39 protein-coding genes (1 of these 39 only partly in view) are annotated in these 46,228 nt (G+C 30.4%); 27 read left to right on the plus strand and 12 right to left on the minus strand.

Features of this window, described 5'->3' with window-relative positions:
- The 5 genes in view from efp to H6X70_RS10035 are tightly spaced (at most 52 nt apart) and all read right to left on the minus strand, a layout consistent with a single transcriptional unit that may run on beyond the window.
- Window positions 1-17: the start of an elongation factor P gene (gene efp / locus H6X70_RS10015; protein ID WP_194767543.1), read on the minus strand. The gene continues 550 nt to the left of window position 1, outside the view; 17 of the gene's 567 nt are visible here — the first part of the coding sequence; the start codon lies at window positions 15-17; its stop codon lies beyond the left edge, outside the window.
- Between the two features lie 3 nt (window positions 18-20).
- Window positions 21-806: an acyl-ACP--UDP-N-acetylglucosamine O-acyltransferase gene (gene lpxA, locus H6X70_RS10020; protein ID WP_194767544.1), complete on the minus strand. Its 786-nt coding sequence runs from the start codon at window positions 804-806 to the stop codon at window positions 21-23.
- A gap of 3 nt (window positions 807-809) precedes the next feature.
- On the minus strand, window positions 810-2,216 hold the full coding sequence (locus H6X70_RS10025; RefSeq protein WP_194767545.1) for a bifunctional UDP-3-O-[3-hydroxymyristoyl] N-acetylglucosamine deacetylase/3-hydroxyacyl-ACP dehydratase: 1,407 nt from the start codon (window positions 2,214-2,216) through the stop codon (window positions 810-812).
- On the minus strand, window positions 2,203-3,228 hold the full coding sequence (gene lpxD / locus H6X70_RS10030; protein WP_194767546.1) for a UDP-3-O-(3-hydroxymyristoyl)glucosamine N-acyltransferase: 1,026 nt from the start codon (window positions 3,226-3,228) through the stop codon (window positions 2,203-2,205). The genes H6X70_RS10025 and lpxD overlap by 14 nt, the downstream gene beginning before the upstream one ends.
- A 52-nt stretch (window positions 3,229-3,280) precedes the next feature.
- Complete coding sequence (locus H6X70_RS10035) at window positions 3,281-4,501, minus strand: HD domain-containing protein (protein WP_194767547.1); 1,221 nt, start codon at window positions 4,499-4,501, stop codon at window positions 3,281-3,283.
- A gap of 40 nt (window positions 4,502-4,541) precedes the next feature.
- On the opposite strand from H6X70_RS10035, the gene H6X70_RS10040 reads away from it, so the two are divergent.
- From H6X70_RS10040 to H6X70_RS10075, 8 genes are all read left to right on the plus strand, one after another.
- Window positions 4,542-6,095 carry a bifunctional response regulator/alkaline phosphatase family protein gene (locus H6X70_RS10040; protein WP_194767548.1) on the plus strand — a complete coding sequence of 518 codons (1,554 nt, stop codon included), beginning with the start codon at window positions 4,542-4,544 and terminating at the stop codon, window positions 6,093-6,095.
- Between the two features lie 36 nt (window positions 6,096-6,131).
- A complete protein-coding gene (gene tsaE / locus H6X70_RS10045; RefSeq protein WP_194767588.1) occupies window positions 6,132-6,536 on the plus strand; it encodes a tRNA (adenosine(37)-N6)-threonylcarbamoyltransferase complex ATPase subunit type 1 TsaE in 405 nt (134 codons plus the stop codon).
- Between the two features lie 168 nt (window positions 6,537-6,704).
- Complete coding sequence (locus H6X70_RS10050; RefSeq protein ID WP_194767549.1) at window positions 6,705-6,851, plus strand: hypothetical protein; 147 nt, start codon at window positions 6,705-6,707, stop codon at window positions 6,849-6,851.
- A complete protein-coding gene (locus tag H6X70_RS10055) occupies window positions 6,811-7,335 on the plus strand; it encodes a hypothetical protein (protein WP_194767550.1) in 525 nt (174 codons plus the stop codon). Before H6X70_RS10050 ends, H6X70_RS10055 begins: the two co-directional genes overlap by 41 nt.
- A 141-nt stretch (window positions 7,336-7,476) precedes the next feature.
- A complete protein-coding gene (locus H6X70_RS10060) occupies window positions 7,477-8,676 on the plus strand; it encodes an alanine dehydrogenase (protein ID WP_194767551.1) in 1,200 nt (399 codons plus the stop codon).
- A 33-nt stretch (window positions 8,677-8,709) separates the two neighbouring features.
- Window positions 8,710-9,084 (plus strand): DUF4258 domain-containing protein, encoded by a 375-nt coding sequence (locus H6X70_RS10065; protein ID WP_194767552.1) that lies wholly within the window; start codon window positions 8,710-8,712, stop codon window positions 9,082-9,084.
- 1 nt (window position 9,085) lies between these two features.
- On the plus strand, window positions 9,086-9,679 hold the full coding sequence (locus tag H6X70_RS10070) for a sugar transferase (RefSeq protein WP_194767553.1): 594 nt from the start codon (window positions 9,086-9,088) through the stop codon (window positions 9,677-9,679).
- Window positions 9,680-9,751: 72 nt separating this feature from the next.
- Complete coding sequence (locus H6X70_RS10075; protein ID WP_194767554.1) at window positions 9,752-10,822, plus strand: SDR family NAD(P)-dependent oxidoreductase; 1,071 nt, start codon at window positions 9,752-9,754, stop codon at window positions 10,820-10,822.
- A gap of 1 nt (window position 10,823) precedes the next feature.
- On the opposite strand, the gene H6X70_RS10080 is transcribed toward H6X70_RS10075, so the two are convergent.
- Window positions 10,824-11,999 (minus strand): proline dehydrogenase family protein, encoded by a 1,176-nt coding sequence (locus H6X70_RS10080; protein WP_194767555.1) that lies wholly within the window; start codon window positions 11,997-11,999, stop codon window positions 10,824-10,826.
- A 94-nt stretch (window positions 12,000-12,093) separates the two neighbouring features.
- Between H6X70_RS10080 and aroB the strand changes: the two genes are divergently transcribed.
- Window positions 12,094-13,161 carry a 3-dehydroquinate synthase gene (gene aroB, locus H6X70_RS10085; protein WP_194767556.1) on the plus strand — a complete coding sequence of 356 codons (1,068 nt, stop codon included), beginning with the start codon at window positions 12,094-12,096 and terminating at the stop codon, window positions 13,159-13,161.
- A 74-nt stretch (window positions 13,162-13,235) separates the two neighbouring features.
- Here the strand turns inward: aroB and H6X70_RS10090 are convergent, their stop codons facing one another.
- From H6X70_RS10090 to H6X70_RS10105, 4 genes are read right to left on the minus strand one after another with little or no spacing between them, the layout of a single operon-like run.
- Window positions 13,236-15,602 (minus strand): GumC family protein, encoded by a 2,367-nt coding sequence (locus H6X70_RS10090; protein ID WP_194767557.1) that lies wholly within the window; start codon window positions 15,600-15,602, stop codon window positions 13,236-13,238.
- A gap of 1 nt (window position 15,603) precedes the next feature.
- The gene (locus tag H6X70_RS10095) at window positions 15,604-16,371 is read right to left on the minus strand and encodes a polysaccharide biosynthesis/export family protein (RefSeq protein WP_194767558.1); all 768 of its coding nucleotides are present in this window, start codon (window positions 16,369-16,371) and stop codon (window positions 15,604-15,606) included.
- A 27-nt stretch (window positions 16,372-16,398) separates the two neighbouring features.
- Window positions 16,399-18,351, minus strand: a complete 1,953-nt coding sequence (locus H6X70_RS10100; RefSeq protein ID WP_194767559.1) for a polysaccharide biosynthesis protein — start codon at window positions 18,349-18,351, stop codon at window positions 16,399-16,401.
- Window positions 18,348-19,478: a DegT/DnrJ/EryC1/StrS family aminotransferase gene (locus H6X70_RS10105; RefSeq protein ID WP_194767560.1), complete on the minus strand. Its 1,131-nt coding sequence runs from the start codon at window positions 19,476-19,478 to the stop codon at window positions 18,348-18,350. Before H6X70_RS10105 ends, H6X70_RS10100 begins: the two co-directional genes overlap by 4 nt.
- Before the next feature lie 792 nt (window positions 19,479-20,270).
- Here H6X70_RS10105 and H6X70_RS10110 point away from each other — a divergent pair.
- The 14 genes from H6X70_RS10110 (at window position 20,271) to H6X70_RS10175 (ending at window position 36,290) form a co-directional block, all read left to right on the plus strand.
- The gene (locus H6X70_RS10110) at window positions 20,271-21,257 is read left to right on the plus strand and encodes an SDR family oxidoreductase (protein ID WP_194767561.1); all 987 of its coding nucleotides are present in this window, start codon (window positions 20,271-20,273) and stop codon (window positions 21,255-21,257) included.
- 3 nt (window positions 21,258-21,260) lie between these two features.
- Entirely contained in the window at window positions 21,261-22,640 is a 1,380-nt protein-coding gene (locus H6X70_RS10115) for a nucleotide sugar dehydrogenase (RefSeq protein ID WP_194767562.1), read from the plus strand.
- Between the two features lie 2 nt (window positions 22,641-22,642).
- Complete coding sequence (locus H6X70_RS10120) at window positions 22,643-23,923, plus strand: nucleotide sugar dehydrogenase (RefSeq protein WP_194767563.1); 1,281 nt, start codon at window positions 22,643-22,645, stop codon at window positions 23,921-23,923.
- Between the two features lie 30 nt (window positions 23,924-23,953).
- Window positions 23,954-25,459, plus strand: coding sequence for an oligosaccharide flippase family protein (locus H6X70_RS10125; protein WP_194767564.1), 1,506 nt, complete (start codon window positions 23,954-23,956; stop codon window positions 25,457-25,459).
- Complete coding sequence (locus H6X70_RS10130) at window positions 25,456-26,586, plus strand: glycosyltransferase (RefSeq protein ID WP_194767565.1); 1,131 nt, start codon at window positions 25,456-25,458, stop codon at window positions 26,584-26,586. The genes H6X70_RS10125 and H6X70_RS10130 overlap by 4 nt, the downstream gene beginning before the upstream one ends.
- 27 nt (window positions 26,587-26,613) lie before the next feature.
- A complete protein-coding gene (locus H6X70_RS10135) occupies window positions 26,614-27,732 on the plus strand; it encodes a polysaccharide pyruvyl transferase family protein (protein WP_194767566.1) in 1,119 nt (372 codons plus the stop codon).
- Complete coding sequence (locus tag H6X70_RS10140) at window positions 27,725-28,825, plus strand: glycosyltransferase family 4 protein (protein WP_194767567.1); 1,101 nt, start codon at window positions 27,725-27,727, stop codon at window positions 28,823-28,825. The genes H6X70_RS10135 and H6X70_RS10140 overlap by 8 nt, the downstream gene beginning before the upstream one ends.
- 35 nt (window positions 28,826-28,860) lie before the next feature.
- On the plus strand, window positions 28,861-29,973 hold the full coding sequence (locus H6X70_RS10145; protein WP_194767568.1) for a glycosyltransferase family 4 protein: 1,113 nt from the start codon (window positions 28,861-28,863) through the stop codon (window positions 29,971-29,973).
- Window positions 29,970-30,539, plus strand: coding sequence for a serine acetyltransferase (locus H6X70_RS17025; RefSeq protein ID WP_317171465.1), 570 nt, complete (start codon window positions 29,970-29,972; stop codon window positions 30,537-30,539). Before H6X70_RS10145 ends, H6X70_RS17025 begins: the two co-directional genes overlap by 4 nt.
- Before the next feature lie 82 nt (window positions 30,540-30,621).
- Window positions 30,622-31,704 carry an EpsG family protein gene (locus H6X70_RS10155; RefSeq protein ID WP_194767569.1) on the plus strand — a complete coding sequence of 361 codons (1,083 nt, stop codon included), beginning with the start codon at window positions 30,622-30,624 and terminating at the stop codon, window positions 31,702-31,704.
- Window positions 31,705-31,775: 71 nt separating this feature from the next.
- Entirely contained in the window at window positions 31,776-32,744 is a 969-nt protein-coding gene (locus H6X70_RS10160) for a glycosyltransferase family 2 protein (RefSeq protein WP_194767570.1), read from the plus strand.
- 135 nt (window positions 32,745-32,879) lie between these two features.
- Entirely contained in the window at window positions 32,880-33,764 is an 885-nt protein-coding gene (locus tag H6X70_RS10165) for a glycosyltransferase family 2 protein (protein ID WP_194767571.1), read from the plus strand.
- Window positions 33,765-33,805: 41 nt separating this feature from the next.
- Window positions 33,806-34,912: a glycosyltransferase family 1 protein gene (locus H6X70_RS10170; protein WP_194767572.1), complete on the plus strand. Its 1,107-nt coding sequence runs from the start codon at window positions 33,806-33,808 to the stop codon at window positions 34,910-34,912.
- A 1-nt stretch (window position 34,913) separates the two neighbouring features.
- A complete protein-coding gene (locus H6X70_RS10175; RefSeq protein ID WP_228530327.1) occupies window positions 34,914-36,290 on the plus strand; it encodes a phenylacetate--CoA ligase family protein in 1,377 nt (458 codons plus the stop codon).
- Window positions 36,291-36,435: 145 nt separating this feature from the next.
- Here the strand turns inward: H6X70_RS10175 and H6X70_RS10180 are convergent, their stop codons facing one another.
- Window positions 36,436-38,559 (minus strand): right-handed parallel beta-helix repeat-containing protein, encoded by a 2,124-nt coding sequence (locus tag H6X70_RS10180; protein WP_194767573.1) that lies wholly within the window; start codon window positions 38,557-38,559, stop codon window positions 36,436-36,438.
- Window positions 38,560-39,340: 781 nt separating this feature from the next.
- Here H6X70_RS10180 and H6X70_RS10185 point away from each other — a divergent pair.
- From H6X70_RS10185 to H6X70_RS10200, 4 genes are all read left to right on the plus strand, one after another.
- A complete protein-coding gene (locus H6X70_RS10185; RefSeq protein ID WP_194767574.1) occupies window positions 39,341-40,495 on the plus strand; it encodes a glycosyltransferase family 4 protein in 1,155 nt (384 codons plus the stop codon).
- Window positions 40,496-40,789: 294 nt separating this feature from the next.
- A complete protein-coding gene (locus H6X70_RS10190; protein WP_194767575.1) occupies window positions 40,790-41,413 on the plus strand; it encodes an acetyltransferase in 624 nt (207 codons plus the stop codon).
- 3 nt (window positions 41,414-41,416) lie between these two features.
- The gene (locus H6X70_RS10195) at window positions 41,417-42,988 is read left to right on the plus strand and encodes an FAD/NAD(P)-binding protein (RefSeq protein WP_194767576.1); all 1,572 of its coding nucleotides are present in this window, start codon (window positions 41,417-41,419) and stop codon (window positions 42,986-42,988) included.
- A 176-nt stretch (window positions 42,989-43,164) separates the two neighbouring features.
- On the plus strand, window positions 43,165-43,749 hold the full coding sequence (locus H6X70_RS10200) for a sugar transferase (RefSeq protein WP_317171466.1): 585 nt from the start codon (window positions 43,165-43,167) through the stop codon (window positions 43,747-43,749).
- 59 nt (window positions 43,750-43,808) lie between these two features.
- On the opposite strand, the gene H6X70_RS10205 is transcribed toward H6X70_RS10200, so the two are convergent.
- On the minus strand, window positions 43,809-46,228 hold a 2,420-nt coding region (locus H6X70_RS10205), incomplete at its 5' end, for a T9SS type A sorting domain-containing protein (RefSeq protein WP_194767578.1).

Below are 46,228 nucleotides of genomic sequence, written 5' to 3' on the forward strand. Positions count from 1 at the left end.
TCCGATGTTGTTGCCATTATTTAATTTGATTTAAAATATCCTTTCATAATTCCACGATGCGAGTTCTTAATAAATTGAAGAATCTCATCACGTTCGGAAGTCGCTTCCATTTCTGCTTCAATAATTTCAGCAGCTTGTGTATTGTTATAATTTTTCTGATACAGTATTCTGTAAATATCCTGAACCTCTCTTATTTTTTCTGTTGAAAAACCTCTTCGTCTTAATCCAACTGAATTAATTCCAACATAAGATAAAGGTTCGCGAGCTGCTTTTACAAAAGGTGGTACGTCTTTTCTAACCAAAGACCCTCCTGTTACAAAAGCATGATTCCCAATAGATACAAATTGATGAACCGCCGTCATTCCTGCTAATACAACATAATCGCCAACAGTAATATGACCTGCAAGCGTGCTGTTATTTGAAAATATACAGTTGTTACCAACCACACAATCATGTGCAATATGACAGTAAGCCATGATAAGGCAATTATCGCCTACCACAGTTTTCATTCTATCGGTTGTACCTCTGTTAATAGTAACACATTCTCTAATGGTTACGTTATCGCCGATTTCAACAGTGGTTTCTTCATCGTTATATTTTAAATCCTGAGGAACAGCAGAAATTACTGATCCTGGAAAAATATTACAGTTTTTACCAATGCGTGCACCTTCCATAATGGTAACGTTACTCCCTATCCAAGAGCCTTCACCAATTTTAACATTGTTATGAATGGTTGCAAAAGGTTCTATTACAACATTTTTTGCAATTTTGGCACCTGGGTGCACATATGCTAAAGGTTGATTCATAATTTATTTTACTTTAGAAATTTGTGCCATTAATTCTGCCTCTGCACACAACTTACCATTAGCGTAAGCGTATCCTTGCATATGACAAATTCCACGACGAATTGGTGTAATTAACGAGCACTTAAATATTAAAGTGTCTCCAGGAACCACCTTTTGCTTAAATTTAACATTATCCATTTTCATGAAAAAGGTTAAATAGTTCTCTGGATCTGGTACTGTATTTAATACTAAAATACCACCTGTTTGTGCCATTGCTTCACAAATTAATACCCCAGGCATAACTGGAGCTCCAGGAAAGTGCCCTTTAAAGAACTCCTCGTTCATGGTGACATTTTTCAAGGCAGTCACATAAGTGTCTGTAAGTTCGAATACTTTATCGATTAACAGAAACGGTTGTCTATGTGGTAACATCGCCATAATTTGATTTACATCCATTAAAGGCGTTGCGTGTAAATCTATATTTGGAACATTATTTCTACGTTCGTTTTTAATAATTTTTGCTAATTTTTTAGCAAATTGTGTATTAACAAAATGTCCAGGTTTATTAGCAATCACTTTTCCTCGAATTCGAGTACCAACTAAAGCTAAATCTCCTAAAACATCTAATAATTTATGTCTTGCCGCTTCATTTGGATGATGCAAGGTAAGATTATCTAAAATACCATTTGGTTTTATAGCTATAGTATCTTTTTTAAAGGCAACTTTTAATTTCTCCATAGTTTCTGGAGACAAAGCTTTATCGACATAAACAATGGCATTGTTTAAATCGCCACCTTTAATTAAACCATTTTCTAAAAGCATTTCAATTTCATGTAAAAAACTGAAAGTACGCGCATTAGAAATGTTTTTCTTAAAATCTGATATGGTGCTTAAAGTGGCATTTTGTGTACCTAATACTTTAGTACCAAAATCTACCATGGTAGTAATTTGATATTCATTTGCTGGCATGATAAGAATTTCGCTTCCAGAGTCTTCATCTACATACGATACAATATCTGTAACCACAAATTCTTCTCTACAAGAATCAAGATCAACAATGCCTGCTTTTTCTATAGCTTCAACAAAAAACTTAGACGAACCATCCATAATTGGTGGCTCTGATGCATTTAATTCAATAATCACATTATCTACATCCAGTCCTACTAGAGCAGCTAGAACGTGTTCTGATGTTTGAATAATAACGCCATTTTTCTCTAAACAAGTTCCGCGTTGCGTATTTGTAACATAATTAGCATCGGCTTCAATTGATGGCTCACCTTCTAAATCTACGCGTTTAAATACTAATCCAGAATTAGCAACAGCAGGTTTAAAAGTTAAGGTTACGTTTTTACCAGTATGTAACCCAACACCAGTTAAAGAAACAGTTTCTTTAATTGTTTTTTGTTTGATTTCAGTATTAACTATTCCCATTTATTTTTTGTAAATCATTAATGTTTTTAACAATATTCGGCAAGTTTTTAAAATGAACATATGCCTTATTATAGTCGTTTAGTTTAATTGCAGGAGAACCCTGTAAAGTTTCGTTATCTTGTACATTTCTTCCAATACCTGATTGTGCTTGCACCCTTACATTGTTTCCTATAGTGATATGCCCAGCTATACCAACCTGCCCACCTATTTGGCAATTCTTCCCTATTTTTGTAGAACCAGCAACTCCTGTTTGCGCAGCAATAACCGTATTTTCACCTATTTCAACATTATGCGCAATTTGAATTTGATTATCTAATTTAACGCCTTTTCGAATAATAGTTGAACCTAGAGTTGCTCTATCAATAGTTGTAGCTGCTCCAATATCAACAAAATCCTCTATAATTACGTTACCTGTTTGTGGTACTTTATTGTAGCCTCCTTCTTCATTTGGTGCGTAACCAAAGCCATCGGCTCCAATAATACAACCAGAATTAACAATACAATTTTTTCCAATAATACATTCTGCGTAAATTTTGGCTCCAGAAAAAACTATGGTGTTATCTCCAATAACAACATTGTCGCCAATGTATACATTCGGAAAAATTTTCACATTATCCCCTAAAACAACATTATCAGATATATAACTAAACGCACCTATGTAAATGTTTTCTCCATAACTTGAAGACTCTGAAATATAAGACGGGTTTTCTATACCTAATTTATTCAGTTTAACTGAATTATAAAATTCTAAAATTTTAGAAAATGCTAAATAAGCATCATCTACTTTAATTAATGTTGTTTGTATGTCGTGTTCTGGCTTAAAAGTCTTGTTTACAATGGCAATCGAAGCTTTTGTGCTATATATGTGTGGTGTGTATTTAGGATTAGCTAAAAAAGTTAAAGCACCTTCAAACCCTTCTTCGATTTTTGAAAGTTTTGAAACTTCAACGTTAGGGTTTCCTACAACATCACCTTCAAGTATTTCTGCTATTTGTTGTGCTGTAAATTTCACACTATAAAGTTTGATGTTTTTGTTTCATTGTCGCAAAAATAGGAAAAATGTACTAAAGTTTGTCCTTAGGATAACATATAAAATATTTAGTAACTGGTTTTGATAAGGCTTTAAGATTTAATTGATCGGAGGCTTTTACAATATCCTGAGTTTTACCAGATTTATGTAATATGGTAATTCGTTTTTCTTTTAATTGATAAGCCTGGTTAGAAATAGTACCTGTAAACACAAAGTATTCAGCTTCTTCTTTTGTGATTTTATATACCTCCATTAAGGCTTTTGTTCGTTTTTCAAGGCTCTTATCTTTAATATTTTTATTTCTAATTTTTATTTTAAGAAGATCTCGATTAATAATCATTTTACATAACTCACTCAGCACAAAATCGTCGTGATTTTGCCAATCTTTCATTGCCGAAACAATATCATAATCGTCTAGTTTCGAAAAAATTTCAAGGGTTTCTTCGTTAAAATTTTCAATCGAAATTTTATTATTTAAAAAATACTTTAAAGCTTCACTTGCATTTAATTTTTGTCCTAAATCATGCAATTCTTTAGCACGTTTTAATACCCGAATTAACAATTGCTCGGCAACCAACCCTGTTTTATGCAAATAAACTTGCCAATACATCAATCGGCGTGCAATGATAAACTTCTCGACACTATAAATGCCCTTTTCTTCAACCACCAATTCATCATCAACAACATTTAACATGGTTATTAATCGCTCACTGTTTATGTTACCTTCTGCAACACCTGTATAAAAACTATCACGTTTTAAATAATCGGCACGATCCATATCCAATTGGCTAGAAATAAGCTGACACATAAATTTTCGAGAATATTCCCCTTTAAAAATCTGGATAGCAAGCGTTAAACTTCCGTTAAATTCGGCGTTTAAACGCTCCATAAAAAGCAAGGATATTTCCTCATGAGACACGTTGTTTACTATACTGTGTTCCATAGCATGTGAAAAAGGACCATGACCAATATCGTGTAATAAAATCGCAATATACAGTCCTGTTTCTTCATCATCAGAGATTGTAACCCCCTTAAAACGCAGAACTTTAACGGCTTGCTGCATTAAATGCACACAACCTATGGCGTGATGAAATCTTGTATGATGTGCCCCAGGATAAACCAAATAAGACATGCCCATTTGGGTAATTCTTCGCAGTCTTTGGAAGTATTTATGTTGAATTAAATCGAATATAAGCGAATTTGGAATCGTAATAAATCCGTAAATTGGGTCGTTTAATATCTTAAGTTTGTTCAAACTTTAACTTTTACAATTAAATATTTACAAATATAGCTATATGAACACAATAAAAATACTTTGGGTTGATGATGAAATTGATTTATTAAAACCTCATATTTTATTTCTTGAAAAGAAAAATTACAAAGTAACCAAATGTAAAAGTGGCACAGAAGCTATTGATGTTTTAGAGGAAGAAAACTTCGACATCGTTTTTTTAGATGAAAACATGCCCGGACTAACTGGCCTTGAAACTTTAAATGAAATTAAAGAGAAAAACGATCGACTTCCAGTGGTTATGATTACCAAAAGTGAAGAGGAATATATTATGGAAGAAGCTATTGGTAACAAAATAGCCGATTACCTTATAAAACCCGTAAACCCTAATCAAATTCTATTAAGTTTAAAAAAGAATTTAGATCATTCCAGGTTGGTTTCAGAAAAAACAACATCAAATTATCAACAAGAATTCAGAAAAATAGCTATGGATTTATCTATGGTTAATAATTATGAAGACTGGTGTACTTTATATCAAAAATTAATTTATTGGGAAATTCAATTAGAAGAAATTGAAGACCCAGGCATGTTTGAAATTTTAGAATCACAAAAAAACGAGGCTAACATTCAGTTCGGTAAGTTTATAGAGAAGAATTACGAAGATTGGTTTTCGCCAAATACCGATGCGCCAATCATGTCGCATACCTTATTTAGAGAGAAAATAGTTCCTGAAATTAGCAAAGAACAACCAACGGTTTTAATTGTTATTGATAATTTACGGTACGATCAGTGGAAAGTTTTCGAACCTGTAATTAACAATTATTATAAAAAGGAAAAAGAAGAAGCCTTTTTCAGCATTTTACCTACAGCAACACAGTATGCTAGAAATGCTATATTTTCAGGGTTAATGCCAAGCGATATGGAAAAATTATTCCCTGAGTATTGGAAAAATGATACCGATGAAGGTGGGAAAAATTTACATGAAGCCGATTTTCTAGAAACACAAATGAAACGTCTTGGCTTAACACACTTAAGTCATGAATACCATAAAATCACCAATTTAAAATCGGGTAAAAAACTAGCTGAAAATTTCAAATCTTTAAAAGACAACGATTTATCGGTTATTGTATATAATTTTGTGGATATGCTTTCGCATTCTAAAACAGAAATGGAAGTTATCAAAGAATTAGCATCAAACGATAAAGCCTACAGATCTTTAACCCTGAGCTGGTTTAAAAACTCACCTCTGTTGGAAATGATTCAACAAGCACATCATTTGGGTTTCAAATTAATTTTAACAACCGATCACGGTACAATTAATGTGAAAAATCCATCAAAAGTCGTTGGTGACAGAGACACCAGTTTAAACTTACGTTACAAAACAGGAAGAAGTTTAACGTACGACACCAAAGAGGTTTTGGTTGCTAAAAACCCTAAAGACATTCACCTGCCTGCTATTAATATGAGTAGTTCATTTATTTTTGCAAAAGGCGACTCCTTCTTTGCTTACCCTAATAATTACAACCATTACGTTAGTTATTTTAGAAACACCTATCAACATGGTGGCGTTTCACTTCAAGAAATGATTATTCCATTTGTTGTATTTAATCCAAAGTAATAATATTGCGTAAGTTTTAATATAAATTTTTTGAATTTGGAAATTAGCTACGAACTAAATGATGTTGAGCAAGTTGCAAAAAACATCATTGAAAATGCAAATACAAAAACCATATTATTTTATGGCGAAATGGGAGTTGGAAAAACAACTCTAATAAAAAAAATAGTTGAAGTTTTAGGAAGTCAAGATGAAGTTAGCAGCCCTACTTTTTCAATTGTAAACGAATATCAATTGCAAAATGATAAAGTCTATCATTTTGACCTTTATCGTGTTAAAAGTACTAGTGAAGCTTACGATTTTGGTATTGAAGATTATTTATATTCAGATCACTGGAAACTTATAGAATGGCCAGAAAAAGTAGACATTGATTTATTTGAAGATTTTGATAAAATTGAACTTAAAATCGATTCAGATAACAAACGTATTTTAAAGCTAAACTAAAAATCCAGCTTAATTAAAATTGATTCTATCACATATTTTTATCGACTTCTAGAGGTTTACGGTAAACCCACAGCACTATTTTACCAAACCTCTTGTTTTAACATAATATTAACATTTTCAAAAAAACGTCAAATTCCCCTTTATTTATATTTGATTAATAAAATATAAATGAAAGAAAAAAAATACCCCCTCGCATTAGCTATATTTGGTCTTATGCTTTTTTCAGCCTATGTTGCAACTGAAATAAATTTTGATGAACAACAAACAGCCCAAATTGAAAAATCAAAAATCAAAAAAATACCTACATCTCGATAATAAAAGTTTAATAATAGGAAGTGTAGTCGCTACGTTTATTGCAATTACTCCTTTCCTATTTTATTTACATGAAAGTGTTCCAACAACTAAAACCTGGAGCACTTATTTTTTTACTTACCACAGTGGGTATTTTGAAGATGCCAATACTGCCATGTGGATTTTAACAGGAAAAGCCATTCCGCTTTACTTGTTACTTATTTGGTTTTTTACATGCAGGCATTGGTGGTATCATGTATTGTTGGTACCTATTTTTATGTACACTTATCAAATATTTTCGGCTTTAAATGATGATTTAAGCTATATTGATTCTAATCAATTCTATTATTTGATACCAGTAATGGCTATAATTATCCCATCCATTTACCTCGTTAGAGCTCGCATATTCAATAAAGTTAACGAAACTAATAAATCACTTCAAGAACTAGAAGATGAATTAAAAATTTCTCCGAAAACTTTATGGGAAACCATAAAAAACTATTTTTAATCTTATTATAATTAAAACAAAAGAGCTTCGTTTCTGCTATTGAAAATTAACACCTTTTAATTGAACCATATAAACAGCGTTATTTATTTCTTAGTTTAAAGAATCCTTAGTAAATTTATTTATTTTATAATAACGTTAATCATGTCCATACAAATTTCGCCTTTTACTAAGCAGCAACTGCTTCCGCAAGAAGAAACTCTTGAGATTTTTAAAAAGAAAGGAGAATTATTCATCGGTATCCCTAAAGAAACTGCGTTTCAAGAAAAACGAATTTGCTTAACTCCTGATGCAGTTTATGCTTTAGTAAGCAATGGACACCGAGTTTTATTAGAAGCAGGAGCTGGAAACGGTGCGAATTTTAGCGATAAAGATTATAGTGAAGCTGGAGCTGAAATCACAAAAGATACAGCAAAAGTTTTTTCTTGCCCCATGGTTCTTAAAGTAGAACCCCCTACTCTTGAGCAAATAAAATTAATAAATCCGCAAACGATATTAATATCGGCTTTACAATTAAAAACACAATCAAAAAAATACTTTGAAACTCTTGCTGCTAAACGCATTACGGCTTTGGCTTTTGAGTTTATTCGTGATACAGATGGTAGTTATCCAGCTGTAAAATCGTTAAGTGAAATTGCTGGAACAGCTTCCGTTTTAATTGCCTCGGAATTATTATCTGAAACCAAAAATGGAAACGGACTCATGTTTGGCAATATTAGTGGTGTTCCGCCTCTAGAAGTTGTTATTTTAGGCGCTGGAACTGTTGGCGAATTTGCCGCAAGAAGCGCCTTAGGATTAGGTGCTAGCGTAAAAATTTTCGATAATTCTATAACTAAATTAAGACGTATTCAAACCCATCTTGGTCGCCCACTTTTTACATCAACCATTCAACCTAAAAACTTATTAAAAGCATTGAAACGTTGCGACGTTGTTATTGGTGCAGTTCGCGGCACAAACCGAGCGCCTGTTGTGGTTACCGAAACCATGGTTGAATCGATGAAAAAAGGCGCAATTATTATCGATGTTAGCATTGATATGGGCGGATGTTTTGACACAAGCGAAGTAACCTCGCACAAGCAGCCTACTTTTGTAAAACATAATGTTGTACATTATTGTGTCCCAAATATTCCAGCACGCTATCCGCGAACAGCTTCGGTTTCTATCAGTAATATTTTCACACCTTATTTATTGAAAATTGCAGAAGATGGCGGGATAGAAAATTCTTTAAGATTTGATAGAGGTTTAAAAAATGGATTGTACTTTTACCACGGAATTTTAACAAGCAAACCTGTTGGTGAATGGTTCAATTTAAAATACAGCGATATTAATTTGCTGATATTTTAATAAAACCTTTTTTATTGCTCTCAACTCTTTTAAATGAAACTTATTCAACGTATTGGCTATTATCTTGGAGGCTTTTCTATGGGATTGGTAATCTTAGCATTCTTCCTAAGTGGAAAAAAAACATCTTGTAGTTATGGTCCTGATGCACGTGTGCTTAAAAATATTAACACAAAAAAAATTGTGTATGCGCCAAGTGTAGACAATTTAATTAACGAAAAACTTACAGATTCTACTGAAATTTTCACGGTTCTAAAAAAAGGAGACATCAATTTTTCAGATAGTGAACCTAGACAAAAACCTTGTGGCATCTATGTTGTTGAAGGTAATGTTAACGATAAAGCTATTTTATTGACCGTTGAAAACTGTGAAAGCACGGCTACAATTACCAGTTTTAAATTGAAGCAATAACATGATAAAACGTTGTTTTGATCTTGTTTTTTCAATAATAGGGCTCATTATTTTAAGTCCTGTTCTTCTTCTTATTTCGATTTTTATAAAAATTGATTCTAAAGGCCCTATTCTATTTATCCAGGGTCGAGTTGGAAAAAGCAACAAAGATTTCAATATTTATAAATTTAGAACCATGCGTGTACAGTCTGATAAAAAAGGCTTGCTAACTTTAGGGAATCATGATTCAAGAGTTACCAAAGTGGGCTATTTTTTAAGACGCTATAAAATTGATGAATTCCCGCAATTGATCAACATTTTAAAAGGCGACATGAGTTTTGTTGGACCAAGACCAGAATTACGCCACTATGTTAATTTTTATAATGAAGATGATATGAAAATTTTTCAAGTTAGACCAGGAATTACAGGTCTTGCATCTTTAAAATATAGAAATGAAGTTGAACTTCTAGAAAAAGCAGAAAACCCAGAAGAGTTTTTTATAAAGACTATTATTCCTGATAAATTGAAATACAACAAGGAATACATAAAAAGAAGAAACTTCTTTTTTGACTTAAAACTAATCGCTATAACTATAGTAAAAGTAATTGCTAAGTAATTGATAAGAATATAATAGTTGTTAAACTTAATTTAATTCAAAAAACTTATATTTCAGCAAATAAATGTTCTAATGAATAAATCGACCGCTAATTTTATTGACGAATTATTATCCGATTCTGGTTTATTTCCCTTCATTAAAACATTAAAAAAAGACTTTCCTCCCTTTGATTTTTCGAAGGAAACCATTTTAATTACAGGGGCAGCCGGAACTATTGGAAGCGAACTCGCAAAACAATTGATTAAAGGCAAATACAAGCAATTAATTTTATTAGATGTGGCAGAATCGCCTCTTTATAATCTGTTTAAGGATTTAGAATTTGATAACACTGAAAACATCATTTTTAAACTGCTTGATATAACAGACGAAGCATCTTTAACTCACTTATTTCAAAGCTACAAACCTTCCTTAGTATTTCATACTGCTGCATATAAACATGTGCCACTTATGGAAGAAAACCCATATAAAGCAGTGGTAAATAATATTTTAGGCACTAAGTTATTGGCCGATATTTCATCAGAATATCAAGTGAAAAAATTTGTATTTATTTCAACTGACAAAGCTGTAAATCCTATAAATATTATGGGGATGTCTAAACGTATTAGTGAAAAGTATTTTAATTATTTAAATACGGTATCTAATACCTATTTTTTAATCACACGCTTTGGAAACATTATGGGCTCTAATGGCTCTGTTGTTCCATTATTAAAAAAGCAAATTGAATCAGGGAAGGCATTAACTGTAACAAGTGAAGATATTTCAAGGTACTTTATAAGTAAGCGTAAAGCCTGTTTTTTGATTTTGAAGATTGCAAAATTAGAAAAACCAGAGCATAACACTTTTACTTTTAACATGGGCAACCCCATTAAAATTAAGGATTTGGCAGAACGCCTTATTCTCAATTATAACGGAATAAGTGAATCTTCAGAAATAAAAATCACTGAATTACGTCCTGGAGAAAAATTACATGAAGAAATTCTTTTAAATACAGAACGTTTAATTTCGACAGAAGTTGAAGATTTATTTATGGTGAAATCTGAAGAAAATGATGCTGCAAAAAAGTTAGATTTCAATAAATTATTTTCAATTAAACCAAATGATTCGGTTAATTCTATAAAATTAATTTTACAAAGTTATATCTAATTTAAAGTGCTTTTCTTCGTTGCTTTTCCATAGCTAACAAGGCTAATTCTCGTCCTGTTTGTCCGGCTACCGAAGTGTTTTCTTCAGCCCTTCTAATTAAATATGGCATCACATCCTTAACTGGGCCAAACGGAATATATTTAGCTACATTATACCCTTTTTTAGATAAATTAAAGCTGATATGGTCACTCATACCGTATAATTGACCAAACCAAATGCGAGAATCGTTAGGCGCTAATCCTTTTTCTTCCATCAAATCCATGAGCAGATAGGCGCTGTCTTCATTGTGAGTTCCAGCAAATAATGATATGTCATCCAAATTTTCTAACATATATCTTAATCCTGCATTAAAGTTTTGATCGGTATGCGCTTTGCTTGCACAAATAGGGGATTTATAATTTAATTCTTCTGCTCGTTCATTTTCCTTCTCCATATAAGCGCCTCGAACCAATTTATAGCCTAAAAAGTAATTTTCTCTTTGTGCAACTTCATGCTCTACTTCCAAAAATTTTAACCTATCATGTCTATACATTTGCAATGTATTAAATACAATAGGCTTTTCGGTGTTGTATTTTTTCATCATTTGAGTGACTAAAATATCAGCTGCTTCTTGCATCCAACTTTCTTCAGCATCAATTAGTATCGCAACGTCATTCTTTTTAGCCTTAGCACACACTTTATCATATCTTAAAACAACACGATCCCACTCGGCTTGTTCTTTTTCTGTTAACGCTTTTCGGCTACTCATTTTTTCATATAAAGCAAAACGCCCAAACCCCGAGGGTTTAAAAACGGCAATTGGAATAGCTTCCTTAGCTTTAGCAAAATCAATGATTTCTAAAATCTTATGCATGGCAGCATCAAATTCATCTTCATTTTCTTTCCCTTCAACACTATAATCTAATACCGAACAGACTTTTTTTGTATACAACTTATCAATAACCGATACGCAATCATTCTCATTAACACCACCACAAAAATGGTCGAAAACAGTAGAGCGAATTAAGCCCTCGATGGGTAAATTTGCTTTTAAAGCTAAATTAGTTGCCACAGCTCCAATTTTAACTAGCGGAGCTACAGATATCATTTTAAACAAAAAGTAAGCACGTTCTAATTCTGAATCAGATTTTAAGGAAAATGCAATTTCTGTGTTATTAAATATCAAATCTGTTCTCATTATGGTATATTTTTGCGTAAATATAATTATAGGTTAATTACCATTTTATATAAAATCTCCTTAATTTCACGGCTTTAAATAATATTTAACATATATGGATTCTATTGCGGCAAATGATAGCCTTATTCATTTCAATAATACTTGTTATTCGTCTTTAAACGAACATTTTAAAAAACACAACTTTTCGAAAATTTTTATTTTAGTTGATGAAAACACGCATCAATATTGTCTACCTCTTTTTTTAGAAAAATTACAAACAGAACTAACTGTTGAGATTATAGAAATTGAATCTGGCGAAGCCAATAAAACCATTGAAACTTGTGTGGGTGTATGGAATGCACTTTCTGAATTAGATGCCGATAGAAAAAGTTTAATGATTAATGTTGGTGGTGGCGTAATAACCGATTTAGGTGGTTTTGTTGCCTGTACTTTTAAACGCGGTATTGCTTATGTAAATGTACCTACTACCCTACTTTCTATGGTTGATGCATCGGTTGGAGGAAAAACAGGTGTAGATTTAGGGCATTTAAAAAATCAAATAGGTGTAATTAGTAATGCTGATTTGGTTTTAATTGATACAAAATATTTAGATACATTACCGCAAAACGAAATGCGTTCTGGATTAGCCGAAATGCTAAAACACGGACTAATCACAGGGGAAAGTTATTGGAATAAATTTCAAGATTTATCTGCTTTATCTTTAAATGATTTAGATGAATTAATTCACGAATCTGTCGTTATTAAAAAGAATGTGGTAGAAATTGATCCCTTTGAAAACGGATTACGAAAAACATTAAATTTCGGACACACATTGGGTCATGCCATTGAATCGTATTTCTTAAGCAGCCCAAACAAAACAAACTTACTACACGGTGAAGCTGTAGTTGTAGGAATGATATTAGCATGTTATATTTCAACAGAACTTGTTGGCTTTCCAAAAGAAACCACTTTAGCAATTAAATCGCTATTTACAAATTATTATGGTAAAGTGGAGATCGAGAAAAACGAACGTTCTGCAATTATGGAATTAATGAAATACGATAAAAAGAATAATCATGGAAATATCAATTTCGTATTACTAGAAGCTATAGGAAAACCTAAAATTGACTGCTTAGTTGAAGATGAAGTGATCCTTAACGCCTTTGATTTTTACGCAAATTAATTCATTAAAAACTTTTAATTAAAAAAGAGGCTGTCCAGATAAGACAGCCTCTTTTTTTTGATTTCTATAAAATATTACGCTTTCTTTTTACGCTTAAAGAAACTTTTCTTTTCAGGTGTACCATAATACCCATAGCGTGCGCCGTAACCAAAATTAGATTCCTTGACATCATTAATAATAAGCATCATGTGGTTTAGCTTATTTTTAGCATGCAATTCATTTACAAAATTTAATATACGTTTTTCAGTATACCCAGCTCTAGTAACATATATGGTGTGTCCTGCATACTCATGCATTAATAAAGTATCTGTAACTAACATTGATGGCGCAGTATCAACAACAACATAATCGTATGTTTCAGAAACAGCATCGAATAAATCTTTCATCCTTTCATCCATTAATAATTCGGCTGGATTTGGAGGTATTTTACCAGATAAAAGCATATCAATATTAACATTATTAATAGCATGCGAATTTATAATGTCACTCAATTGAATGGTATAATCTGATAAATATTCTGATAACCCTATTTTTGAACGCTTCTCATTTATATCCTTAGAAATAGCAGAAAATATTTGAGGGTTTCTTAAATCGGCACCAATTAAAAGCACTTTTTTTCCTGTATTTGCTAGAGTTAACGCGGCATTTAAACTCACAAATGATTTTCCTTCACCATTAATTGTTGATGTAACGAAGATAACATTCTTGTATTTTTGAACATTTTTATCCCTTCTGAGAAATTCAAAATTCGTACGGATAATTCTAAAAGATTCAGAGAGAATAGATCTATCATTAAATTTAATTAATTTTCCTTCACTTCCTTTCACATTTGGAATCTCTCCTAACACAGATATATTTGAAATTTCGTTTTCTAAATCTTCCTTATTATGAATTTTATTATCTAATAAATCAGCTACATAAATAAACATAAAAGGCAACATTAAACCCATAAAAAGGGCTCCAAAATAAACAATTCTACCATTAGTCTGAATAGCTCCTAAACTATAAGCAGGGTCGATAGTTTTAGAAACTGGAACAGATGTGGTTTGAGAAATTTCTGCTTCTTCTCGTTTCTGTAGAAGATATAAATACAATTGTTCTTTAATATTTTGTCTTCTCTCGATAGACATTAATTTACTTTCTTGTCGAGGAATTGATGAAAACTTTGTATTAATTTTACTTTGCTGATTTTGTATACTATTAATTTGAATATTTAATGTATAAATACTACTATTTATAGTCCCTAATAAATTCGATTTAAGCGAATTAAGGTTTTGATTTATTTCAATAACTACAGAATTATTTTCACCAGCACTTTTTAATAAAACACTCCTTCTTTCCAACAACTCATTATATTTTAACACCAATGCAGATAAACCACCTTCATCTCCTAAGTTGGAAGGTAAACTCTCCATATTTGCATTTTTAAGCGTTTTTTGTACGTAGTTTAACATGTTTAATTGTGTCATCAACTCTTGTAAACGCGCTTCATTTGAAATACTAGATGTTGATAAGTTAACACTACCACTTGAAATATCTGTAATTTTATTTGAAGCTTTAAATCGAACGATGCTATCCTCAACACTAATCAAATCTTGAGCTATATTATTTACTCTTTCGTGGATAAAATTTGCTGTATTTAAAGCTCTATTTTTATTTAGTCTCTCGGCAGATAAATTATACTGATTAATTAATTCATTAATAATATCAATTGCTTTATTAACATTCCTATCTTCTAAATATATGTCTAATACCTTTGATGCATTTCTATCTGAAGGAAAGATTGAAATATTAGATTTTAAGTATTTAGATAGATCCTCAACTGATTTAATTTCTATTCTAATTGATGAACCAACAATTTTTTCAATTTTTGATTGGTTTGCTAAAATCTTTATATCTCCAAAAGGAGTCGCAATTGATTCCCCAAAGGCATATACTTTTGGTTCAATTTGATCACCAATAGAAAATTCAAACTCAGTTTGAGATGTAATTTTTAAATGTAGAGTTGCATTAACATTGTTTATTATAGAATCAGGCTCACTAAAAGCGACCTCTATGGGCGAACTTTTATAAAGCTCTGAATCATTTAACCTTCCAAGTTTGAAATATTGAACATTCAATCGCAACTTTTTAATAATGGCCTTAAATGATTCTCTAGATTTTATAACCTGAATTTCATCTTCAACTTGAGTATCTTGACTAGAGGAAAGTACAGATAAATCATTTAACAACTCCTTACCCGATCCCTTATCATCTGATAACATTATTTTAGCAGTTGCCGAATAAACAGGTACTGTATACCTGTTTTTTAAATAAGCTAAGGATAGAAAAACAATACAACTAATAAGAAACCATTTCCAATGTTTAGTGTATAAATTTATAGTTTTCTTAAAATCAAAACTTTTATTGTTACTATTTTTATTTTGAACTAAATCCTCCATTTTATTGATTAATTAAAACTCCTACAGCTACTACCAAACCTAATAAAGAAGCTAATAAGCCTATTCTTGTATCTCCCGAACCAGCACTTATTCCTTTTGTATTAGGCTCAACATACACTACATCGTTTTGAGTTAAAAAATATACAGGAGAATTGAAAACCTCTTTACTTGTTAGATCGATTCTTGTATAGGTTTTAGAACCATTAAAATCTCTAATAACTAATATATTATCCCTTCTAGCAGTAATGGATAAATCGCCTGCACTCGCTAGAGCCTCCAAAATAGAAACACGTTCACCTGAAATAGGATAAACCCCTGGACTATTAACCTGACCTAATACAGAAATTTTAAAGTTTTTAATTCTTATAATTACAACCGGGTTTTTAAGCAACTTTCCATCTTCAAATTTTTTCTTAAAAACATCTTTAGCTTCTTCAATTGTTAATCCTATCAACTTAATTTTACCTAAAACGGGATAATCAATAGTACCGTCTGGATCTATCAAATAATCTACAGCTGTACTCAATGTCCCTGTAGATTGAACAAGATTATAAGGCTTAGTAACGGTTAAGTCAAGTGTTGAAATATAGATGTTTAAAATATCTCCAATTTTCAATTTAGCATTGAACGTATCTGTATCTACTATCGTTTCTGAATTTTTAGCATTCTGAAAATAAACGACTTCTTTTTTGGTTGTACATGATGTAACAGTAGCTAAGACTATTAATAAAGGAGCGATTAATTTGAATATAGGTTTCAATATTTTCATATTATAATAATTTGGGGAAGCAAAATTTTATAAATTTTTATAGGCTTTTTCTGTGGAATTTATGCTCAAATTTTTAGATTTTTTATAATTCTGCACTTGCTTATCAAATTTTTCATAATCAGAATTATTTGATTTATATTCTGGAATTATTCGTTTCATTTTCATAACAATGTTATTATTTTGAAAACGATTTATTTTACACAACTCTTCTATTTCTAATTTCACTTTATCATAGAGCAATTCCCTTGTTTTACTAATCATAATTTTTTTGTGATAAGTTGAGAGTGTGTTTTCTCCGTTTGCAAGTAATTCTTCATAAAGCTTTTCCCCTGGCCTTAGCCCCGTAATTTTTATGTCGATATCTTCTGGATATCTTAAACCAGAAAGTTTTATCATGTTTTTAGCTAAATCAAATATTTTAACCGATTCACCCATATCAAAAATAAAGATTTCACCACCTTTTCCCATTGTTCCTGCTTCAAGAACTAGCTGTGAAGCTTCAGGGATGGTCATAAAATATCTTGTAATTTCTTGATGTGTTAAGGTTAAAGGGCCTCCATTTTCAATTTGTTTTTTAAATAGTGGAATTACAGAACCGTTAGAGCCTAAAACATTACCAAATCTTGTAGTTATGAATTTAGTTTTACTTTCCTTTTGAAGACAACTAATATACATTTCTGCCATTCTTTTTGTAGCCCCCATAACACTTGTTGGGTTTACTGCTTTATCGGTAGAAACAAAAACAAACTTTTTAACATGATATCTTGAAGCTGTGTCTGCTAAAAGCTTTGTACCGTGCACATTAATTTTAATAGCTTCATATGGAGTTTGTTCCATTAAGGGAACATGTTTATATGCTGCCGCATGAAACACCATTGTTGGCTTATGTCTTTGAAAAATAGAATCTAGACGAGAATTATCTCGAATATCGGCTACAATTGCCGTGAAATTATATTTACCAGCTCTTTTTAAATCTTGTTGAACATCATATAATGGAGACTCTGCTTGGTCAACTAAAATTAATTCTTTAACATCAAAATTAGAAAGTTGTTTTGCTAATTCACTGCCAATTGAGCCAGCTGCACCTGTAACAATAACAGTTTCACCTCTAAACTCATTTAAAAGATTCGGGTTATTAATTTCAATTGGTGCACGACCTAACAAGTCTTCAATTTGAACCTGTTTTATTTGCTTAGTACTTAACTCCCCATTTATCCACTGCTCAATAGGTGGCACTTTAGTAATCTTCACGTTAGAATCGATTAACTTATCAACCAGGTGCATTAATTTAACCGAAGTAAGGGATTGTGATGCTACTACAATTTCATCAATATTATTTAATTCAATATAACTATTTGTAATTTGTGTGCTATTTAGAATAGGAATACCATTTATTTTTTTTCCGTTTTTCTTAGGATTATCATCTATAAAAGAAACAACTTGAAAAGAAGCATTTATATTACTAACTAATGCGTTGTAGGTTACAATACCTGAATCGGCCGCACCATAGATTAAAACACGTTTGGAAGCATTTAATTTACAGTTTAAATATTTAAACGCCATTTTAAAAACTAATCGGCTTGATGCTAACAGTACAAAACTAAGTAAAGCGTGCATAACAATTATTGAAAGTGGAATAGTAAAACTGGGAAGAATATTAATTGTTCTATTCAAAAAAACCAGTGCCACGCAAATTCCTGACATAAGCATAATTGATTTAAACAAATTAATAACATCGGTGAACCCCGTGTGTCTAATTACGCTTTTAAAAGAACCTACAAGATAAAAACTACATGAAGCAACAACCATAAGAAAAGGTAGTTGCATAATAAGATGTTGTAAATCAAAATTAAGCGTAAAATTAAAACGTATTAAATATGCAAGTAAAAAAGTTATTAATACAAAGCTTAGGTCGATACCAAATACTAACCATTTTGATGCATATTTATGAGAAAGATATGAAACGTAATTCTTCATCATAAGTTTGGGGTTTTAATTATTATACTAACAATTCTTTCTAAGTTTTCTTGACTTAAATTTGAGCCGCTAGGCAAACAAAGTCCTTTATCAAATAAATCTTCTGAAACTCCATTTGTAAAATGAAGATAATCCTTAAAAACTGGTTGTAAATGCATAGGCTTCCATAATGGTCTAGACTCAATATCGTCTTCAAGCAAAGCCAATCTTATGTGTTCCCTTTTAGCAAATGAATCTGTTTTTATACAAGTAATCCATCTGTTTGAATAACTGTTCTCACCTTCTTCTTGAAATGTTACAGATTCAAAATTTTCTAAATTTGCTTTATAAAAAGCAAAATTTCTACGCCTTGCTTGTACTCTATCATCCAAGACTTCCATTTGACCTCTACCAATTCCTGCTAAAACATTACTCATTCTATAATTATAACCAATAGAAGTGTGTTCGTAATGTGGTGCATTGTCTCTGGCTTGTGTAGAAAGAAAAACAACTTTGTCTTTTGTTTCTTTATTATTTACAATCATAGCACCGCCGCCTGAGGTGGTTATGATTTTATTCCCATTAAATGATAAGATTCCAATGTCAGAAAGTGTTCCGCAGGCTTGATTGTAATATGTACTACCTAAAGCTTCTGCACTATCTTCGATAACAGGAATTTCATATTTTTGAGCAATCCTATTTATTTCACTTGCATTATAAGGCATACCATATAAATGCACCGCGATTATTGCTTTAGGTTTTTTATATTTCTCGATTCTATCTTGAATCGCAATCTCTAATAATTCAGGACACATATTCCAAGAACCTGGTTCGCTATCAATAAAAACAGGTGTAGCTCCTTGATAGATAATAGGATTTGCTGATGCTGAAAAAGTAAAACTTTGGCATAATACTTCATCGCCATGTGAAACTTGTAACAACTCTAAAGCTAAATGAATTGAAGCTGTTCCAGAACTTAAAACAGCAACCTCTTTATTGTTACCTAAATAATGTTTTATGTCGTTTTCAAAACCATCAACATTTGGTCCTAATGGGGCTATCCAATTAGTATCGAAAGCTTCAGTAACAAACTTTTGTTCTGAGCCTCCCATATGAGGGGATGACAAGTATATTTTTGTTTTAGTAAGCATTAAAACTTTTATTTATCAAATTAATTATTTACAGTTTTTTCCATACACTAATCTCTCATAGTATATTGGTCTACGATAATTGATAAAATAAAAAATGTGGTTGAATTCCCCTTTCATTTAAAACCAAATCGTAAATTGTTATTACCGTTATTGTATTAAAAAATCACAACCTTAAATTGTTTTAAGATATTTATAGAGAGTTTTAAATATCTATTATTTTAACACAAATAAATTAACGGGCTATTAATCAATTCAAATTTGTATTTAACATTGTAAATTTAGTAATTGTTTTCATGCACTAACACTTCATTTTACTTAATTCGCTAAAAGCGTTATAATAATCGGTTAACTACATTATAGATTATTTACAACTGAAAAATTAGTTATTTAACGAAAGTAACTCACTCCATTTAGATGTTTAAAGTTGGAAATAATTAATTTCAAGACAAAAAACCACGTTAAACCTGGGGTATTATATTTAGTACTTTAATTTTTAGTACTAAAATAGAGTTCGTTCTTAGTTGTAAGATTTTAAATCGAAATGCATTTATTAATTATGCGAATACATTTACAAATATTTAAACAGTTGATTCTTAAAAGTTAACCATAAAGTGGCTTGGCATAAAACTTAAATAAAGTCCAAATCAAGCTGTATGACCTGTTTTATCGATTAAAATCATTTCAGAATTAATATAAACACTTTATCGTGAAAAACATCTACTTAGTATAATAATATCTTTTAGTAAAATATTTTTTTTCATATTTGTTCGAGTTATTAAAAAACCCAAATTAATGTTTAAAAATCTACAGAACAAAACTGTGTTAGTAACAGGAGGCGCAGGATTTATAGGATCTAATCTTTGTGAAATACTTCTAACTAATAACGTTAATACCATATGCCTAGATAATTTTTCTACAGGAAAAAAAGAAAACATAAGCCCTTTTCTAAACAATCCTAACTTCTTGCTTATTGAAGGTGATATTAGAAATCTTCAAGACTGCCATAAAGCTTGTAAAGGTGTCGATTATGTTTTACACGAAGCGGCTTTAGGCTCTGTGCCAAGATCTATTAACGATCCTATTACAACAAACGACGTTAATGTTTCTGGTTTCTTAAACATGCTTGTTGCTGCTCGAGACGCTAAAGTACAACGCTTTGTATATGCTGCGAGCTCGTCAACATATGGCGACCATGAAGCTTTACCAAAAGTTGAAGACGTTATAGGAAAACCTTTGTCTCCATATGCCATTACTAAATATGTTAATGAACTTTACGCTGACATTTTTTCTAGCACATATAATTTAGAAACCATTGGATTACGTTATTTCAATGTTTTTGGAAAAAGACAAGACCCCAATGGTGCTTATGCTGCTGTTATTCCTAAATTCGTCCAACAATATATAAACCACGAATCTCCAGTAATAAACGGAGACGGTAGTTATTCTCGTGATTTTACATATATAGATAATGTGGTTCAAATGAATATTAAGGCATTAACAACAGATAACAAAAATGCATTAAACACCGTTTATAATGTAGCATATGGAGAAAGAACTACTTTAATAGAACTGGCCACCTTATTAAAAAATTATTTATCAGAATTTGATAAAGACATTAATACAATTGAAATAAAATATAGAGATAATAGAGTTGGGGATATCCCCCATTCTTTAGCATCTATTGATAAAGCAAAAAAATTACTGAATTACAACCCTGAATTTGATATAAGTAACGGTTTAAAAGAAGCTGTGACTTGGTATTGGGACAACTTAAAATAAATTATGAAAATAAAAAACATTTGTTGTATCGGAGCTGGCTATGTAGGCGGCCCTACAATGGCCGTTATAGCTAAAAACAACCCAAATATAAATATCACAATAGTTGATATTAATGCAGATCGTATTGCGGCATGGAATGATTCAGACCTATCGAAACTTCCTATTTTCGAACCAGGATTGGCTGAAATAATAAAGTCTAACAGAAATAAAAATTTGTTTTTTTCTACAGATATAAACACTGCTATCAATAATTCTGAAATGATTTTTATCTCGGTACATACTCCAACTAAAACCTATGGTAAAGGAAAAGGAATGGCATCAGATTTAAAATATATCGAGCTTTGTGCTAGAAATATTGCAGAAGTTGCCAAAACTGATAAAATTGTAGTCGAAAAATCGACTTTACCTGTTAGAACTGCAGAAACTATAAAAAGCATACTACACAATTCTGGTAGTGATTTTAAATTTGATATCTTATCGAATCCTGAATTTTTAGCTGAAGGAACTGCCGTTAACGATTTACTAAATCCAGATCGTGTTTTAATTGGAGGAGAATCTGATGAAGCCATAGAGTGTCTGGCTAATATTTACAAAAGTTGGGTGCCTCAAGAAAAAATTCTGACAACCAATTTATGGTCTTCCGAGTTGTCTAAATTAACAGCCAATGCCTTTTTAGCGCAACGTATTTCTTCAATAAATTCTATTTCTGAATTATGTGAACAAACTGGAGCTAATGTCAATGAAGTTGCTAAAGCAATAGGTATGGACTCTAGAATTGGATCTAAGTTTTTACATGCCTCAGTTGGTTTTGGAGGTTCTTGTTTTCAAAAAGATATTTTAAACCTTGTTTATATTGCAAAAAGTTATGGTTTAAATGAAGTCGCTGACTACTGGGAACAGGTCATACTAATGAATGATCATCAGAAAAGACGTTTTTCAGACCGTCTAATAAAAACTCTATACAACACGGTTTCCGGAAAAAAAATAGGAATGCTAGGATGGGCTTTTAAAAAAGACACAAACGATACCAGGGAGTCGGCTGCTATTTATGTTACAGATCATTTGTTAAATGAACAGGCAAACATATCTGTTTACGACCCTAAGGTACCTCATAATAAAATTCAAACCGATTTAAATTATTTAAATACCAGAACTGAAGATGAAAATGAAGCTGGTGTTAGTACATCATCGTCACCATACGACGCATTGAAAGATGCCCATGCGGTGGCTATTATGACAGAATGGGATGAATTTAAAACATACGATTGGAAAAAAATCTATGCCGATATGAAAAAACCAGCCTTCATTTTTGACGGTAGGAATATCTTAGAAAAATCGGAGATGGAAAAAATTGGATTTGAATACTATTCAATAGGACAATAATTATGAGTAAAGAGAAAATTGCAGTTATAGGTCTTGGGTATGTTGGCTTACCACTTGCTCGCCTTTTTGGAACAAAATATGCTGTTGTAGGGTTTGATATAAACAATGAAAGAGTTGCTGAATTACAAAAAGGTATTGATGCTACCTTAGAAGTTGAAAAAGAGGTATTACAATCTGTATTAAAGACAACTTCCGATGATACTTTAGGTCTTTATTGTTCTTCAAATTTAGATGATATTGCAGACTGCAATTATTATGTAGTAACTGTACCTACACCGATAGACAAAAACAACAGACCAGATTTAACACCACTTTATAAGTCTAGCGAAACGGTGGCCAAAGTATTAAAAAAAGGAGATATTGTTATTTATGAGTCTACTGTTTACCCTGGTGTTACTGAAGATGAATGTGTCCCTGTTCTTGAAAAAATTAGTGGATTAAAATTCAATAAAGACTTTTATGCTGGTTACTCCCCAGAGCGTATTAATCCTGGTGATAAATTGCATACTGTTGATAAAATTTTGAAAGTTACCGCAGGATCAACGCCGGAAATTGGTAAAAAAGTGGATGCGTTATATGCAAGTGTTATTACCGCTGGCACCCACCTAGCTCCTACTATAAAAGTAGCTGAAGCTGCAAAAGTGATTGAGAATTCGCAACGTGATATTAATATTGCTTTTGTTAACGAATTAGCAAAAATATTCAATTTAATGGATATTGACACACATGCCGTTTTGGAGGCTGCTGGTACTAAATGGAATTTCTTACCATTTAAACCTGGACTTGTTGGTGGGCATTGTATTGGTGTAGACCCTTATTATTTAGCGCAAAAAGCACAAGAAGTTGGGTATCATCCTGAAATCATTTTAGCCGGACGTCGTGTAAATGATAGCATGGGGCAATATGTTGCTTCAGAAGTCATCAAATTAATGGTTAAAAATGATATCCGTATTAAAGGAGCTAATATCTTGGCTTTAGGGATTACATTTAAAGAGAATTGTCCAGATGTTAGAAATACCAAGGCAGTTGATGTCATAAATCAACTTAAAAGCTACGGAACGAATGTTACTATCTACGACCCTTGGGCAAACCCGAATGAAGTAAAACATGAATATAATCTAGATACTGTAAAACAATTGCCCAATGAAAAATTTGACGCCATAGTTTTAACCGTTGCTCATCAGGAGTTTTTACAGGAAAACTTAAGCAAATTATTAAAACCTAAGGGTATTTTATATGATGTAAAAGGAATTTTAAAGGAGTATGTTCATGGAAAATTATAACAATTTTAAAACTAAAATCTACCCTATATTTTGAGTCAATTAAAAAAAGGAGCCGTTTTAACTTATATAAAAATTGTTTTAACAAATATAGTAGGATTACTCCTTACCCCTTTTATTATTAAAAATTTGGGCGATTCGGAGTACGGTGTATATATTCTAATTGGTTCTTTTGTAGGATATCTTGGTTTAATGAACCTTGGGATTAATAATGCTATTATCAGGTACGTTGCCAAATATAAGGCTAAAAATGATAAACAAGGAGAGCAAGAGTTTTTGGGAACTACAATGTGGATTTACATAGTAATTTCTTTAGTTTTAACCATTATAGGATACTTCTTGTATTTTAAATTGGACTCCGTTTTTGCTGATTCGTTAACAACAGAAGAGTTAAGAATAGGTAAAATCATGTTTATTATTTTGGTAGGAAACATTGCTATAGCTTTACCTGGTGGAGCTTTTTCGGCTATATGTAGTGGTTACGAAAGCTTTGTGTTTCCTAATTTGCTGTCAATTATTAAATACATAGTTAGAGCAATAGTCATTTTCTGTGCTTTATTAATGGGAGGAAAAGGTATAAGTATTGTAGTTATTGATACCGTTTTAACTCTTATGATAATAATAGTATCTGCAATATTTGTTAGAAAAAAGCTAGGGGTTCAAATCCCACTAAAGCTATTTAACAAAAAACTAGTAAAGGATATTTTTAATTACTCCATATGGGTGTTTTTATTTGCCATCGTCTTTAAATTTCAATGGAATACCGGCCAAATCATACTAGGAATTAACACAGATACTACAACGGTTGCAATATACGGTATAGGTGTGATGCTAGGCGGTTATTATGGTGCATTTGCTTCTGGAATTAATAGTGTTTTAATCCCTAGAGCTACCCAAATGGTTGTAAGAAAAAGCAGTGGGATTGATTTAACAGAAGCCATGATAAAAATTGGAAGGCTAAATACATTTATATTACTTTTAGTAATAAGTGGTTTTATTTTATTCGGGAGAGCATTTATCTCTCTTTGGGTAGGCGAAGCTTATATACAATCGTGGGCTGTAGCTCTATTATACATGTCTGTTCTAACACTGCCTTTAATACAGTCTTTTGGAAATTCTATACTTGAAGCTAAAAGATTAAATAGATATAAATCAATTATAAGTGCTTTAACGGTAACAATTGCAATTGCTTTAAGTTTTCTTTTAACCAAAGTTTATGGGATTTTTGGAGTCGTTATACCGCTTGTATTAGCTATGGCTATAAACAGTATTATTATGAATTTCTATTATAGAAAAAAATTTGATTTTAAGATATTTTTATTCTTTAAAGAATGCCTTTTATCTTCTTTGATTGTATTTATAATTTTAACATCTGTTTTTTATTATGTCATCTCTAAATTCAATCTAAATTCATGGTTTTCTTTTGTTTTTGGCATTGTTGTTTATGCATCGCTTTATTTAATAACAACATACTATTTTTTAATGAATAATTATGAAAAAACGTTGATTCTAAACATGTTTAAACGGAAAAAGAAATGAAAAAAATCTTATTTTTTGTTGAATCATTGCATTGTGGAGGTGCTGAAAAAAGTTTATTAAGTTTACTTAATAATATTGACTTAAGTAGATACGATATCAATCTCATGGTATTTGTAAAAGGTGGTGAATTTGAAAAATTTGTTCCACAAGGAATTGATATAAAACATGCAGATGTTAATATTGGTGCTTTTGAGCGCATAAAATTTAAATTATTAAGGTTTTTAGATATAAAAAATAAAAACCATAATGCTCAATTATTTTGGAAAAGTATTAATTCTAAAATACCTAAAAACGAAGAAGCTTACGATCTAGCTATTGCTTGGGGACAAGGTTTTGCTACTTACTACGTGTCTCAAAAGATAAATGCAGTTAAAAAACTAGCTTGGGTAAATATTGATTACAAAAAAGCAGGCTATAATTGGAAAATGGATTTGGATTTATATAAAAATTTCAATAAAGTTGTTGGCGTTTCAGATTTTGTAAAAGAATCCATGCAACAATTTCTACCCAATGAACAGGTTATTTCTATAAGAAATATAATTGACCCAGATGAAATTACAAATCGTGCAGAGCTACCTAAAAAAGATACATTTTGTGATAATTGCATAAATATTGTTTCTGTAGGTAGACTAGCAAAACAAAAAGGATTTGAACTTGCTATTAGAGCCATGAAAATTTTAACTAATGAGAATTCAAAAAAAATACATCTTTATATTATAGGAGAAGGTCCAGAAAGGGCTTTTTTGGAAAATGAAATAGAAACCAATATGATGAGTGAAAATTGTACATTATTAGGTTTTAGAGACAATCCATACCCTTATATAAAAGCTGCCGATATTTATTTACAGAGCTCATGGTTTGAGGGATTAGGCAGAACAATTATAGAAGCTGGACTTTTATGTAAACCCATTGTTACCACTAATTTCCCTACAGCTCACTCCATTCTAAAACAAGAAAAAACAGGGCTCATAGTAAATATGACCCCCATAGATATAGCTAATGGTTTAAAAAGAATAATCGATAATAATGATTTTAAAAACACCCTAATTCATAATTTAAAACATCAAGAGGATAATGAAAAAGAAAAAACTCTTAGGTTGGTTTACGATTTATTTGATACCATTTAGCTAATTATAGTTTAAGAATTTATAATTATGATAATAAAAACCATTACCTGCCATGAAGTTTATAATCATGGAGCAAGTCTTCAAGAATACGCTTTAATTAAGTACCTTGAACAGCTTGGTCATGATGCAGAAACTATACATTACAAACCTTCATATTTAAGTAATCATTTTAAAATGGATTCGGTTGGTCATCCATTTTTTAAAAAAAACACAATCTTTAGAGCTGTTTATTTAACGCTAAAGCTTCCTAAAAGATTAATTAATCTAAAACGCAAGAAAAGATTTGATGCCTTTTCTAAGCAATTTATTAAATCAACAGAAAATTTATATAAAACTAATGAAGAGCTAAAAAACAACCTACCGTTGGCAGACGCCTATATTTGTGGTAGTGATCAAATATGGAATTCTTATTTTGAAAATGGAAAAGACCCTGCCTTTTATCTAGATTTTGTTCCTAATGAAAAATTGAAACTATCTTATGCTGCTAGTTTTGCTATAGATAAATTAGAAGACGACATTAAAGGTTTTGTAAAAGAAAAAGTATCTCGATTAAATTATATATCTGTTAGAGAATCTTCGGGTAAAAAAATTCTTGAAGATTTAGGAGTTAGCAACGTACATCAAGTATTAGACCCGGTGTTTTTATTAAATCCTTCTGATTGGAAGTTGTTAGAGAATAAAAAAATAGTAGAGCAGGATTATATTTTTATTTATGATTTTGATTCCAATCCCTTAATTAAAACAATGGCACTTAATTTAAAACAAAAATATGGTTGGAAAATTATTACCGTAAATGAGTTGATAAATTATGCCGACAAAAACTATTTTTTAAATGGCCCTGATGTGTTTCTATCCTTAATGAAAAACGCAAAATTTGTAATTGCAAATAGTTTTCATGCCGTTGCCTTTTCAATTATTTTTCAAAAAGATTTTGTTGTTTTTAATAGAATGGAAAAAATTAACACTAGAATGAGAGATATGTTGCAGTCTTTAAATCTAGAAGATTTATTAATTTTAAATTCAGAAATGGCTAATTCTCATAAAATAAACACTATAAACTATATAGAAGTTGAAAATAAACTTAATAAGTTAATTACTGCTTCAAAAGAATATCTTGATAAAGCCTTGAAAGTTAGTTATGACTAAATTATTATATATAACCAATCAAATTTCTAATTCAGGTGGACTAGAACGTGTTTTATCAATCAAGGCTAGTTTCCTAGCAGAAAAAATGGGTTATGAAGTTCATATTCTAACATTAAATGATCGTACTGAAAATTTGTTTTATGATTTTAGCCCAAAAATTATTCATCATAATTTAAGCATTTCATCTAATAAAATTAAATATCTATTTGACTATATTAAAGGTATTCGAGAAAAAGTGAAGTTAATTAATCCAGATATTATAAGTGTCTGTGATGATGGTCAAAAAGGTTTTTTAATCCCTAAAATTATTAAAAAACCATGCCCTATGGTTTATGAGCGGCATGTGTCTAGGGTTATTGTTGGATCTAATACAAAATCAAACTTAATAAATAAGCTACAAATCCTAACAAAAAATGCAATAATGGATTATGGAGCTAACGCATATGATGCCTTTGTTGTATTAACAAAAAGTAATGTATCTGAATGGAAAAACCAAAATGTAAAAGTGATTTCAAACCCATTATCATTTTACCCTGAAGAAAGTGCCTTACTTAAAAATAAAAAAGTCATTGCCGTTGGTAAGCATTGCTATCAAAAAGGATATGATCGATTATTAAAAATTTGGCAAATTGTTATAAAAAAACATCCTGATTGGTGTTTAGAAATTTACGGCGCCCCTAATAAAGATCATAATTTAAAAGAGTTAGCTAATAAACTGAATATTGAAAAAAATGTAACATTTTACAAGCCAGAAAAAAATATAAAAGAAAAGTTCATGGAAGCATCAATACACGTATTATCGTCAAGATATGAGGGTTTCGGTATGGTGCTTATAGAAGCCATGTCTTGTGGAGTCCCTCCTATTTCTTTTGATTGTCCATGTGGCCCTTCGGATATTATTACTGAAAATAAAGACGGTATTTTAATTAAAAATGGTGATGTACAAGAATTTAGTGCAGCCTTATTTAAACTCATAGAAAATGAGAATTTAAGGCTGGAAATGGGCAAACAAGCTAAAACAAACGTAAAAAGATATCTGCCTGAAAATATTGTTAAACAATGGGATGAATTATTTGTCTCTCTAATAAAGTAAATTTATTGCTAGAAATTATAATGATATAAAATTAAATGGTAAAAAAAATTATAATATTAACTGATCAAGTTTCTGAAATTGGAGGAATCAATAGTTTGATTTATTTGAAGTCAAATTATTGGGTTTCAGTTAAATCCTACCAGGTGGATATTATAACCACAGAACAAAAAGGCAAACCTTCATTTTACCCTTTAGACAAAAAAGTTAGGTTACACGATTTATCTATAAATTATGATAGAAATACAAGCTATTTCAAACGGAAAAATTTAATCAGAATTTTCAAAAATTTAGTTTTATTACAAAAAAAAATCAGCAATATAAAACCTGATTTTATAATTATTGCGAACCATATACCTGTTACTTTTTTTTTCCCATTATTAATTACGAAAGCAAAATTTATTAAAGAATTTCATTTTTCAAAGTTTCATATTTCAAAACAAAAACAATCAGTTTTCAAAAAATTTGAAGAAAAAATTCAATCAAAATTAGATACTTTAATTGTTTTGAGTCCAGAAGAACGAACATTTTATAAAAATGATAATATAGCTGTAATACCCAATCCTATAGACATCGATATAAAAGATGACCTAAAATTTCAAGGTAGAAAGCATATTGCAATGTCGGCCGGTAGGATAGCTCAAGTAAAAAGGTTTGATACACTTATAGATATATGGTCTCTATTTGTAAAAAACAATACAGACTGGAAATTAGAAATTTATGGTGATGGCGAAGAAAAATACGTAAAAGCTCTAAATGAAAAAATAAAAAAATTAGAGCTTTCAAACTTTGTTGAAATAAAACCCTCAACAAACTCCTTAAAAACTAAAATGTATGAAAACGGCCTATATTTAATGACCTCTGAAGCTGAATGTTTTCCAATGGTACTATTAGAAGCTAAATCTTGTGGCTTACCAATTATCTCGTTCAACTGCCCTACTGGTCCTAGAAATATTTTAAAAAATAATTTTGATGGAATATTAGTTGAGGATAAAAACAATAAAGAATTTGTCGATAAATTAATAGAACTCACAACGAATGAATCCTTAAGAATAAAATTAGCAACTAACGCTTACAATACTATTAATGATTATAGTCTTAACAAAATTATGACACTATGGGATAATCAAATTTTAAATAAAAAGCTATGAAAATCCTTCAAATTATACATCAATTATTTTTCTTGCCGCACTGGTTATTATTCTTAAATCATAAAAACAAAGAATTAATAATTGAAGACATATACGCTTTAAAACCTAAGCGAAAATCCAGTTTACATATGGCTTACGATTTAACAGCTAGTTTAGCAGAGAGTAAATATTTTAGGACTTTATTTTACTTTAGAACTAGAGGATTTTTCACTAATATTCTTAGGTTGTTTTACCCAAAAGAAAATAGATTGACCATAGATATTAATTCAAATATTGATGGTGGTGTTATTTTAGCCCATCCCTACAGTTCCATTATTAACGCCAAAAGTATTGGGAAAAACTTATATATAAATCAATTAGTAACTATAGGGGAAAAAGATGGAGAAAGGCCAATAATTGGTCATAATGTTAAATTGTATTCTAATTGTACAATAATAGGCGGAATAACCATAGGCAACAATTGTATTATAGGGGCTGGAGCCGTTGTTGTAAAGGATGTTCCTGATAACGCGGTTGCAGTAGGTAATCCCGCTAGAATTATAAAAAAAGGAAATCAAACTAATTAAAATAGAAAATATTAATAATTATATGCGGTAATATTTTTGTTTATGAGTAATAAACAAATAATAACCATTAAATCATTTCTCCATGTTTAGTATTAACCCGAAATATTATTATGACATATTCATACACTTCTGTTTGTTTTTGGTTTTGTTTACATTATTTCATAGTTATATTTTATCACTTTGGGATAAGAAAAATATTGCATTTATAAGGGTGTCGGGTTATACATTATTAATATTTGTTTTACTTTTTATGGGTTTACGACCTTATAGTAAATATTTTGGTGACATGGTAAATTACACGGTTTTATTTAATAAATACGCAGCTGGAGCTCCTGCTAACACTGATAAAGATGTGTTTTTTAATTATTTTACAAAATTCTGTTCAAGCGTCATGACAATAAAGGCCTATTTTGCTCTTTGTACAATAATTTATATATGGCCAATGTATAGAATATCAAAAGAACTTTTTAAAGAATATTGGTATTATAGTTTTTTGTTATTTTTAGTTTCCTTTTCTTTCTGGACTTACGGTGTTAATGGTATGCGTAATGGTATGGCTACCTCGCTTTTTCTTCTTGGAGTTTCATACAGAAGAAAAAAACCTTTAATGATTATTATTTTTATTATTGCTAGTTATACCCACCAAACCGTTGTTCTACCCATTTTAGCCTATACGATATCTGTTTTTTATAACAAACCAAAAGTTTTTATTTATGGTTGGTTTGCAGCGATTCCATTGTCATTAATTCTTGGTGGCTTTTGGGAATCTACTTTTGCTAGTTTGGGCTTTGGTGGTGATAGATTATCTTATTTAACTACTGAAGCTAAGGCAGGAACATTTTCGAGAACAGGTTTTCGTTGGGATTTCTTAATATATGGAGCTGGAGCAATATTTGCTGGATGGTATTTTATATTTAAAAGAAAATTTAATGATAAAATTTATCACCAATTATTTATCACTTACACCATATGTAATGCCTTTTGGATTTTAGTTATTAGAGCTAACTTTTCAAATAGGTTTGCATATTTGTCGTGGTTTATGATGGGGTTGATTATTATTTATCCTTTTCTAAAGCAACAATTTTTCAAAAATCAACATATCGTCTTAGGCAAAGTGATTTTATTATATTTCAGTTTCACTTATTTTATGTACCTAATTAGTTAAGATGAAAGCATTAAAAAGAATTAAAAACAAAATAAAACAATAAATAGTATTAAATCTAACACATAAAAACTATGCAATTAAGTATAATAATACCGATATATAATGCTGAAAAACAAATTAAAAATTGTGTTGAATCTATTATTAATCAAAATTTCAAGGAGGGTAATTTTGAAATAATTTTGGTAAATGATGGATCAACAGATCAATCTGAAAAAATTTGTTTAAATCTTGAAAAAGAAATTTTAGGTATAAGATATTTTACTAAAGAAAATGCCGGTCCAGGCCATACAAGAAACTATGGTTTATCTTATGCGAAAGGCGAATATATTTGGTTTATTGATGCTGATGATTATTTGGTTCCAAACGTGGGCAAAACCCTCGTAAAGGAATTAGAAAGTCAACTTGACATGTATGTTTTTGGATACCAATCAGTTACTGAAAATGGTGATATTATTTCAAAAACTACTTATTTAAATGAAGTTCTCAGCCCTATTCAATCCCTTGAGAAAAAATATTATACTAATACGATTTGGTGTAAACTTATTAAAAAATCTATTTTAAAAGATAATAATATTACTTTTAGGGAAGATGTTAGAGGTCCTGAAGATTTTCACTTTAGTTTACGTCTTTTAAGTGTCATAAAAAAACTTAAAACACTCGATATTATTTGTTATAATTATCTTGAAAATCCTACTAGCTTGATGAATTCTAGATCTGAAATTCATCTTCAAAATTTAGCTAATGCTAGTGTAATTGTGGCTAATGATCTTAAACAATTTATTTCAAATATAGATGAAGATGAAAAAAAAGTGGCTTTTAGTAATTGGTTGAATCACTTTTTATACGGACTTATGTTTAGTCTCTTCAGATTCAATTATAGCACAGAATTTATAATTGAAATTATTAACACCTTAAAATCCAATCATAACTATCCTATTAGCACCAACAATCTAAAAGGAAAAAAGAAATTATTTACAAATGTAGCCAATAACAAATTAGCTTTTCTTCAAGCTTGCCGCGTTAAAAGATTAGTCAAATAATAATTAATATAACTTTATAAAAATTTTGTTTTATATAGACACTTTAATGGTATTTGAACCACTAATCCAGCCAAAATTATTTATCTAAATATACCTATCAGTTATACCTTCTCTTACATTATTCCTATCTAATAAATGAAAACACTAACCATTTTTACCCCAACTTTTAACAGAGCATATTGTTTGCATCAATGTTACAATAGTTTAATTAGTCAGAATAATAAAAATTTTATTTGGCTCATAATTGATGATGGATCAACAGATAATACTAAACAGTTAGTAAATTCTTGGGTTGACGAAAAAAAAATAGATATTATATATCACTATCAAGAGAATCAAGGTATGCATGGCGCTCATAACACAGCATATAAATTAATTGATACGCCTTTAAACATGTGTATTGATAGTGATGATTGGGCTGCAGAGAATGCTGTTATGAACATTCTTGAATTATGGAAGCAAATTGAATTTGATGATAGTATAGCTGGAATTGTAGGGTTAGACGCTGATAAGAACGATAATATCATAGGGTCTAAAATACCAGAAAATATTACACAAAGCACACTTTACGATTTATATAATAAACATCATGTAAAAGGGGATAAAAAATTGGTGTATAAAACAGCTATTGTTAAGCAATTCCCACCCTATCCAATTTATAAAGAAGAACGGTTTGTCCCCTTAGGATACTTATATCAATTAATCGATCAACAATACAAATTACTCACAACTAACGCTGTGTTTTGTATTGTTGAATATATGGAAGATGGATCAAGCCTTAATATATTGAAACAATATAGACGACACCCAAAAGGATTCGCTTTTTCAAGAAAGAGTAGAATGCAATTAGGCAAATCTTTTAAGGATAGATTTAAAAACGCCATTCATTATGTATCCAGTTCAATATTTAATAAAAACACTGCATTTATATCAGAATCTCCACGCAAAATGCTTACAGTATTAGCTATACCATTTGGCGTTATGTTACATATCTACATTTTATATAAAACAAAAAAATAATTAGTGTGCAGGTAATTAGAGTTTTACAGGTTTTTACGATAATGAACAGAGGTGGTGCAGAGTCTATGATAATGAATTATTATAGAGCTCTAGATCGTACTAAAATTCAATTTGATTTTATTGTGCATAGGAAAGAAAAGGGCGCTTTTGACGATGAAATTATAAGTTTAGGAGGTAATATCTACAAACTAAACCCTATAAACCCTTTGTTTGCAAAAGGCTACTACAATGAGTTACGGGATTTTTTAAAAAAAAATAAACAGTACAAAATTGTGCATTCTCACCTAAATACTTTTAGTTGTTTTCCGTTAAAAATAGCACAAGAACTAAATATCCCATGCCGTATTGCTCATGCACACATCGCTATAGAACCCATAAACATCATAGATATCTTTCAAAAGAAAGAATCAATAAAAGAAAATTTTAAAAAAATAATTAAATACCAACTTAAAAAAAAGATAGGTAATTATGCTACGCATTATTTTTCTTGTGGAGAAAAAGCTGGAAAATGGCTGTTTGGAGAAAAAAGTACATTTACCATAATGAATAATGCAATTGATGCCCAAAAATTTAGATATAACCCCAAAACTAGTGCTACCTATAAAAATAAATACAATGTAGAAAACAAATTAGTGATTGGACATGTAGGCCGGTTTTCGAGTCAAAAAAATCATCTTTATTTATTTAGAATATTTAAAAGTTTATTACTTAAAAACCCTAACAGTGTTTTATTTCTAGTTGGAGACGGACCAATGAGGCAAAAATTGGAGGCAGAAGTTAAAAGCTTGTCTATAGAACACAATGTACAATTTTTAGGAGTAAGAACTGATATACCTGAATTGTTTCAAATGATGGATGTATTTGTTTTTCCTTCATTTTATGAGGGACTTCCGGTTACCTTAATTGAAGCTCAAACTGCAGGACTGAAAGTCTTTGCCTCTGAAAAAATAACCAAGGAAGTATTATTAACCAACGATATAACATACTTACCTATTGACATTGAACCAGAGGTTTGGGTTGATAAAATTTTACAAAAAAAATCGGAAACGAAAAAAGATAATTTTGAGTTGATAAAAAACAAGGGCTATGATATTTATAAAAACACAGAAATAGTTCAAAATTTTTATTTAAAACAAACACTTAATTAATATGGATAATATAAAGGATAAAATTTATGACAGGTCCCCACATATAATACAAAATATCATTATATCATTATTTAATATCATCTCATATAAAAAGCGATACGGTAGTTTTTACAAAAGCTATAGAAAACAATATTTAGAAAACAGAAATTTATCGCTTGATGAATTAAAAAAAATACAGAAAGCAAAATATAAACTATTTATACAGTACGTAAATAAAAATTCGAAATTTTATAATGAATTATTTAGCAATATTGAAACCCCTGAGGAATTAGACAATATTCAACAATTACCTATATTAAATAAAGAAACATTAAGAAAAAATATTAACCAAACCTATACTATAAATAAAAAAAACGGTGTAATATCTAAAACAGGGGGTACCACGGGTAAATCTCTAGAGGTTATTTATACCCACAAAGACGTCCAAGAAAGGTTTGCCATTTTAGACAATTTTAGAAATAACTTTGGCTACAATTTAGGCGAAAAAACAGCCTGGTTTAGTGGAAAAAATCTGTTATCTAAAAATGATGTTAAAAAAAACAGATTTTGGAAAACAGATAACATATATAACGTACGCTACTACTCCACTTTCCATATTCATAATAATTATTTAGAATTTTACATAAAGAACTTAATTTTATACAAGCCAAAATACATGGTGGGATTTCCATCTACTATGTATGAAATTGCCAAATATGGAATTAAAAATAATATTGAATTTCCTCCAAAAACTATTATAGCAATATTCCCTACAGCAGAAACTATAACAGACGACATTCGAAAGGTTTTAGAAGGTTATTTTAAAACAAATTTATATAATCAATATGCCTCTTCTGAAGGCGCTCCATTTATAACAGAATGTAAAAACAAAAAATTACACCTAGAGTTACAAAGTGGTGTTTTTGAGGTGTTAAACAAGAATGATCAACCTGTAAATAAAGGAAGGCTTGTGGTGACTTCGTTTAATACACATGGAACACCTTTAATACGATATGATATTGGTGACACCATTGAGATAAGTGAAGACCTATGTACCTGTGGAAATAATAACCCAATAGTAAAACAAATTTTGGGTAGAGTTTCTGATTTTATTTATTCTGAAGAGATGGGCAAAATCAATCTAGGTAATATTTCAAACTGTTTGAAAGGAGTTCATGGAGTTATTAAGTTTCAAATTCATCAAAAAGTTCCTGACAAAATACTAGTATTAATAGAAAAAGAGAATCTTATTTTTGACAAAAAAAATGAAGCCATTTTTATAAAAAATTTAAGAGATCGATTAGGTTCTAAAATTACTATTGAAATTAAATATGTTGACTTTATTGAAGTTGAAAAAAGCGGGAAATTTAGAATCGTAAAGAATACTTTAAATATTTAAAAGCATAATAGGAGTCTTTCCCAATCCTAAAAAGACACTATCCTAAAATCTGCGTGAATTCAAATTGATTCATAAAAAAAGTCACCTAAAACAATGGTTTTAGGTGACTTTCATTTTTTGGAACTATTTCTATTTATTTATTCAATTAATTATTTCCACTCACGGAGTTCCCGTTACCATCTATATCAACAGATTTAATTTGGTTATTTATAATACTAGAATCATCTCCCCTAAAGTAAATAGATTCCCTATCTGTATTTTTTATTATGTTATCAATAATAGTCATACCATCAAAATTTGTTGAATGGATACCATAATTCACACCTGTAACACTAATATTATTATTTTCTAATGTTATATTACTATTTTCAATTGTAGCATTATTACCAACTGTATGGATTAAAATTCCATAAGCACTTAATCTTTCCGTACTAGAATTTTCAAGTACATTGTCTTTTACTATTATATTTTTTGAAGAGTCGTATTTATTAATACTTATACAATTACCTGAGTTATTTTTAAAGGAATTATTGGCAAGCAAAACATTATTCATATCAGTTAAACCTAGACCTTCACCTACAAAATTATTGTTTACAATTTCATAACCTGTACCTCTAACCATTGAGCCTGGAGCAGTACATTCAAAATGGTTATCCTTAAAATAAACTTTATACTCTGAATATTTTTCATCATTATTTACACTTGTCCAATAAAATGGCCTGCTATTAACATTAGACATTTGTATTGTATTATTGTTAATTGTAACATTATCTACAAACTGTTGTGCATTAATTCCAAATGCATCTATAATATCACTTTTAATTGTATTATTATAAACTTTAGAATTAATTAAACCTCTTAACATCAATCCAATTTTACAATCAATAATAGTATTGTTATAAATTAAAATATCATCATTAGAAGCTGATATCCCTGTAGCTGCACTTTTAATTGTATTACCAGAAATTTCATTATCTCTACTTTCTATAACCTCACCAGAAGAGAATCCTCCAAAAATTTCTCCATCTGTAATATTATCAATAATTTTACAGCCTCTTGTTGTTGTCCACCCAATAGAACCATCAGTTGTATTTCCTTGTATAGTTACGTTTTCACTTCCTGCAGATAAAATTGAATGATTCACTGTTTTATCAACAGTATTACCTCTAATAATAACATTCTCTACAACCTGTCCTGCATCAGCCTCAACAATAATGCCTACTTTAGGAGCTACACCTTCTGAAAGACCATATCCAGCATTCAAATCATTACCTGCGTTAAATGATGTACAATTTTCAATTATAATGCCTTTACCATCTGTTATGGATAAATTATTTGCTCTATTTGAGTCAAAATTACAATTTGATATTGTAACATTTAAACTAGGCACATAATCCGGATTTCCTTCAAATAAAAAACTATTGATAGTTAAACCTGTATATGCAGAAAAATTCATGGTTACATGATCAACATTTATATTTTGACCACCTTTTATTTCGAAAAGAGAAAGCCCGCCATCTAGTCCCCCTCTTTGTTTCCTATCTCCTATCAAATTCCCTCCAGAAACAGTAATATCATTCTCTAAATATATTCTTATGGCAATAGAGCTTTGATGATCATCAATAGGAAATACTCTTAAAAATGTATTTTCAGACATTTTTAAATGAAAATTAGATGGCAAAGTTATAATGGGAGATAAATTAGCTGCACTAGGTTCTCTAATTGTATTAAAGTAGGCATCCATTTTGTCAATTTTAAATGTACTAATATCCATTTTATGAATTAGATCAATAATTTCCTGAATAATTAAATGGTTTTTATAGGCAACTTCTTTAGAAACTTCACCTTCCACAATACCCCATCGTTCAGGAATAAAAGTGAACTCATCTTCCTTTAATTTAATAGAATTACCACTGATAACAAGATCTTTATTTAATAATTCCCCTGAAATTACTCCTTCACCGGCAAACTTTAATTCACCATTTGTTATATCACCTCCGGCGTAAACGATAGAAGTATTACTTGGCAAAGTAACCACTTCACCTTCCAAATCCATCAAACAATCAATTACGATCTCACTGCCAGCTTCTACTTGGCTTAAAAGAAAATCACAAGGCGCTGTGGCTTCTTCAATTATATCTTCTTCAGATTTATCATTAGTTTCTTCTTCTTTTTCCTGGGTAATATCTTCAACAAAAAGTTCTTCATTATTACAAGATAAAGTGAAGATAAATAGAAATAATAAAATTGGGTTTAAAATAGTTTTCATAATTGCAATAAGCTTGGTGTGATAAATTAACATTTGATAAAGTTATAAAATATAATACAAAATAATCGTTAAAAAGATTGCTTTATTCGATAAAACGTAAATTAATTTTTAAAAATACGATTAAAAGTAATTTTTCTTGGACGAAAAACAAGGTCTAGATAAAAATCAACATTTATAATTACGCACAAATACATGTTTTAGACTTCATCAATTATAATTTAACATATAACAATCACAAAAATACGTATAAACGTCTATTTTTCAGTGTCTTATAGATACATGTTATTGTGTTTTTTCAACATTTAATAATTCCTACAATTAAAGGATTAAATCCTCTACACATCATAAAGTATTGTATTACAATTGTTTATAGAAATATTCTTCATGAAATAAAAATTCGACAAAATACAATTAACTCATTTTTAAATAATTAACACAAACATGCAATAATGTTACTTATATTTGATTATAGCACATATATTATTAAAACTACAATCTCCAGCAAAGCAAAAGGTTATACAAGTTGAAATAAAAAACAAAACTTACAAATTAATTTGAGTAATAAACACCACAAAGAAACTATTAATCGGTAATATTGAACACACCCAAGGATTAATAATTTTATAACTTAACGAATATGGAATTATAATAGATTTATAACAAAAATTAATTCTGTACACTTCACCTTAAAAAAGTGCTAGTAGACAGACAAATTAAAAAACGCTAAGGTTACTTTTCTATATTTGATGGCAGCATTTATTTTTTGATTAAATAACCTCAAATGAAAAAGAAAATTATTAGAGTAACAACTGTTCCTATATCCCTTAGTCGCTTATTGCAAGGCCAACTAAAATTTATGTCCAATAATTTCGACGTTATTGGAGTTTCTTCAAACACTGAAAATCAACTTGATTTGTTTTCTAAATCAGAAAACATACCAACCATAGCGGTTAAAATGACTCGAAAAATCACGCCTTTTCAAGATTTAGATTCACTTTGGAAACTATACCGTATATTTAAAAAAGAAAAACCTTTTATTGTTCACTCTCACACCCCTAAGGCAGGTACAGTTTCAATGATTGCAGCTAGAATTGCTGGTGTTCCTCACCGCCTGCATACTATTGCTGGATTACCGCTTATTGAAGCTACAGGGCCTAAAAGAACACTACTAAATATTGTAGAAAAATTAACCTATAGTTGCGCTACTAAAATCTACCCCAACTCTTTTGGTTTACAAGATATTATTGTTGAAAATAAATTCACTTCTAATAAAAAATTAAAAGTTATAGCAAACGGAAGTTCAAATGGTATTGACACAGAATACTACAATCCAGAATTATATGAAAAATCTAAAGAATTAAACGAGCTGAGAAATCACTTAAACATAAAGAAAGAAGATTTTGTTTATGTTTTTGTAGGGCGTTTAGTTACAGATAAAGGTATTAATGAGCTCATATCAGCTTTTAATAAATTATCTAAAAACCATGAGCATATAAAACTTTTATTAGTTGGGACATATGAAAATGACCTAGATCCATTATATCCAGAAACGTTAACGAGTATTCAAAATAATAAAAACATTATCTCTACGGGATGGGTTGAAGATGTTCGTCCTTACCTTGCAATTTCAGATTCACTAACCTTCCCTAGTTACAGAGAAGGCTTTCCTAATGTAGTTATGCAAGCTGGAGCAATGAAACTACCCTGTATTGTTACTAATATAAATGGATGCAATGAAATTATAAAGCATAACGAAACAGGATTTATTATACCTGTAAAAGATAAAGAGTCCCTATACAATGCTATGCTATTTGTTTTAAACAATATCACAGAAGCTAAAAACATGGGAGCAAAATGTAGAACACATATAATCTCTAACTTTGAGCGGAAAGTAGTTTGGAATGCTCTGTTGGACGAATATAACAGACTTAATTAAAAAATTATCTTTTAAATAATGAAATATTCTTCAGAAGCATTTCATCAAAAATATTAGCGCTTTAACAATTAAAACTAGGCATACTTTCAATTTAAATTACTTTTAAATCATTAAAATGAAAGTGAATTTTTAATTAAAACCTTAGGATTTCAATCATTTCATTAAACTAATAACGTTTTAATAAATAGATTCAACATGCCCTATCATCTATTTATTAAAACGAGAAAACATGAAGATCATTATTTAAATAAATGAAACATACTTGGGCTATTTTAATACTTAATAATTCATAAAATGAATAAAAAGAAAGTACGGATTTATGGTGCTGGAGGACATTCTCAAGTTATTAAAGAAGTCATGGAACTTAATAATTTTGAAGTAACAGATATCTTTGACGACAAACCTAAAGGTGTTCATCATGCCGTTAAAAATGTGACTGTTGGAGCAAAGGAAAATTTAAACAATTTTCCGCATTCCGGCGATCCATTAATAGTTGCCATAGGCATAAACGCACAAAGAGCTGAAATAGCAAAATCGCTTCAGTGTCAATTTGAAAAAGCCATACATCATTCTGCTATAATATCAAAAACCTCAAAAATCGGAGAAGGAACTGTAGTCTTTGCAGGAGCAATTATTCAGTCGAATACCAAAATAGGAAAACACGTTATTATAAATACAGGTGCTAGTATAGATCATGACAATATTATTGGAGACTATGCACATGTATCTCCTAAAGCCGCCCTTTGTGGACATGTTGAAGTTGGAGAAGGAACCCATATTGGCGTTGGAGCTGTTGTAATTCCTAAAGTAAAAATAGGTAAATGGTGTACCATTGGAGCAGGAACTATAGTTTTAAAAGATATTCCAGATTATTCAACGGTTGTTGGTAATCCAGGGAAAATAATAAAGACCATTTAAAAAATGAAAAAGGAAACAAACTTAACAGATATCTCATTTATCGGTTCTGGAATATCAACATCATTTACCTTATTATATTTCTTAGAAAAACTAAAGCAAACGAAAGATGTTGAATCAAAAATTTCAATTAATATAATAGAAAAACATACCGAGTTTAATGTTGGTATACCCTATGGATCCAGATCAGGGTTTTCCACGCTTTTAATCACCTCTTTAAAAAACTTTTTAATCGAGTCTGAATTAGAACTTTTTATAAACTGGCTAAATAAAAACAAAATATGGCTTTTAGAAGCATTTAAAAAAGAAGGCGGAATTTTATCGAAAAAATGGCTTGTAAAAAACCAAGAAGCCATTGAAAACAATAAATGGGAAGACTTATATATTCCAAGACGTTTTTTTGGTTGTTACATTAATTTTAGAGTAAATAATATAATTGATGAACTTAGTAAAAACGGAATTATACAAGTTAGCTTTATTTCCAGCGAAGTAATAGATATTAATAAAAATGGATTATTCTATAAAATACATTTAAAAGACAATTCTATTATAAGTAGTAAAAAAGTGGTTTTATCGGTTGGATCTTTGCCTATAACACATTTGTGTAAAAACACTGATGTCATCGAGAAAAATAATTTTTTACTTGTCAATAATACATACAATCCAGACCTGCTATCCAATTTAAATAAAATAAGAACCTTTATTGACAACAGGAGTAACGAGAGAACAAATATTCTAATTGTTGGAGCAAATGCTAGTGCTTTAGAGTTAATTTATAAAATTAACGATCGCCCCCAAAAAGAGGAAAACAAAACACATTTTACATTCATTTCTACTAACGGGAAAATCCCTGGTTCTTTTATAGATGAAGAAAAACAAAAAATATTTCTCCCAAAACATTTAATCTCATTAAAATCTCATAACAACCTTACAGCGAAGGAAATTGCTGAAGCAACTTTTAAAGATTTAGATAACGCCGATGAAATCAACTTAAACCCAGCCTCAACAGTTGAAATAATATCGAAATCGTTTGGAGAATTACTAGCACATCTTGACCTAAAAGAACTTGAAATTTTTGCTTGCGAATATGGTAACTTAATAGGGAAACGACAACGCTGCGCTGGTAGTCATTACACGTCTGTGATAGATGATTTAGAAAAGCAAAAAAGATTTGAACATATAAGTGGACGTTTTAAAGATATTACAAATGAGCATCATAAATTAATATATAAAGACACACTTACTAAAGAAGATAAAGTACATAATACCCAGTTTCATATCGTTATTAATTGCGCTGGGGGTAAGACTTTAGAAGACCAATCAATACCTGATTTACATAAAAATTTAATTGATAAAAAATATTGCGTTCCAAATAAATCAAAAATAGGATTTCATGTCAATCAATCTCTAGAGGCTAGTGAAAATCTTCATATAATGGGTCCCATGTTAGCTGGAAATATAATAGAAAATAAGGCTGTATGGCATGTTGAACATTGTGGAAGAATTATTTGGCTATCCAAAATCATGTCAGAAATTCTTTTTAAACATTTTTACAGCAAACGTTTTGTTTGTAATTAACTTATCGAATCAAAATTAGCATAGTCATTAATATTTTTATTCATTAATTAATGATTAATATTATTCGCACTTCAATTAATATCATTTTCAGTTACAAAAAAAAGTAGGATTAAAAAACAAATTAAATGTTAATCAAAACACGAAGAAAACTTTACGAGAATTCGATTAAAAGAATCATGGATATATCCATAGCTAGCATTGCTTTAATAATACTGTCTCCTATTTTTTTAATCGTCTATATTACTTTACTAATTTCAAATAATGGAAAAGCGTTCTTTTTTCAAACACGCCCAGGAAAAAATGAAATACCATTTGATATTATAAAGTTTAAAACCATGAATGATAAGAAGGATAACCAAGGAAACTTATTATCTTTTGATCAGCGGGTTACACCAATGGGAGCTTTCATTAGGAAATATTCTTTAGATGAGATTCCACAATTAATTAATGTACTAAAAGGAGAAATGAGCCTTATTGGACCAAGACCCCTACTCCTTGATTATTTACCTCTTTATAACGAACAACAAAAGACACGTCACAATGTGAAGCCAGGGATTACAGGATGGGCTCAAGTTAATGGCAGAAATGCCATTACATGGAAACAAAAATTTAATTTTGATATATGGTACGTTAATAACATCTCTTTTTTATTGGATATAAAAATATTAATATTAACACTAAAAAAAGTAATATTAAAAGATGGTGTTAATAATCAGGCTAATTTAAATATGCCAGCATTTACGGGAACCGATAATGAATAAGCAAAATCATAAAACCCAAAGTAAATGAATGCAGTCAAGATTTGATCTTAACACATATATTATCTTTGAATTATAATTTTTTTATGAATTGCATGACCATTTTTGATATTTTCTATTACTAATATATAAGTTCCATTTGAAAATGTGTTCCCTATTGGTCTTGAATAAGTCCCGTTAAAAACTTCTATTTCCTCTGAAGTCATAATTTGACCAAACATTGTATATATCGATAAATTAAATGTACCATTTTTTAAGCCAGTTACATTCAAATTGGAGGACCTATTAGTAAAAGGAACAGGGAATACTTTTACTTCTTGAGCTTTTAATATTGTACCTATTGCAGTTTCATCGGGATTTTGGATATTTCCTCGAACTACGGCACTTATAATGATTTGAAAAGACTCTTCTTCAATATTTCCTTGATTACCAAAAAGTTTGACTTCAATATTATGTTGGGTTTGCCCTACTTCGAAAATCAATGTTTGCGGACTAGCATCGTATTCTACATGTTTAGTATTAATATCTACAAATCCAAAAACCAACTCTATTTCTTCTGTTGCGGCATGACTAAGATCTACTTGGAAATTGATTACATCCCCCTCATCAATAATAGCATCTGATATAATTATTGTTGAAAATATTTCATTTTCTATATCAGTATTTTTATCATTATCTGTAATCGTAGCCGTGCCTTGAGAATTTGCAATGGTTACATCATTTGTGGCATTGAAAAGATTCACAAAAAAGCTTTCAGTGCTTTCTACAAGTGCATCATCTAAAATAGCAATGTTAATACTTTGAGTCTCTCCTGCATTTCCATTAAAAGTTAAACTTCCGGTAGTAGCAGTGTAATCTTCTCCTGCTTTAGCTGAATTGTTTGCAGTTGAAAAATCTACTGTGAAACCTCCTGAAACAGCGTTATCTAATGAAACCGTAAAAATGGCATTATTATCTTCAGTAACTGTGATATCATTTATACTGATGCTGGCATTTTCAACAGCTAGATCATTATCTGTAATCGTAGCCGTGCCTTGAGAATTTGCAATAGTTACATCATTTGTGGCATTGGAAAGATTCACAAAAAAGCTTTCAGTGCTTTCTACAAGTGCATCATCTAAAATAGCAATATTAATACTTTGGGTTTCTCCTGAATTTCCATTAAAAGTTAAACTTCCGGTAGTTGCAGTGTAATCTTCTCCTGCTTTAGCTGAATTGTTTACCGTTGAAAAATCTACTGTGAAACCTCCTGAAACAGCGTTATCTAATGAAACTGTAAACACGGCATTATTATCTTCGGTAACTGTGATATCATTTATACTGATGCTGGCATTTTCAACAGCTAAATCATTATCAGTAATCGTAGCTGTGCCTTGAGAATTTGCAATAGTTACGTTATTTGTGGCATTGGAAAGATTCACAAAAAAGCTTTCAGTGCTTTCTACAAGTGCATCATCTAAAATAGCAATATTAATACTTTGGGTTTCTCCTGAATTTCCATTAAAAGTTAAACTTCCGGTAGTTGCAGTGTAATCTTCTCCTGCTTTAGCTGAATTGTTTTCCGTTGAAAAATCTACTGTGAAACCTCCTGAAACAGCGTTATCTAATGAAACTGTAAACACGGCATTATTAGCTTCGGTAACTGTGATATCATTTATACTGATGCTGGCATTTTCAGCAGCTATATCATTATCTGTAATTGTAGCCGTGCCTTGCGAATTTGCAATAGTTACGTTATTTGTGGCATTGGACAGATTCACAAAAAAGCTTTCAGTGCTTTCTACAAGTGCATCATCTAAAATAGCAATATTAATACTTTGGGTTTCTCCTGCATCTCCATTAAAAGTTAAACTTCCGTTAGTTGCAGTGTAATCTTCTCCTGCTTTAGCTGAATTGTTTTCCGTTGAAAAATCTACTGTGAAACCACCTGAAACAGCGTTATCTAATGAAACAGTAAAAATGGCATTATTATCTTCGGTAACTGTGATATCATTTATACTGATGCTGGCATTTTCAACAGCTATATCATTATCTGTAATCGTAGCCATACCTTGAGAATTAGCAATGGTTACGTTATTTGTGGCATTGGAAAGATTCACAAAAAAGCTTTCAGTGCTTTCTACAAGTGCATCATCTAAAATAGCAATGTTAATACTTTGAGTCTCTCCTGCATTGCCATTAAAAGTTAAACTTCCGTTAGTTGCAGTGTAATCTTCTCCTGCTTTAGCTGAATTGTTTTCCGTTGAAAAATCTACTGTGAAACCTCCTGAAACAGCGTTATCTAATGAAACTGTAAACACGGCATTATTAGCTTCGGTAACTGTGATATCATTTATACTGATGCTGGCATTTTCAGCAGCTATATCATTATCTGTAATTGTAGCCGTGCCTTGCGAATTTGCAATAGTTACGTTATTTGTGGCATTGGACAGATTCACAAAAAAGCTTTCAGTGCTTTCTACAAGTGCATCATCTAAAATAG

This window comes from Tamlana sp. I1 (assembly GCF_015355625.1).
GTDB lineage: Bacteria > Bacteroidota > Bacteroidia > Flavobacteriales > Flavobacteriaceae > Pseudotamlana.

Bases quoted from the DNA above. Each gene is read 5' to 3' on its own strand.
- H6X70_RS10110 (WP_194767561.1), top strand. From the start codon at position 20,271: ATGTTTAAAAATCTACAGAACAAAACTGTGTTAGTAACAGGAGGCGCA.
- H6X70_RS10175 (WP_228530327.1), top strand. From the start codon at position 34,914: ATGGATAATATAAAGGATAAAATTTATGACAGGTCCCCACATATAATA.
- H6X70_RS10145 (WP_194767568.1), top strand. From the start codon at position 28,861: ATGGTAAAAAAAATTATAATATTAACTGATCAAGTTTCTGAAATTGGA.
- H6X70_RS10185 (WP_194767574.1), top strand. From the start codon at position 39,341: ATGAAAAAGAAAATTATTAGAGTAACAACTGTTCCTATATCCCTTAGT.
- H6X70_RS10070 (WP_194767553.1), top strand. From the start codon at position 9,086: ATGATAAAACGTTGTTTTGATCTTGTTTTTTCAATAATAGGGCTCATT.
- H6X70_RS10095 (WP_194767558.1), bottom strand. From the start codon at position 16,371: ATGAAAATATTGAAACCTATATTCAAATTAATCGCTCCTTTATTAATA.
- H6X70_RS10140 (WP_194767567.1), top strand. From the start codon at position 27,725: ATGACTAAATTATTATATATAACCAATCAAATTTCTAATTCAGGTGGA.
- H6X70_RS10060 (WP_194767551.1), top strand. From the start codon at position 7,477: ATGTCCATACAAATTTCGCCTTTTACTAAGCAGCAACTGCTTCCGCAA.
- H6X70_RS10065 (WP_194767552.1), top strand. From the start codon at position 8,710: ATGAAACTTATTCAACGTATTGGCTATTATCTTGGAGGCTTTTCTATG.
- H6X70_RS10190 (WP_194767575.1), top strand. From the start codon at position 40,790: ATGAATAAAAAGAAAGTACGGATTTATGGTGCTGGAGGACATTCTCAA.
- H6X70_RS10040 (WP_194767548.1), top strand. From the start codon at position 4,542: ATGAACACAATAAAAATACTTTGGGTTGATGATGAAATTGATTTATTA.
- H6X70_RS10200 (WP_317171466.1), top strand. From the start codon at position 43,165: ATGGATATATCCATAGCTAGCATTGCTTTAATAATACTGTCTCCTATT.
- H6X70_RS10155 (WP_194767569.1), top strand. From the start codon at position 30,622: ATGTTTAGTATTAACCCGAAATATTATTATGACATATTCATACACTTC.
- H6X70_RS10100 (WP_194767559.1), bottom strand. From the start codon at position 18,351: ATGATGAAGAATTACGTTTCATATCTTTCTCATAAATATGCATCAAAA.
- H6X70_RS10080 (WP_194767555.1), bottom strand. From the start codon at position 11,999: ATGAGAACAGATTTGATATTTAATAACACAGAAATTGCATTTTCCTTA.
- H6X70_RS10130 (WP_194767565.1), top strand. From the start codon at position 25,456: ATGAAAAAAATCTTATTTTTTGTTGAATCATTGCATTGTGGAGGTGCT.
- lpxA (WP_194767544.1), bottom strand. From the start codon at position 806: ATGAATCAACCTTTAGCATATGTGCACCCAGGTGCCAAAATTGCAAAA.
- H6X70_RS10170 (WP_194767572.1), top strand. From the start codon at position 33,806: ATGAACAGAGGTGGTGCAGAGTCTATGATAATGAATTATTATAGAGCT.
- H6X70_RS10135 (WP_194767566.1), top strand. From the start codon at position 26,614: ATGATAATAAAAACCATTACCTGCCATGAAGTTTATAATCATGGAGCA.
- H6X70_RS10105 (WP_194767560.1), bottom strand. From the start codon at position 19,478: ATGCTTACTAAAACAAAAATATACTTGTCATCCCCTCATATGGGAGGC.
- H6X70_RS10025 (WP_194767545.1), bottom strand. From the start codon at position 2,216: ATGGGAATAGTTAATACTGAAATCAAACAAAAAACAATTAAAGAAACT.
- H6X70_RS10160 (WP_194767570.1), top strand. From the start codon at position 31,776: ATGCAATTAAGTATAATAATACCGATATATAATGCTGAAAAACAAATT.
- H6X70_RS10075 (WP_194767554.1), top strand. From the start codon at position 9,752: ATGAATAAATCGACCGCTAATTTTATTGACGAATTATTATCCGATTCT.
- H6X70_RS10180 (WP_194767573.1), bottom strand. From the start codon at position 38,559: ATGAAAACTATTTTAAACCCAATTTTATTATTTCTATTTATCTTCACT.
- H6X70_RS10165 (WP_194767571.1), top strand. From the start codon at position 32,880: ATGAAAACACTAACCATTTTTACCCCAACTTTTAACAGAGCATATTGT.
- H6X70_RS17025 (WP_317171465.1), top strand. From the start codon at position 29,970: ATGAAAATCCTTCAAATTATACATCAATTATTTTTCTTGCCGCACTGG.
- H6X70_RS10120 (WP_194767563.1), top strand. From the start codon at position 22,643: ATGAGTAAAGAGAAAATTGCAGTTATAGGTCTTGGGTATGTTGGCTTA.
- H6X70_RS10115 (WP_194767562.1), top strand. From the start codon at position 21,261: ATGAAAATAAAAAACATTTGTTGTATCGGAGCTGGCTATGTAGGCGGC.
- H6X70_RS10050 (WP_194767549.1), top strand. From the start codon at position 6,705: ATGAAAGAAAAAAAATACCCCCTCGCATTAGCTATATTTGGTCTTATG.
- H6X70_RS10195 (WP_194767576.1), top strand. From the start codon at position 41,417: ATGAAAAAGGAAACAAACTTAACAGATATCTCATTTATCGGTTCTGGA.
- aroB (WP_194767556.1), top strand. From the start codon at position 12,094: ATGGATTCTATTGCGGCAAATGATAGCCTTATTCATTTCAATAATACT.
- H6X70_RS10090 (WP_194767557.1), bottom strand. From the start codon at position 15,602: ATGGAGGATTTAGTTCAAAATAAAAATAGTAACAATAAAAGTTTTGAT.